This is a genomic window from Sphingosinicella sp. SM1-17 (assembly GCF_056821765.1).
Map to the genome: position 1 here is coordinate 1,221,604 of NZ_JBPDIO010000001.1, position 56,481 is coordinate 1,278,084.

Annotated in this window: 51 protein-coding genes (1 of these 51 only partly in view); 36 read left to right on the forward strand and 15 right to left on the reverse strand. The window is 65.1% G+C overall.

Features of this window, described 5'->3' with window-relative positions:
* Positions 1 to 135, forward strand: partial view of a hypothetical protein gene (locus tag ACRYLT_RS06200; RefSeq protein ID WP_482663231.1) — the 3' portion only. Its footprint begins 3 nt before the window's first position; 135 of the gene's 138 nt are visible here — the last part of the coding sequence; the start codon falls outside the window, past its left edge; the stop codon is at positions 133 to 135.
* A 6-nt stretch (positions 136 to 141) separates the two neighbouring features.
* On the opposite strand, the gene ACRYLT_RS06205 is transcribed toward ACRYLT_RS06200, so the two are convergent.
* The 3 genes from ACRYLT_RS06205 to ACRYLT_RS06215 form a co-directional block, all read right to left on the reverse strand.
* The gene (locus ACRYLT_RS06205; protein ID WP_482663232.1) at positions 142 to 516 is read right to left on the reverse strand and encodes a hypothetical protein; all 375 of its coding nucleotides are present in this window, start codon (positions 514 to 516) and stop codon (positions 142 to 144) included.
* Positions 517 to 597: 81 nt separating this feature from the next.
* Positions 598 to 2,454 carry a hybrid sensor histidine kinase/response regulator gene (locus ACRYLT_RS06210; protein WP_482665406.1) on the reverse strand — a complete coding sequence of 619 codons (1,857 nt, stop codon included), beginning with the start codon at positions 2,452 to 2,454 and terminating at the stop codon, positions 598 to 600.
* A gap of 253 nt (positions 2,455 to 2,707) precedes the next feature.
* Positions 2,708 to 2,986, reverse strand: coding sequence for a hypothetical protein (locus ACRYLT_RS06215; RefSeq protein ID WP_482663233.1), 279 nt, complete (start codon positions 2,984 to 2,986; stop codon positions 2,708 to 2,710).
* Between the two features lie 199 nt (positions 2,987 to 3,185).
* Between ACRYLT_RS06215 and ACRYLT_RS06220 the strand changes: the two genes are divergently transcribed.
* Genes ACRYLT_RS06220 through ACRYLT_RS06240 form a run of 5 tightly spaced genes read left to right on the forward strand, consistent with a single transcriptional unit; the run spans position 3,186 to position 7,337 of the window.
* On the forward strand, positions 3,186 to 3,731 hold the full coding sequence (locus ACRYLT_RS06220) for a thermonuclease family protein (protein ID WP_482663234.1): 546 nt from the start codon (positions 3,186 to 3,188) through the stop codon (positions 3,729 to 3,731).
* A 38-nt stretch (positions 3,732 to 3,769) separates the two neighbouring features.
* Positions 3,770 to 4,189 carry a secondary thiamine-phosphate synthase enzyme YjbQ gene (locus tag ACRYLT_RS06225; protein ID WP_482663235.1) on the forward strand — a complete coding sequence of 140 codons (420 nt, stop codon included), beginning with the start codon at positions 3,770 to 3,772 and terminating at the stop codon, positions 4,187 to 4,189.
* 7 nt (positions 4,190 to 4,196) lie between these two features.
* On the forward strand, positions 4,197 to 4,664 hold the full coding sequence (locus ACRYLT_RS06230; protein WP_482663236.1) for a YbaK/EbsC family protein: 468 nt from the start codon (positions 4,197 to 4,199) through the stop codon (positions 4,662 to 4,664).
* Positions 4,665 to 4,703: 39 nt separating this feature from the next.
* Positions 4,704 to 5,945 carry a putative DNA modification/repair radical SAM protein gene (locus ACRYLT_RS06235; protein WP_482663237.1) on the forward strand — a complete coding sequence of 414 codons (1,242 nt, stop codon included), beginning with the start codon at positions 4,704 to 4,706 and terminating at the stop codon, positions 5,943 to 5,945.
* 3 nt (positions 5,946 to 5,948) lie between these two features.
* Positions 5,949 to 7,337, forward strand: coding sequence for a UdgX family uracil-DNA binding protein (locus ACRYLT_RS06240; protein ID WP_482663238.1), 1,389 nt, complete (start codon positions 5,949 to 5,951; stop codon positions 7,335 to 7,337).
* A gap of 48 nt (positions 7,338 to 7,385) precedes the next feature.
* Here ACRYLT_RS06240 and ACRYLT_RS06245 read toward each other — a convergent pair whose 3' ends face one another.
* Positions 7,386 to 8,003, reverse strand: coding sequence for a DNA-3-methyladenine glycosylase family protein (locus tag ACRYLT_RS06245; protein ID WP_482663239.1), 618 nt, complete (start codon positions 8,001 to 8,003; stop codon positions 7,386 to 7,388).
* Between the two features lie 84 nt (positions 8,004 to 8,087).
* Here ACRYLT_RS06245 and ACRYLT_RS06250 point away from each other — a divergent pair, with 84 nt between their 5' ends.
* Positions 8,088 to 8,405, forward strand: a complete 318-nt coding sequence (locus ACRYLT_RS06250; protein WP_482663240.1) for a 2Fe-2S iron-sulfur cluster-binding protein — start codon at positions 8,088 to 8,090, stop codon at positions 8,403 to 8,405.
* 9 nt (positions 8,406 to 8,414) lie between these two features.
* On the opposite strand, the gene rlmB is transcribed toward ACRYLT_RS06250, so the two are convergent.
* Positions 8,415 to 9,152 carry a 23S rRNA (guanosine(2251)-2'-O)-methyltransferase RlmB gene (gene rlmB / locus ACRYLT_RS06255; protein WP_482663241.1) on the reverse strand — a complete coding sequence of 246 codons (738 nt, stop codon included), beginning with the start codon at positions 9,150 to 9,152 and terminating at the stop codon, positions 8,415 to 8,417.
* A gap of 235 nt (positions 9,153 to 9,387) precedes the next feature.
* Between rlmB and ACRYLT_RS06260 the strand changes: the two genes are divergently transcribed.
* From ACRYLT_RS06260 to ACRYLT_RS06350, 19 genes are read left to right on the forward strand one after another with little or no spacing between them, the layout of a single operon-like run.
* A complete protein-coding gene (locus ACRYLT_RS06260) occupies positions 9,388 to 10,605 on the forward strand; it encodes a sigma-54 interaction domain-containing protein (protein WP_482663242.1) in 1,218 nt (405 codons plus the stop codon).
* A 12-nt stretch (positions 10,606 to 10,617) separates the two neighbouring features.
* A complete protein-coding gene (gene fliE, locus ACRYLT_RS06265) occupies positions 10,618 to 10,965 on the forward strand; it encodes a flagellar hook-basal body complex protein FliE (RefSeq protein WP_482663243.1) in 348 nt (115 codons plus the stop codon).
* A 1-nt stretch (position 10,966) separates the two neighbouring features.
* Positions 10,967 to 12,676 (forward strand): flagellar basal-body MS-ring/collar protein FliF, encoded by a 1,710-nt coding sequence (gene fliF, locus ACRYLT_RS06270; protein ID WP_482663244.1) that lies wholly within the window; start codon positions 10,967 to 10,969, stop codon positions 12,674 to 12,676.
* A 1-nt stretch (position 12,677) separates the two neighbouring features.
* The gene (gene fliG / locus ACRYLT_RS06275) at positions 12,678 to 13,730 is read left to right on the forward strand and encodes a flagellar motor switch protein FliG (RefSeq protein WP_482663245.1); all 1,053 of its coding nucleotides are present in this window, start codon (positions 12,678 to 12,680) and stop codon (positions 13,728 to 13,730) included.
* Positions 13,723 to 14,346, forward strand: a complete 624-nt coding sequence (locus ACRYLT_RS06280) for a FliH/SctL family protein (protein ID WP_482663246.1) — start codon at positions 13,723 to 13,725, stop codon at positions 14,344 to 14,346. The genes fliG and ACRYLT_RS06280 overlap by 8 nt, the downstream gene beginning before the upstream one ends.
* A complete protein-coding gene (locus tag ACRYLT_RS06285) occupies positions 14,343 to 15,671 on the forward strand; it encodes a FliI/YscN family ATPase (RefSeq protein ID WP_482663247.1) in 1,329 nt (442 codons plus the stop codon). Before ACRYLT_RS06280 ends, ACRYLT_RS06285 begins: the two co-directional genes overlap by 4 nt.
* Positions 15,668 to 16,099, forward strand: coding sequence for a hypothetical protein (locus ACRYLT_RS06290; protein WP_482663248.1), 432 nt, complete (start codon positions 15,668 to 15,670; stop codon positions 16,097 to 16,099). The genes ACRYLT_RS06285 and ACRYLT_RS06290 overlap by 4 nt, the downstream gene beginning before the upstream one ends.
* Positions 16,099 to 17,322: a flagellar hook-length control protein FliK gene (locus ACRYLT_RS06295; protein WP_482663249.1), complete on the forward strand. Its 1,224-nt coding sequence runs from the start codon at positions 16,099 to 16,101 to the stop codon at positions 17,320 to 17,322. Before ACRYLT_RS06290 ends, ACRYLT_RS06295 begins: the two co-directional genes overlap by 1 nt.
* A gap of 10 nt (positions 17,323 to 17,332) precedes the next feature.
* Complete coding sequence (locus ACRYLT_RS06300) at positions 17,333 to 17,932, forward strand: flagellar basal body-associated FliL family protein (protein WP_482663250.1); 600 nt, start codon at positions 17,333 to 17,335, stop codon at positions 17,930 to 17,932.
* The gene (locus ACRYLT_RS06305) at positions 17,929 to 18,900 is read left to right on the forward strand and encodes a flagellar motor switch protein FliM (protein WP_482663251.1); all 972 of its coding nucleotides are present in this window, start codon (positions 17,929 to 17,931) and stop codon (positions 18,898 to 18,900) included. Before ACRYLT_RS06300 ends, ACRYLT_RS06305 begins: the two co-directional genes overlap by 4 nt.
* Before the next feature lie 14 nt (positions 18,901 to 18,914).
* A complete protein-coding gene (fliN, locus tag ACRYLT_RS06310) occupies positions 18,915 to 19,223 on the forward strand; it encodes a flagellar motor switch protein FliN (RefSeq protein ID WP_482665407.1) in 309 nt (102 codons plus the stop codon).
* Positions 19,220 to 19,495: a FliO/MopB family protein gene (locus ACRYLT_RS06315; RefSeq protein ID WP_482663252.1), complete on the forward strand. Its 276-nt coding sequence runs from the start codon at positions 19,220 to 19,222 to the stop codon at positions 19,493 to 19,495. The genes fliN and ACRYLT_RS06315 overlap by 4 nt, the downstream gene beginning before the upstream one ends.
* Positions 19,488 to 20,291, forward strand: coding sequence for a flagellar type III secretion system pore protein FliP (fliP, locus tag ACRYLT_RS06320; RefSeq protein WP_482663253.1), 804 nt, complete (start codon positions 19,488 to 19,490; stop codon positions 20,289 to 20,291). The genes ACRYLT_RS06315 and fliP overlap by 8 nt, the downstream gene beginning before the upstream one ends.
* 4 nt (positions 20,292 to 20,295) lie before the next feature.
* Complete coding sequence (gene fliQ, locus ACRYLT_RS06325; protein ID WP_482663254.1) at positions 20,296 to 20,574, forward strand: flagellar biosynthesis protein FliQ; 279 nt, start codon at positions 20,296 to 20,298, stop codon at positions 20,572 to 20,574.
* Complete coding sequence (gene fliR / locus ACRYLT_RS06330) at positions 20,571 to 21,353, forward strand: flagellar biosynthetic protein FliR (RefSeq protein ID WP_482663255.1); 783 nt, start codon at positions 20,571 to 20,573, stop codon at positions 21,351 to 21,353. Before fliQ ends, fliR begins: the two co-directional genes overlap by 4 nt.
* 3 nt (positions 21,354 to 21,356) lie before the next feature.
* The gene (gene flhB, locus ACRYLT_RS06335; protein WP_482663256.1) at positions 21,357 to 22,496 is read left to right on the forward strand and encodes a flagellar type III secretion system protein FlhB; all 1,140 of its coding nucleotides are present in this window, start codon (positions 21,357 to 21,359) and stop codon (positions 22,494 to 22,496) included.
* Between the two features lie 51 nt (positions 22,497 to 22,547).
* On the forward strand, positions 22,548 to 22,799 hold the full coding sequence (locus tag ACRYLT_RS06340) for a hypothetical protein (protein ID WP_482663257.1): 252 nt from the start codon (positions 22,548 to 22,550) through the stop codon (positions 22,797 to 22,799).
* A 58-nt stretch (positions 22,800 to 22,857) separates the two neighbouring features.
* Positions 22,858 to 24,468, forward strand: coding sequence for a flagellar filament capping protein FliD (fliD, locus tag ACRYLT_RS06345; protein ID WP_482663258.1), 1,611 nt, complete (start codon positions 22,858 to 22,860; stop codon positions 24,466 to 24,468).
* 32 nt (positions 24,469 to 24,500) lie between these two features.
* Positions 24,501 to 24,902, forward strand: a complete 402-nt coding sequence (locus ACRYLT_RS06350; RefSeq protein ID WP_482663259.1) for a flagellar export chaperone FliS — start codon at positions 24,501 to 24,503, stop codon at positions 24,900 to 24,902.
* A 9-nt stretch (positions 24,903 to 24,911) separates the two neighbouring features.
* Here ACRYLT_RS06350 and ACRYLT_RS06355 read toward each other — a convergent pair whose 3' ends face one another.
* The 4 genes from ACRYLT_RS06355 to ACRYLT_RS06370 form a co-directional block, all read right to left on the reverse strand.
* Positions 24,912 to 26,054 carry a sigma-54 interaction domain-containing protein gene (locus tag ACRYLT_RS06355; RefSeq protein ID WP_482663260.1) on the reverse strand — a complete coding sequence of 381 codons (1,143 nt, stop codon included), beginning with the start codon at positions 26,052 to 26,054 and terminating at the stop codon, positions 24,912 to 24,914.
* Positions 26,055 to 26,348: 294 nt separating this feature from the next.
* Positions 26,349 to 28,034 carry a DUF885 family protein gene (locus tag ACRYLT_RS06360; RefSeq protein WP_482663261.1) on the reverse strand — a complete coding sequence of 562 codons (1,686 nt, stop codon included), beginning with the start codon at positions 28,032 to 28,034 and terminating at the stop codon, positions 26,349 to 26,351.
* A gap of 38 nt (positions 28,035 to 28,072) precedes the next feature.
* Complete coding sequence (locus tag ACRYLT_RS06365; protein ID WP_482663262.1) at positions 28,073 to 29,242, reverse strand: pyridoxal phosphate-dependent aminotransferase; 1,170 nt, start codon at positions 29,240 to 29,242, stop codon at positions 28,073 to 28,075.
* Positions 29,243 to 29,270: 28 nt separating this feature from the next.
* Positions 29,271 to 30,965, reverse strand: a complete 1,695-nt coding sequence (locus tag ACRYLT_RS06370; RefSeq protein WP_482663263.1) for a DUF885 family protein — start codon at positions 30,963 to 30,965, stop codon at positions 29,271 to 29,273.
* Between the two features lie 439 nt (positions 30,966 to 31,404).
* Here ACRYLT_RS06370 and ACRYLT_RS06375 point away from each other — a divergent pair, with 439 nt between their 5' ends.
* The 7 genes from ACRYLT_RS06375 to ACRYLT_RS06405 all read left to right on the forward strand — a co-directional run bounded on the left by ACRYLT_RS06375 (position 31,405) and on the right by ACRYLT_RS06405 (position 42,797).
* Complete coding sequence (locus tag ACRYLT_RS06375) at positions 31,405 to 34,275, forward strand: TonB-dependent receptor plug domain-containing protein (protein ID WP_482663264.1); 2,871 nt, start codon at positions 31,405 to 31,407, stop codon at positions 34,273 to 34,275.
* A gap of 50 nt (positions 34,276 to 34,325) precedes the next feature.
* Entirely contained in the window at positions 34,326 to 36,575 is a 2,250-nt protein-coding gene (locus ACRYLT_RS06380) for a prolyl oligopeptidase family serine peptidase (protein ID WP_482663265.1), read from the forward strand.
* Positions 36,576 to 38,252: a DUF885 domain-containing protein gene (locus ACRYLT_RS06385; protein WP_482663266.1), complete on the forward strand. Its 1,677-nt coding sequence runs from the start codon at positions 36,576 to 36,578 to the stop codon at positions 38,250 to 38,252.
* A complete protein-coding gene (locus ACRYLT_RS06390) occupies positions 38,249 to 38,728 on the forward strand; it encodes a DUF3830 family protein (RefSeq protein ID WP_482663267.1) in 480 nt (159 codons plus the stop codon). Before ACRYLT_RS06385 ends, ACRYLT_RS06390 begins: the two co-directional genes overlap by 4 nt.
* Positions 38,729 to 38,735: 7 nt before the next feature.
* Positions 38,736 to 39,626: a bile acid:sodium symporter family protein gene (locus ACRYLT_RS06395; RefSeq protein WP_482663268.1), complete on the forward strand. Its 891-nt coding sequence runs from the start codon at positions 38,736 to 38,738 to the stop codon at positions 39,624 to 39,626.
* A 149-nt stretch (positions 39,627 to 39,775) separates the two neighbouring features.
* A complete protein-coding gene (locus ACRYLT_RS06400; RefSeq protein WP_482663269.1) occupies positions 39,776 to 41,077 on the forward strand; it encodes an NAD(P)/FAD-dependent oxidoreductase in 1,302 nt (433 codons plus the stop codon).
* Positions 41,078 to 41,084: 7 nt separating this feature from the next.
* Positions 41,085 to 42,797, forward strand: coding sequence for a DUF885 domain-containing protein (locus tag ACRYLT_RS06405; protein WP_482663270.1), 1,713 nt, complete (start codon positions 41,085 to 41,087; stop codon positions 42,795 to 42,797).
* On the opposite strand, the gene ACRYLT_RS06410 is transcribed toward ACRYLT_RS06405, so the two are convergent.
* From ACRYLT_RS06410 to ACRYLT_RS06430, 5 genes are all read right to left on the reverse strand, one after another.
* A complete protein-coding gene (locus ACRYLT_RS06410; protein ID WP_482663271.1) occupies positions 42,786 to 44,297 on the reverse strand; it encodes an indolepyruvate oxidoreductase subunit beta family protein in 1,512 nt (503 codons plus the stop codon). The genes ACRYLT_RS06405 and ACRYLT_RS06410 overlap by 12 nt on opposite strands.
* A complete protein-coding gene (locus ACRYLT_RS06415) occupies positions 44,237 to 46,360 on the reverse strand; it encodes a thiamine pyrophosphate-dependent enzyme (protein ID WP_482663272.1) in 2,124 nt (707 codons plus the stop codon). Before ACRYLT_RS06415 ends, ACRYLT_RS06410 begins: the two co-directional genes overlap by 61 nt.
* Before the next feature lie 4 nt (positions 46,361 to 46,364).
* Positions 46,365 to 47,144, reverse strand: coding sequence for a cyclase family protein (locus ACRYLT_RS06420; protein ID WP_482663273.1), 780 nt, complete (start codon positions 47,142 to 47,144; stop codon positions 46,365 to 46,367).
* A gap of 35 nt (positions 47,145 to 47,179) precedes the next feature.
* Entirely contained in the window at positions 47,180 to 49,000 is a 1,821-nt protein-coding gene (locus tag ACRYLT_RS06425) for a tetratricopeptide repeat protein (protein WP_482663274.1), read from the reverse strand.
* A 316-nt stretch (positions 49,001 to 49,316) separates the two neighbouring features.
* A complete protein-coding gene (locus ACRYLT_RS06430) occupies positions 49,317 to 49,790 on the reverse strand; it encodes a MarR family winged helix-turn-helix transcriptional regulator (protein WP_482663275.1) in 474 nt (157 codons plus the stop codon).
* 311 nt (positions 49,791 to 50,101) lie between these two features.
* Between ACRYLT_RS06430 and ACRYLT_RS06435 the strand changes: the two genes are divergently transcribed.
* From ACRYLT_RS06435 to ACRYLT_RS06445, 3 genes are read left to right on the forward strand one after another with little or no spacing between them, the layout of a single operon-like run.
* Complete coding sequence (locus ACRYLT_RS06435; protein ID WP_482663276.1) at positions 50,102 to 52,201, forward strand: TonB-dependent siderophore receptor; 2,100 nt, start codon at positions 50,102 to 50,104, stop codon at positions 52,199 to 52,201.
* A 7-nt stretch (positions 52,202 to 52,208) separates the two neighbouring features.
* Positions 52,209 to 52,781: a hypothetical protein gene (locus tag ACRYLT_RS06440; RefSeq protein ID WP_482663277.1), complete on the forward strand. Its 573-nt coding sequence runs from the start codon at positions 52,209 to 52,211 to the stop codon at positions 52,779 to 52,781.
* A 10-nt stretch (positions 52,782 to 52,791) separates the two neighbouring features.
* A complete protein-coding gene (locus ACRYLT_RS06445) occupies positions 52,792 to 54,267 on the forward strand; it encodes a PepSY-associated TM helix domain-containing protein (RefSeq protein ID WP_482663278.1) in 1,476 nt (491 codons plus the stop codon).
* Positions 54,268 to 54,439: 172 nt separating this feature from the next.
* On the opposite strand, the gene ACRYLT_RS06450 is transcribed toward ACRYLT_RS06445, so the two are convergent.
* Entirely contained in the window at positions 54,440 to 55,726 is a 1,287-nt protein-coding gene (locus ACRYLT_RS06450) for a hypothetical protein (protein ID WP_482663279.1), read from the reverse strand.
* Between the last annotated feature and the right edge of the window lie 755 nt (positions 55,727 to 56,481).

Genomic DNA, 56,481 nt, shown 5'->3' on the forward strand with positions numbered 1-56,481 from the left:
TCCCAGAAATCGGCAGGCGGCAACCCAGGCGGTCACAGCGCCAAGGGCGGTGATCCCGGAAAATCGGGCGGTCGCGGCGGCGGCGGCAAGGGAGGCAGCGGCAACAAGGGCGGAAGCCAGTCGGGCCCGAAATAGGCGCACTCAACGCGGCGTTCGACGGGCGCGGCGCTCATTATACCATTGTCGGACCATGTCGGCTGCGCAGCCCGTCATTCCGCCCGAACCGACGACAGAACAGCTGTTCGGCCGTTCGGCTCGGCTGGCCTCTTCCAGCTGTTCAGAGCGCGCCCCCCAGGATTCTTCCGAAAGCCGATCCCGGCGATCGCGGAACTCGGGCGGGATCCGGTAGCGCTCCTCTTCGGGCCGGCGGGCGCAGACGACCACTTCGTCGTCGGTGGAAGGCGGGCAGGGATCCTCGCCGAAGACCGTCACCTGAGCCTGGGGAGAGGGCTGAGCCCCCGCCGGCACGGATGCAAGAAGCAGCGGCAGCGCTAGCCAGCGTTCGTTCCACGCCATTCGATCCGCTCCGCCCCGCTTGGTTGAAGGTGCGCTATGCGGCGCCGGCCGATGAACCGATTCTGAATCCGCCGGCGGCGATCAGGTACGGCTGGAGCCGGTCTGGAGGAGCGGCGCCATGGCCAGGCTCAGGTCGTCCGGACCGTAAGGCTTGGAAACGATGCTGAAGTCCTCTGCCGCGCCCGCGACGATGTCTCGGCTGTAGCCGGTGGCGAGCAGGACAGGAACGTTCGGATGCCGTTCCCGAACCGCCTTCGCGAGATCGATCCCGTTCATTCCCGGCATGACCACATCGCTGAACAGCAGATCGACCGGCTCCTGCTCGAGCAGCTTCAGCGCGTCGTCGCCCGAGGCTGCCGAGACGACTCGGCAGCCGAGTTCCGCCAGCAAGTCTTCCGCAAACTGCCGAACGAGGTCGTTATCCTCGACCAGCAGGATCGACCGGCCGCGAAGCTCAGCCGGTCGGTCGCGGGGCTTGTCGACGGCGATGTTCCGCTTGTCGGTGCGCGGCAGGAAGATGTGGATCGTCGTTCCAACGCCGACCTCCGACTCGATCTCCACCCGGCCGCCGGTCTGGGCAGCAAAGCCGTGGATCTGGGACAGGCCGAGCCCTGTGCCCTTGCCGACCGCCTTGGTGGTGAAGAACGGCTCGAACGCCCGCTGCCGGACTTCGGGTGCCATTCCTTCGCCCGTATCGGCCAGGCTGATCCGGACGTGCTCCCCCGCCTCGTCGTTGCGGGTGGACAGGGTGATCCGGCCGCCTTCCGGCATGGCGTCGCGCGAGTTGATGGCAGCGTTGAGCAGTGCCGCTTCCAGCTGGTTCGGGTCGACCTCCACCAGCCAGAGCGAAGGCGCCAGGTCGAGCTTTACCTCGATATGGCTGCCGAGCATTCGCGAAACCATTTCGGCGAACGCATCGAGCCGAACGTTCAGATCGAGCACCTGCGGCTTCAGCGCCTGACGGCGGCCGAACGCGAGAAGATGGCTGGTCAGGGCCGAGGCGCGGTCGGATGTCTCGACGATCGCCCCAAGGTACCGCTCGCGCTTTTCGTCCGAAAGATTGCTCCGCTTCAGCATTTCGGCGGATCCGCGGATAACGGTGATCAGGTTGTTGAAGTCGTGAGCAATTCCGCCGGTCAGCTCGCCGAGCGCCTGGAGCTTCTGCGACTGGAACAGCGCGGCCCGGGCTTCGTCCAGCTCCTCCTGAGCCTTGCGCTTGTCGGTGATGTCGCGGGTCACCTTGGCGAACCCGCTCAGACGTCCCGACTGGTCGAAGATCGGATCGATCAGGACGCTGGCCCAGAAGCGAGTGCCGTCCTTCCGGATTCGCCAGGCTTCCCGTTCGTACTTCCCCTCCCGAAGCGCCGTGTCGAGCGCTCGGGCCGGTTCGCCGCTGGCGCGGTCCTCCTCGGTATAGAATCGGGAAAAATGCTGGCCGACGATCTCCTCCTCGGTATAGCCCTTGATCGCCTCGGCACCCGGGTTCCAGTTGGTCACGCAACCGTTCGGATCCAGCATGTAAATGGCGTAGTCGCGTACCCCCTGAACAAGCAGCCGGAAGCGCTGCTCGCTTTCGAACAGCCGGCGCTCGGCTTCCTTCTTCTCGGTCAGGTCGCGAGTGATCTTGGCGAAGCCGAGCAATGTGCCGTCGCGGCCGAGGATCGGATCGACGACGATGCTGGCCCAGAAGCGGCGGCCATCTTTGCGTACGCGCCATCCTTCGGCTTCAAACCGGCCTTCCGTGGCCGCCGTCGTCAGAATGTGCTCAGGCAGGCCGGCAGCCTTGTCCTCCGGAGTGAAAAAGGTCGAAAAATGCCGGCCGATTGCCTCGTCCGCCTCGTAACCCTTGAAGCGCCGGGCACCGGCATTCCAGGTTGCGATGAAGCCATCCGGGTCGAGCATGTAGATGGCATAGTCGGTGACCGCCTCGACCAGCATCTGGAACCGCTGATCGGGCGGTTGAAGAGCTGGGCTGGGCGAACGCACGACTTCCGACAAATCAGGATCCTGCAGCACAGCGGGACGTCGCATGCCGACGCCGGTCGCCTCGACTCAGCAACGCGAGCCATGGAATCTGGTGTGAAACGTAAAGCAATTGTCGGCTCCATCCAACCCTTTGGCGCGGGTCCCTAACGTCTCCCAAAGAAGAAGGGGCGCCGCGACTGGCGCCCCTTGGTCAGGATCGGCGTCCTTACATTCCGCTGACGTTGCTCTCGACCGTGGTCGGGCCGTCATTCCGATCGATCGACTCGGCTTTCTCTTCACCAGCCTCTTCGACCGCGTCCGCCCGTTGCTCAAGCGTCTCCGCCACCGTTTCGTTGGTCGCATTGTCCGCCTGCGCCTCGAGAAAGTCGGACTGGTTCTCCGCGGCCGCTTCGACATTTTCGGCGGCGCGGTCGTCGCCACCGCCGCCGCAGGCGGCCAGTGCAAGGGTGCTCGCCGCCAGCGCGCTTTTGAGCATCGAGTTCATTTCATTCCCCTTTTGTGCGGTCTGTTGATCGCGCCCCAGTCTGAGGGTTGGAGCGATCCGAAGAACTGCTCATGTTCAGCAGTCCGCCTCACAAAGCCTCAAGGTCGTTTCGGTTCCGTGCCATCTGGTCGGCTGCGACCATCGGCCCGGCCGACGCCCCGTTCGTGAAGCGTTAGGATTGGCCGCGCTAGCATGGGCCATGGCCAAGCTGACGCCGGTGCCGAGGCACCGAAGGAATGGCGGCGAGATCCGGATGATGGTCTGGGTGGGACTGATCATCGGTCTCCTGCTCCACCAGGCACTGCGCCTCGGGTCCGAACCTTCCGGCGACATCGTTCCGCGCATCGGTTTCGAGAGAAAGGAGGAGGCAGCGCAGTCCCGGCCGCAATCTGCTCTCCCAGCCGAACGCGGAGCCAGCCGCAACTCGAATGCAGGGCTTCGAGTCATTGACGGCGACACGTTCGACTATCGCGGGCTACGGATCCGGATCGCCGACGTGGACACGCCGGAGCTGCGCGGAGATTGTGCCCGGGAGGTGGAACTCGCCAGGCGTGCGGCCCGACGTCTCGAAGCGATGCTCGCAGCCGGTCCCTTCGAGCTTCACCGGCTCGCGAACGGACGGGACCAGGATCGCTATGGACGCAAGCTCCGGATCGTCGTCCGCGATGGCCGCTCGATCGGCGACGGCCTTGTTGCCGAGGGGCTGGCGCGAGCCTGGACCGGGCGCCGCGAGCCCTGGTGCTGAGGCTGGAAAGAGCGTTTCGGGACGGCTAGGTCGCCGCCATGCGGCAGGCGACCGGCCAGTTGGAGATACGCACCGAACGGCAGGGATTGCTCGACGTCACTCGGCAGGTTGCGGCCTGGGTGGAGAAACAGGGGATGGAACAAGGTCTCCTGACCCTGTTCTGCCGCCACACTTCTGCGTCGCTTCTCATCCAGGAGAATGCGGCGCCGGCAGCGCGCCGCGACTTGGAAGCCTATTTCGGGCGCATCGCTCCCGAAGATCCCGCGGCCTACGAACATGGCGAGGAGGGCCCCGACGACATGCCTGCGCATCTTCGTTCGGCCCTGACCCAGGTGCAGGTGACGATCCCGCTGATCGGAGGCGAGCTCACGCTCGGCGCGTGGCAGGGCATCTACCTCTTCGAACATCGGCGGCGCCCTCACCGGCGCGCGATCGCTCTTCATCTGCTCGGAGAATGAGTAAGCAATGAGCCTCGAATCCGTTCGCGCCTGGCTGGCGGATCATGCACCCGACCTGCCGATCATCGAGGTCGAGGAAAGCACCGCCACCGTGACCCAGGCGGCCTCGGCCCTGGGCGTCGAACCTGCCCGGATCGCCAAGACTCTGGCTGTCCGGGTCGCTGAATCGACTTTCCTCCTCGTGGCGAGAGGGGACGCCCGACTCGACAATGCCAAGACCAAGGCGGCGCTGGGCGCGAGGCCGCGAATGCTTGGGGCCGAGGAGACTTTGGCACTTACCAGCCATCCCGTCGGCGGTGTTTGCCCGTTCGGCCTGGCGACGGACCTGCCGGTCTATTGCGATGTTTCGCTCCGCGACTTCGATCTCGTCTACCCCGCCGCAGGATCGCTCAACAGTTCCGTTGCCGTGGCACCCGATCGACTGTTCGATCTGGTCGGCGAGCGATGGGTCGATCTTTGCCGTCTCCCGGACTGAGCTCTCGACAAGGGAACGCGGGGAACATATGTAGAACGCATGTCCCTGGATATTCAGCAGAAACTCGCAATTCTCGCCGACGCTGCCAAATATGACGCCTCCTGCGCCTCGTCGGGAACGCGCAAGCGGGACAGTGTCGGCGGAAAGGGGATCGGATCGACCGAAGGCATGGGAATCTGCCATGCCTATGCGCCCGACGGGCGTTGCATCTCGCTGTTGAAGATATTGCTGACCAACAGCTGCATCTTCGACTGCCGCTACTGCATCAACCGCAAGAGTTCCAACGTCCGCCGGGCGAGGTTCAGCGTCGACGAAGTGGTCGAGCTGACTCTGCAATTCTACCGGCGGAACTATATCGAAGGCCTGTTCCTTTCCTCGGGAATCATCCGCTCGCCGGATTACACGATGGAGCAGATTGTCGAGGTCGCTCGACGCCTTCGGGAAGAGCATGACTTTCGCGGCTATATCCATCTGAAGACCATCCCCGACGCCGACCCGGAGCTCGTCCGTTCGGCCGGTCTCCATGCCGACCGGGTATCAATCAACGTCGAGCTTCCGACCGAGCGCGGGCTCGAACGGCTTGCGCCGGAAAAGAGCGGCGAACGTATCGAGGGAGCGATGAAGAGCATGAAGTCGGCGATCGAGGACGGCACGGACGCGAAGCGCCGCTATCGATCGGCGCCGGCTTATGCACCAGCAGGGCAGTCCACCCAGATGATCGTCGGGGCGGACAGCGCGACCGACGGCGACATCGTCCTCAAGGCGAGCAGTCTTTACGATCGTTTCCGGCTGCGCCGGGTTTATTATTCGGCGTTCAGCCCGATCCCGGACGCAAGCGCCGTCCTACCACTGCAGCGCCCGCCGCTGCTGCGCGAGCATCGACTCTATCAGTCCGACTGGCTGATGCGCTTCTACGGCTTCAAGCCGGCGGAGGTGGTCCAGGCGGCGGATCCCTCGGGGATGCTCCCGCTCGACATGGATCCGAAACTCGCCTGGGCTCTCAAGTTTCGCGATCAGTTTCCGGTCGACGTGAACCGGGCCCCGCGCGAGCAATTGCTCCGAGTTCCCGGGCTCGGAATCAAAGCCATCGATTCGATCCTCCGGTCCCGGCGCTGGCGCAAGCTGCGCCTCGACGACGTCGCGCGCCTGACCGTGTCGCTGGCAAAGGTTCGGCCCTTCATCATTGCCGAGGGTTGGCGGCCGACCTTGCTGACCGATCGTTCCGATCTGCGGTCTCGGTTGAAGCCAAGATCCGAACAGCTCGAGCTGTTCGCCGCCTGAATCATGCCTGTCGCCACCCTCGCCCACGAAGAGGATTTTGAAGGCTGGCGCTCGGCGGCACGCTCGCTGGCGCTTCGTGGAGTGCCGGCGACGCAAGTCACCTGGCTGACCCGCGATGAGCCCGGGGAGTTGTTCACCGACGGCTCTGCGCTCGAGAATAAGGGAGATGCGGCGTTTGCAGTGCCGAGAGCCTTCGTCGAGCTCGCCCGACTCGTGATTTGCCACTCGTCGCCCGAGCGATTCTCCCGGCTCTACGCCTTGCTTCTTCGCCTGCGCAATGATCCGGAAGCCCTGGAGGATCGGGCCGATCCGCTCGTTCTCGGACTCGAGTCCATGGCCCGACAGGTGCGGCGGGACATGCACAAGATGCGGGCGTTCGTCCGGTTTCGAGAGGTCCGGACGGAGGACGGGGAATCGCGCTACGTCGCCTGGTTCGAACCGGAGCATCATATCGTCCGAGCCAATGCCGGCTTCTTCGTCCGTCGCTTCGCTGGGATGAACTGGTCGATCCTTACTCCGGAAGTGTCAATCCATTGGGACGGGCAGGCGCTAGGCGAAGGTCCGGGTGCAATCCGGGCAGAGGCTCCGGTCGGCGATCCGCTGGAGGAGGTTTGGAAGACCTATTACGCTTCAATCTTCAATCCCGCCCGGGTGAAGGTCAAAGCCATGACCAAGGAGATGCCGAAGAAATATTGGAAAAACATGCCGGAGACAGCGTTGGTCGGTGAACTGATCAAGAGCGCTCAGGCGCGCGAGGCCGGAATGTTGGAAAGCTCACGACTGCAAATCGGCGGCAATGCCCAGGCCGCTTGGGACGCGGTGAAGCAGGAAGCGATGGGCTGCACGCGCTGCGAATTGTTCAAGTGCGGGACTCAGACCGTCTTCGGCGAAGGGCCGCTCGACGCCCGGATATTGTTCGTCGGGGAGCAGCCCGGCGACCAGGAGGATCTTGCCGGAAAGCCCTTCGTCGGTCCGGCAGGGCAGTTGTTCGATAGAGCGCTAGCGGAGGCGGGGATCGAGCGTCCCCACACCTATGTCACCAATGCGGTCAAGCATTTCAAGTTCGTTCGTCGTGGCAAGCGACGAATCCACGACAAGCCCAATGCCGGAGAGATCGCCGCCTGTCGCTGGTGGTACGAGCAGGAGCGGCTGCTGATCCGGCCGCCCCTTACGGTGGCGCTGGGAGCGACGGCGGTGCGATCGGTTTTCGGGCGTGCCTTGTCCGTTTCGTCGCTGCGCGGGACCCCGCACAAGCTGGAGGATGGCGGCGAAGCCTGGGTGACGGTGCACCCAAGCTTCCTGCTTCGGGTTCGCGACAATCGCGAGGCCGAATATGCCCGCTTCGTCGAAGACCTTCATCGGATCGGGGAGCGGGCGAAAGCGATTGGATGACGGGCTGCGGAGCCGGCCTTTGCCCAGCCCGCGGAAATCGGCCCGCAACTAGACGGGAACGACCCGTCGATGGTGCCAGGCGAAGATCGCCGCCGCGCCGCGATGGGGCCGCCACGGCTCGGCCAGTTCACGGGTCTGCTTTTCTGTCGGTCGTCCGGGGAGGCCGAGGATCCGGCCGATTTCGATCTGGACGGCCAGATCTCCGGCGGGAAAAACGTCCGTTCGACCCTCCGCGAACAGGAGATAGACCTCCGCCGTCCAGCGGCCGATACCCTTGACGTGAGTGAGGGCGGCGATCGCCTCTTCATCGTCGTCGGGCAGATTGTCGAAATCGAGCCGCCCCGACAGCACATCCTCCGACAGGCTTCGAAGATAGGCGATCTTCTGCCGGGACAGGCCGGCCGAGCGCAGATCTTCGTCGCTGGTCCGGGCGATGTTCCCCGGATCCTCGACCCCGCCCGTCGCCGCCTCGACCTTGGCGAGGATTGCCGCGGCCGCCTTGATGCTGACCTGCTGGCTGATGATCGCTCGAAGCAGGGTTTCGTGGCCGCGAGGACGGATCCGCGGCTCGGGGTAGCCAATCCGCTCCAGGGAGTGGGCGAACGCGGGCTCGATCTTCGCCAGCTCGTCGAGCGAGGCCTTCAACTTGTCCGCCGTGAATCCCATCTCGTCCCCGCCTTGCGCTGCCGGGCTCCGCCTAGCATAGCGGCGCCCGCCCGCCTTCCAATTCTTGCGATCAGGACCTTTCGAATGCCGCAGCTCACCATCGTCACCCGCGACGGCACCGAGCAGACGATCGAGGCCCGGGTCGGCTGGAGCGTCATGGAGAATATCCGCGACAACGGCTTTGACGAGCTTCTCGCGCTCTGCGGCGGCTGCTGCTCCTGCGCGACCTGCCATGTCCATGTCGACCCGGACTGGATCGACAAGGTCGGCCGAGCCAAGCCGGACGAGGACGACCTGCTCGATACCTCGGATCACCGGATCGAGACCAGCCGCCTGTCCTGCCAGATCCTGTTCTCGCCCGAACTGGACGGACTTCGGGTCCGGATCGCTCCCGAGGATTGAGCAACGCCGCTAGCAGGAGCGCACCGCGTAGAGAGCGATCGCCGCCGCGTTGGATACATTGAGGCTCTCGATGCGGCCGCTGATCGGCAGCCGAGCGAGAGCGTCGCAATGGGCTTCGACATTCTGACGGATGCCTTCACCCTCCGCTCCGAGAACCAGAGCCACCCGTGACGGACCCAGAGCGTCGCGAAGAGTCATGTCGGCCTCGCCCGCCAGTCCGATTCGCCAGAAGCCTGCCGCCGCTATTTCGTCGAGAGCCCGGGCGAGATTGACGACCCGGACCCACGGCACCGTTTCCAGCGCGCCGCTCGCGGCCTTGGCGAGTGCTCCGGATTCGGGCGGCGCGTGCCGATCCTGGGTGACCAGCCCGAGCGCGTCGAACGCCGCCGCCGATCTCAGGATGGCGCCGACATTGTGGGGATCGGTGACATGGTCGAGCACAAGCAGCGGTCGTCCGTCCTCCGCCTCCTCGAGCAGATCCGCAAGCAGGATGTCCGGCAGCCGTTCGACTTCCGCGACGACCCCCTGGTGCGGCGCGTCGCGCGGGACCAGCCGAGCGAGGTCGGCGACATCGGCATAGGTGACGGGGATCGAGCGGTCGATCTCGAACTGGGCCGCCGCTTCCCGGGTGGCCCAGAGTCGAACGACTTCCCGCTCGGGATTGGCCAGTGCCGCGGAAACCGCGTGGCGTCCCCAGAAGCGTGGACGATTCTCAGCCTTGCTCGCCTGTCGCGCCTTTCGTCGCATCGCGCTCCCATGGGCGTTGCCGCCAAGCCTGGCAAGCGCTCCCGCCCGCGACCGCTCATTCCCGGCAAGAGGGCACAAACAGGCGTCGGCTTTCCGACACCGGCTCCAGTCGATCTTTTGACGGCGACTGGTCCATTCCCTCGCCGGTCGGAGGCAAGGAACTGTTGGCACGTCCCTTGCTTGATCTCGGCCAACGGCGGCTGCGCGCGTGCGGCAGGCTCAAAGGGGGACAGCAATGATCGGACTGAGCAGGAAGGCGGCAGAGTCGAACCCGGCCCTTTCCCGCTGGCTCACGGGTGCGGGGCTGGAATGCGTCCCGGTCACGCCGTGCGACCGGACGCAGCCTTTCCCGTCCATCCTGGATGTCAGCGAAGCGAGCCAGGCCTCAGGTCAGGACCTCCTGGTCGAATTCGCTCCCGGAGAGCCTGAGCTTGATCTGACCAGTGACGGCCCGACTCGGGTCCGCTTCGGCTTCGAAGACATGGCTTTTGCCCACGCGCTCATTGCCGAGCTCCTCCGACCGGCCGGCCATCCCGCCTGCGGCGAGCCAGAGAGTGCTCGTCGACTCAATCTCGTCCGCCGGATTGCGGCGAGCGACGCGTCGGTGCTCGTGCTCGGGGAGACCGGCACAGGTAAGGAAGGGGTTGCCCGGTTCATCCATGGCGTTTCCGAGCGCGCCGCCGGACCCTTCATCGCCGTCAACTGCGCCGCTCTGCCCGAATCGATGCTCGAGGCGATCCTGTTCGGCCACCGCAAGGGCAGCTTCACCGGAGCGGCCAGCGACGGCGAGGGTCTGTTCCGCGCGGCCAATGGCGGCACCTTGCTGCTCGACGAGATCGCCGAAGTTCCACTCGCTCTTCAGGCGAAGCTGCTGCGGGCGCTCCAGGAGCGCGAGGTGTTGCCGGTCGGTTCGGTTCGGGCGGAGCCGGTTGACGTCCGGATCATTGCCTGCGCGAACAAGGATCTCGGCACCGAAGTGGCCGAGGGCCGATTTCGCGCCGATCTCTACTGGCGGTTGAACGTCGTACCCGTCGAGCTGCCGCCGCTGCGCGAGCGCCGACTGGACATTCGTGCCATCGCCGCGGCTCTTCTTCTTCGCCATCACAAGCCAGACGGCCGGTTCAGCTTCCCGACGGCCGCCGCCCTCGACCGGCTGATGACGCACAGCTGGCCGGGCAATGGCCGTGAACTCGACAATGTCATCCAGCGCGCCTTGTTGCTGGGATCCGGCGGCCGGATCGAGGAGCACGACATCCTGATTGAGCGGCTTCCTTTCGCCGAACCGACTCGTCCCCGCTCGCTGGGTGCGGCTGCCCGTGCCGCCGAAGCGAGCGCGATCCGCGCCGCCCTGGCCGAAGTGGACGGCCATCGTCTCCGGGCCGCGGAGCGGCTCGGAATCAGCGAACGCACTCTCCGCTACCGGCTCGCCGAAATGCGCGCCGCGGCTGCCTAGGAGTAGAAGAGAATGTCGACCATCGACACGAGCCGGCTGATGGCCATGCGCGCGGCCATCCTGGAACAGAATAGCGCGCTTCAGCGGGCAGCCGGGCTTTCCGGTGGCGCCGCACCGGTCGAAACGGGCGACGCCGCCCGTCCAAATTTCAGCGAGGCGCTTCGGAGCGCTCTGAACCAGGTCAACGACATGCAGTCGCGGTCATCCGCGATCAGCGCATCCTATGAACGCGGCGAGACGACCGACATCGCCGCGGTCATGCTCGCTCGTCAGCAGGCTTCGGTCGGCTTCGAGGCCACGTTGCAGGTCAGGAACAAGCTTCTGACCGCCTATCGCGAAATCATGAGCATGCCGGTGTAAGATGAGCGAACTCACAGCCACGACCGATCTGACTGCAATGCCGGCTCGAGCCGGCGGTTCCGGCAATCCCCTGGGCGGGATTCGCGGGATGACCGAGAATATTCGCGCCTTCATGGCCCAACCCGCCGTGGTGAAGAGTCTTCCGGCGATCGGCTTCGCGGGGCTGATCGGCCTTGCCGCCCTGATCTGGATGCTCGTCAGTGCGCCTCCGAGCCGAGCTCTGTTTTCAGGGCTCAGCGACCAGGAAAAGGGTGCCGTCGTCGAGGCGCTGCGCAGCGGGAACATCCCCTACGAGATCGATCGATCGACCGGCGCCATCACCGTTTCCGAAGACGATTACCATCAGGCGCGGATGTTGCTCGCCGGCCAGGGTCTCCCGCGCAGCGGCCCAAGCGGCGACGAGATGATCGGCAGCCTTCCGCTCGGCGCCAGCCGCGCTGTCGAGACGGAGCGGATCCGGAGCGCTCGCGAGCTCGATCTCGCCCGAACCATCGAGGGCATCGACGTCGTTCAGTCGGCCAGGGTCCATCTTGCCGTTCAGTCGCCAAGCGTCTTCGTTCGCCAGCAGCCGCAGGCCGCCGCTTCGGTGATGCTCACGCTGGCGCCCGGCCGAACGCTGAGCGAGGCTCAGGTCCAGGCCATCGTCCATCTCGTCGCTTCCTCGGTGCCAACCCTGTCTCCGGACGGAGTCTCGGTGGTTGATCAGAATGGACGGCTGCTGTCGCGCCGCGGCGGCGGCAATGCCATTGCCGACCAGCAGCTCGAGGTTCAGACGGCGGTGGAGGACCGCTATCGCCAGGCGATCTCGACTCTTCTGACGCCGATCCTCGGGGCCGGAAACTTCACCGCCGAAGTGCATGCGGAGATGGACTTTTCCGAGGTCCAGTCGACCCGCGAGAACTTCCCGGAAGACCAGCGGGTCGTCAGCAGCGAGCAGGGCCAGGTTTCCACCGGTCCCGAATCCGTCGGCGCCGCAGTGGGCATCCCCGGCGCTCTGTCCAACCAAGCGCCGCCGCCCGCAGTCGCGGAAGCAACGCCTGAAGCGGAGCAGGCGCCAGGGGACGCGGCAGGAGCCGCCGATGCCGTTGCTGCGGCTCCGCGGACCGAAAACTACAACCGAACCTTTGCTCTCGGCCGCGAAGTGTCGGTGACTCGCCAGCAGCCGGGAACGCTCAAGCGCCTGTCGGTCGCGGTTGCTCTTCGCAATCCCGAAGGCGCCCGCCCGCGCAGTCGCCAGGAACTGCAGGCGCTGGAGCAGCTGGTGAAGGGCGCCGTCGGCTTCAACCAGGCCCGGGGCGATGTCGTGGCCCTCAGCGCTCGCGAATTCGCTCCGGCCGAAGTGGCGGAGCCGGCTTGGTACGAGGCCGAGTGGATCTGGCCGCTGGCGCGCAACCTGACGGCGCTTCTCGTGGCCGGACTCGTCGTCTTCGGCCTTGGTCGGCCGTTGCTCCGCAAGGGTTCGACACTGGTGGCCAAGCGCGCGGAGGCAAGCCGCGCCGCCCGATCCCGGGTGGGCGGCGAAATCGCCTCCGTCCTCGCCGACCGCGCCCGAAACGATCTCGACATGAAAGTGACCCTGGAGATGATCGAAGCCACGCGCGACTATGAAACCCGCGCCGCGCTCATCCGAACCTTCGTTCGCCAGGATCCAGCGCGTGCCGCACTCGTGGTGCGCGACCTGATCCGCGCCGACAGCCGGAACGGAGGCTGAAATGGACGAGACCGCCAACCAGCCTTCCGCCGAGCCTGCCCGAGCCGCCGCCCCCGAGGCCGACAAGCCGAGCGGCAGCGAGGCCGCAGCGATCCTGCTGATGATGCTCGGCGACGAGGAGGCCGCGGAAATCCTTTCCCACCTCGAGCCGCATGAGGTCCAGCATCTCGGCAGCGCGATGTTCGACGTCGCCGACGTCACCGAAAGTCAGGTCGAATCCGTCTTCGATACCTTCATGAACCGGGCCAAGGCGCGCACGACGATCGGCTTCGGCGCCGCGCCGCGAATCCGAACCGTCATGGAGCATGCCCTCGGCGCCGAGCGGGCAGAAACGGTTCTTGCCCGGATCACGCCTCCGACCCGAAGCCGGGCGCTGGATGCGCTTCGGTGGATGGACGCCAAGACGATTGCGGCTCTGATCACCCAGGAGCATCCGCAGATCGCGGCGCTGGTGCTTGCCCATCTCGAGCCGCCGATCGCCGCCGACGTTCTGCAGCTGTTGCCGGCGGAGATCCAGCCGGACGTCATCTATCGCGTCGCCAAGCTGGAAACCGTTACCGGCGACGCGCTCGACGAGCTCGAACGGATCCTGGTGCGCGAAGTGGCCCGGGTCTCGGCGCCTCCGGCGCCGGTTCGGGGCGGTGCCAGCGAGGCAGCCAAGATCATGACCAACCTGAAGCCTGGCTCCGATCAGCGGATCATCCGCACGCTTGGCAAGGTCGATCGCACGGTGGCTCAGCAGATCGAAGACGAAATGTTCATCTTCGATCACCTGATCGAACTGGACGAAAAGAATCTCGGCATCCTGCTCCGGAACATCGAGAACGAGATCCTCGTGGTCGCGCTCAAGGGCGCGGACGACAAGCTTCGCGAGAAGATGTTCGGCTGCATGTCCAGCCGAGCCGCCGACTCCATCCGCGACGAGATGGAAGAGCGCGGTCCGATGCGCCTCGTCGAAGTGCAGGAGGCGCAGAAGGAAGTGCTGTCGATTGCGCGCCGACTCGCCGACGCAGGAACGATCATGCTCGGCGGGCGCGGGGAAGATTATGTCTAGGCTGTTGCGCAGCGGCAGCGCGCTGGAAGCCTCCAGCGTCGGCAGCTTCGTGCTGAAGCGGGGGACGGCCGGCTTTCGCGCCAAGGGCGCGGCCGCGCCTCAGCCCGGCAACGACTTCGACGCTCCCTTCTCGGCGGAACAGGAGTCGCTTCAGGCCGAAGCTCTGGCTTATGCCCAAGGCTATGAGGAAGGCCGCCGCACGGCCGAGGAGGAACTGGCCGGCGAACGCGAAGCTGTGGCCCGACTGGCCCAGTCGCTCGAGCTGCTTCGACCGCAGCCGACCAACGCTCTTGCCCTTCTGCTTGCCGAAACGGTTGACCGGCTCGTCCGCGAAATCGTCGGCGAGGTGGACGTCGACGCTGGTCGCCTGCTCGAACGCGCCAGGGCCGCCGCGGCGCTGATCGGCGAGCAGACGGAACCGGTCAAACTCCGCGTCAATCCCGCCGATGCGGCGCTTCTGGCGCAGGCCGATCTCGACGTGCAGATAACACCGGACGGGACGCTTCAGCGCGGCATGGTCGTGGTGGAAACGCGTCAGGGCTCGATCGAGGACGGTCCCGCCGTCCGTCTCGAGCGCCTTCGGATCGAGCTCGACAAGATGGCGGCCGCGCGATGAGCCGGCTCGTCGATCAGGCCCGCGAGCTTCTCGCCTCCGTCCATGCCGGCGACGACTCGCCCCGTCGGGTGGGGCGGCTCGCCGCCTATGACGGGCTGATGCTCGAAGCGACCGGCTTCGGCCGTCCGATTGGTGCCGGAGCCCGGGTCATCACCGCAGACGGCCACTTCGCCCGAGCGGAGGTCGTGGGGTTTCGCGGCGACCGGACGCTGTTGATGGCGCTGGACGGTGAGGCCGCTTATGCCAACGGGGCCCGGGTCGAACCGGATTCGAGCGGCAGCATGGCTGAAGTCGGCCCGGCCCTGCTGGGACGAGTTGTCGACGGCCTCGGCCAGCCGCTGGACGGTCTTGGACCCGTCGCCGCGACCGACAAGTGGCCCCTCGCCGGGCGTCCGGGCAACCCGCTCGATCGAGCTCGTGTCACCGAGCCGTTCGATATCGGCGTTCGGGCCGTCAACGCCCTCCTCACCGCCGGCATAGGCCAGCGGATCGCCATCGTCGCCGGCTCGGGCGTCGGCAAATCGGTCCTGATGGGCCAGATGATCGCTGGCGCCGAGGCGGACGTGATCGTCGTCGGGCTGATCGGCGAGCGAAGCCGCGAAGTCAGCGACTTCCTCGCGACCAAACTGCCGCCGCCGGTGCGGGCGAAGTCCGTCGTGGTCGCCGTTCCGGCAGACCACGCCCCGCTGCTTCGTTTGCGGGCAGCCATGCGCGCGACGGCCATTGCGGAAGATTTCCGAGCTCGCGGGCTGAAGGTTCTGTTGCTGATCGACAGCCTAACGCGGGTCGCCCATGCCCAGCGCGAGATCGGCCTCTCGCTCGGCGAGCCACCGACCGTGAAGGGCTATCCTCCTTCGGCCCTGGGACTGATCCCGAAACTGGTCGAGCGCGCCGGAGCGGATTCCGTGACCGGCGGATCGATCACCGCGCTCTACACGGTGCTCGCCGACGGCGACGACACCGATGACCCGATCGTCGATTCGGCGCGGGCCATCGTCGATGGTCATATCATCCTGTCGCGCTCGCTGGCCGAACAGAGCGTCTATCCGGCGATTGACGTCGGCAAGTCGCTCAGCCGAGTGATGCCCGACATCATCTCGTCCGAACATGCCGCCGCGGCGGCGGCGCTTCGCCGCATCTGGTCGTCCTTCGAGGAGAATCGCGACCTCATCCTGATGGGCGCCTACGCGACGGGCAGCGATCCGATGATCGACGAGGCGATCGTGCGCCGCCCCGATCTCCTCGAATTTCTCAAGCAGGCGCCGGGCGAGCGCGTCGGTCTCGACGAATCCGTCGCCGCCCTGGTCCGGACGGTGGCGTCGTGAAAAGCCTCGTTCGCCAGCGCGCGCGGATCGTTCGGGTCAGGAAGATTCAGCATGATCTCGCAGCTTCGGCAGCGGCGGAAGCGGCGGGGCAGGTCCAGCTCATTGAGACGAACCGCCAGCGGCTCGCTCAGATGCGAAGCGAATTGCGTGCCGTGGAGGGAGTGACCTCGGGCGCCGCACTTGCACGGATCGGCGAACTGGCCATGCGCCTCGATTCGGCTCGTCAGGGGCTTGGGCGAACGCTCGACAACGCCCGGACAATGGCAGCGGCCCGCGAGGAGGCCCGCCGTTCCGCGCGGCGCGATCAGGAGAGCGCGGAAAAATTGCAGCAGGCGGCGGTCAGCGCCGCCGAACGGCTGGCGGAGCGCCGGCCCCTTCGAAGCGGGCGCTCCCGCTCGCGACTTCAGCATGATGGAGAGGGAATGTGATGGCATCGGTTCCGAACATGCGGGTTGGCCCGACGCTCGTCGCGGCCGGCTCGGGTCTTCCGGTCGAGGGAGAGGGCGGCGATCTGTTTGCAAGGCTGCTTTCGTCCACGCCGATTCTGAACGGGTCGACCGACCTAACCATTGTGCCCGAGGCGATCACCGGGAGCGACACACCGGCCACGCCGGAAGAGCCGGAGAGCGAAGGAGAGGAGATTCTCCTCGCCCTCACCACCGGAATGGCCTTTCAGCCGGTTCCCGTCGCCGTTTCGCCTGCACAGACGGTTGCCCAGGCCAATGTAGAGGAGCCCGAATTCGCGCCCGCGGGGCCACCGACCGGTCTGGTGATGTCCGGAGGCGACCCGGCTTCCGGTTCCAAAGTCGAGACGAACCCTGCGAAGCCCGGATCGAAGCTTCCCGAGCTCGTTGGGCTGTCCAATGCAGAACCGGACCAGAAGTCCGCTCGCCAAGGCTCCACCCTTCCGATCGAGTCCAGCAAGCCCGCCGTCGGCAAGCCGACCCCGGGCCCGACCGGCCCGCTCCCGGCGATGTCCGCCATTGTTCGTGAGGCACAGGCGCGGGTTGGGGAGGAGCCCCACTCGATCCGGACAGGTGATTCAGCCAGCGCCGCAACGCCTTCCGCTTCGCTCGACAAGGGAGCGCCATCGATCCCGACGCCCGCTCCGCTCGCCTCGACGAGCCACTCGCCGAGCCTCATGACGGCTTCACCCGATTTGGCGCTTCCGCCGACCTCGCGTTCGGCCGAGGTCCCGCAGCCGCAGGACGTGGCTCAGCAACTGATGGAATATGAGCTCGACCTTGCCGGGGACGGCGAGTGGCTCGATCAGCTCGCTCGGGACATTGCCCGAAGCGGCGGCTCGGAAGGGCCGATGCGCTTCCGATTGCATCCGCAGACGCTTGGACATCTCGAAGTGGAAGTCGATCAGCGTGACGGCGGTGCCGCCATCCGCCTCACCGTCGAAAGCGAAGCGGCGCGTGCCATCATTTCCGAGGCCCAGCCGCGGCTGATGGCCGAGGCGCGCGCCCAGGGCGTACGCATCTCCGAAACTCATGTCGATCTTGCCGGCGCCCGCGACCAGTCGGCCGGTGAACAGCGCCGTCACGAGGACGGCCGCCAGAATGCCACGATCAGGACCGCACGCGCAGCCGCCGGCGAAGCCGACTCTTCCGCCGAGCCGCGCGTCGGCTCCGAGAGATATGCCTAAGGAGGCGAACATGAGCAACGAGCAGCAACAGATCAATCAGTCGCAGCCGAGAAGGAAGAAAGGAAAGCTCAAGAAGCTGCTCCTCGTCTTTCTGGCCCTCATTGTGGTTGGCGGCGGCGGAACCACGGCCGGGCTCTATGCCATGGGCGTCGGCCCGTTCGCAAACGGCGACTCGGCCGAGGAGGATCCCCATCTGCCGCCGCTGGTCGTCCGTGACGGCGTCAGCGCGAGTGCGGCGGGCGAAGCCCGGCGACGAGCCCGCGCTCCGGGGGGGCGTCCCGACCCGCGGGTCTTCCAGGCCACCTATCACCCGCTCGAAGGTAGCTTCACTTCCAATCTTCGCGGCGGGGATGCCTTCGTCCAGATCGGCCTCGGCGTGTCGACCTTCCATGGCGAGCCGGTCATCCAGCATCTGCAGACCCACGAAATGGCGATCCGCTCCGCTGTCATTCTGACCTTGTCCGAGCAGGATCCGATCGAGATCTCGACGATCCAGGGGAAGGAAGCGCTTAAGGAGCAGCTAAAGAACGCGATAAACAGCGCGTTAACCATTCGGGAAGGGTTCGGCGGTATCGACGACGTGCACTTCACGAGTTTCGTCACGCAATGAGCAAGACAACGGACCTTTCAGGAGAGGAAATTTCCGCCCTGATGAGCGGGCTCGAGAAGGAGCCCGGCGGCGACCGCTCAAGCGGCACGCCGCGTCCGTTTTCCTTCGGCGGCGAAGCTTCCCGTCCGATGTCGGCGCTTCCGGTGCTCGACCGGATGAATGAGCGGATGGTCCGCCGGCTTCGCGACATCATCGAGCCCTTCGCTCGCGCCAAGCCGCGCGTGACGGTCGAGCCGACCTGCGTCCGCCCCTACGGCGACTGGCAGGCGGAGCAGGCCGAGTTCATCAGCCTCAGCCTGTATGGCTTCAAGCCGCTCAAGGGCTGCATCATGCTGGCGATCCAGCCGGAATTCGTCAGCCGTCTGGTCGACGCCTATTATGGCGGCGGCGGCTTGCCGCCGATCAGTCAGTCCAGGGAGTTCACGCCAACCGAGGAAAGCCTGCTCGGTCGCCTTGCCGAAGCGCTGATCGGCGCTCTGGCGGAGGTGTGGTCCGAGGTGGTTCCGGTCAGGCCCGCGCTTCGTTCGCGCGAAACCCATGTCGGCTTTGCCACGCTCGCCCGGGCGGACGAGCCGGTTGCAATATCGACATTCCAGCTCGCTCCCTGGACCGGCAAGCCGGCAATTATCGAGATAGTCTACCCGGTCGCGGGGCTTCGCTCGGTCGAGAACGAGCTCGCCGCAAAGGCGCATGACGATGCCACTTCGCGCGGCGTGGAATGGCGCAGCCGGATGGCTGCCGCGGTTGGCGAGGTTCGGGTCAAGGCGCGAACCGTTCTCGCCCGGCCGGAGCTTTCGCTCTCCGAGCTGATGCAGCTCCAGCCCGGCGACGTGATCCCGGTCTCGCTTCCGGCGCAGGTACCGTTGCTGGTGGAAGGCCGAAGGATCGCCCTCGGCACGATCGGCGAACATGACGGGCGCGCGGCGCTCAAGATCGAACGCATCGAACAAAGGAGGTTCGTCCAGTGAAAGAGGGTCAGGAGATCATCGAGGCGGGACCGGCCGACGGCTCGGCGTTCAATCGCCGCAATTACGGATTGCTCGCCGACATTCCGGTTCGGCTCTCGGTCGAAGTCGGAAGCACGGCGATGCGCCTGTCCGAGCTGATGGACCTCAATGAAGGCAGCGTCGTCGAACTGGATCGCCAAAGTCACGAGCTGCTCGACATCATGGCCAACGGCACTCTGATCGCCAAGGGCGAGGTCGTGACCGTCAACGGACGTTTCGGCATTCGGGTGGTCGAGGTCGTCGCGGCCGAAGCTGGTGCCGCCGGTGTCGAGCGCCGCCAATGATGACCGCCTATATCCTGAAGCTGCTTTTCCTCGTTCCGCTGGTCGCGGCGCTCGCGTTCGGCGCGCTCTGGCTGTGGCGCAAGGTGCAGCCCGGAATGGCTTTCGGGCAGCGGGAGCGAGCGGTGAAGCTGGTCGACGCTTTGCCGATCGGTGCTACCGGTCGGCTCGCGGTCGTCGACTTCGCCGACAAGCGCCTGCTGATCGCGGTTTCGCGCAACGGCGTGCAGCTGCTCGCCGAGGGCGCTCAAACCCAGGTGCCGGCCGATGCCTGAACTGCTCCGCGCCTCGTCGCTGCTGAAGTTCGCTTCGCTCGCGATCGTCCTCGTCCTGCTGGCGGTGCCGGATATGGCGAGCGCAGCCGTCGCAGCCCCCGCTGCGGGTGGGCAAACCGGTGCTCTCGACCGCGCCCTGAATACGATTTCGGGGGACGGCCGGCCGCTGTCGCTCTCGCTTCAGATCCTGATCCTGATGAGCCTGCTGACGGTTCTGCCGTCGATCGTGCTCATGATGACCAGCTTCACCCGAATCATCATCGTCCTGTCGATCCTCCGTCAGGCGATCGGGCTTCAGCAGACGCCGCCCAATCAGGTGCTCGTCGGGCTGGCGCTGTTTCTGTCGCTGTTCGTGATGCGTCCGGTCGTCGATCAGATCAACGAGGTGGCCTACACGCCCTATGGCGACGGCCAGATCTCGATCGAGGAAGCGGTCTCGCGCTCGGGAACGGTGCTTCACGGCTTCATGATGCGTCAGACCCGCGAGAGCGACCTTCGCCTGTTCGCCGAACTGGCGGGCGTGGAACGCTTCTCCTCGCCCCAGGCGGTTCCCTTTTCGATCCTCCTGCCCGCCTTCGTGACCAGCGAGCTCAAGACCGCTTTCCAGATCGGCTTCCTGATTTTCCTGCCCTTCCTGATCATCGACCTCGTCGTCTCATCCACCTTGATGGCGCTCGGCATGATGATGCTTTCACCGACGATCGTCTCGATGCCGTTCAAGCTGCTGCTGTTCGTGCTTGTGGACGGTTGGGCCCTGACGATGGGTTCGCTCGCGGCATCCTTCGCCGGAGGTTAGCGCCATGGTCGCCGACAATCCCGACTATTTCATCGGCGTTGCTCAGCAGGCGCTCTGGATCCTGGCACTCGCTTGCGCGCCGATCCTGATCCCTGCGCTTCTCGCCGGCCTCGTGCTCGGGATGGTGCAGGCGGCGACCTCGATCAACGAGGCGACTTTGAGCTTCGTTCCGAAACTGATCGTGGTTGCCGTCTGCCTTGCCCTGTTCGGGACCGCGATCCTGATGCTGCTCGCCGACTTCACCCAAGACATCTTCGCCCGGATCCCCGAGATTACGCGATGATTCCGGCCGGCTTCGCAGGAGTCGAGGCGCAGCTCTGGTTGTGGCTCGTCGCCATGATCCGGCCCGGCGCGGCTCTCCTCGCTGCACCGGTCTTCGGCGCCACCTTCGTTCCCGTGCAACTGCGGCTCATCGTCGCCCTTGCTCTTGGCATCCCCGCGCTCAGCATCACCGGCTTCACTCTGCCCGATGACGGACTTGTCTCGGTGGAAGGATTCCTTCTCGTCGCTGGCGAAGTCATGGCGGGTCTTGCGATCGGCTTCGCCGTCCAGATCGGCTTTTCCGCGGCCCTTGTTGCCGGCGAACTGATCGGAAATGCGATGGGCCTCGGCTTCGCGGCGATGATGGATCCGTCGAGCGGCCAGAATAATCCCGTGCTCGGTCAGTTCCTTTCGATCCTTGCCACTTTCCTCTTCCTGTCGATCGGCGGCCATCTGGCGCTCGCCGCCACCATCGTCGAAAGCTACCGGGCTCTTCCGCCGGGGGATGCCTGGATGACGGCAGAAAGCATTCGCGGCCTCGTCTTCTTCGGCGGAGTCCTGTTCGCTGCCGGCCTCTCGATCGCCCTGCCGGTCGGCTTCGCCATCGTTCTGGTGCAGGTGGTGATGGGCATGCTGTCGCGGTCGGCACCGCAGCTGAACCTGTTCGCGGTCGGTTTCCCCGCCGCATTGATGGCCGGACTTGTGCTGCTTGCCATCGCGGCGCCGGTCATGGGCGAGGGATTGCTCGGCGCGATCCGTCTCGGTCTCGAGGAATCGCGCCGGCTGGCGATGGGCGGCTGAGCCATGGCCGACACGCCCGATCAGGACCAGAAAACAGAGGCTCCGACTCCGAAGCGCAAGCGCGACGCGTCGGAAAAGGGCGATGTTCTCCAGTCCCGCGAACTCGGGACCGCACTGGTCGTGGTCAGCGGCGCGATCTGGCTTGCCCTTGCCGGACCGATGACTATCGATGCGCTCGGAACGATGGTCGTGGAAGGCTTGACCTTCGAGGCTTCGGATCTACGCAATTTCGATCCCGGGGCGGCGATCCTGCGGCTAGTGGGAATCGTCCTTCTTCCGGTCGCCTTATTGTTCGCGCTGACTCTGGTGGCGGCAGTCGCAACGCCCGCCATGCTCGGTTCGCTCGGCTTTCGCGCCAAGGCCTTCGCCTTCAAGGGCAACAAGCTCAATCCGCTCAGCGGGATCAAGCGCATCTTCGGACTGCAGGGGCTTATCGAACTGGCCAAGTCCATCGCCAAGGTGCTTCTTCTCGGCTCCCTCGGCATCTGGCTGGTGATGAGCGAGGCGCGTTCGCTGATCGGCCTCAGCTCGAGCGACCTTCGGCCCGCGCTCGCCAATGTCGGCAACACGCTCGTGCTCGCCGTGCTGATCATGGGTGCCGCTCTCGTCCTCATCGCCCTGATCGACGTTCCGGCCCAGATCGTCCAGCGCACCCGGCGCCTGCGGATGACCAAACAGGAGATCAAGGACGAGCACAAGCAGACCGAGGGCTCTCCGGAGCTCAAGGCCGCCATTCGCCGGCGTCAGCACGAGGTGCTTCGCAACTCGGCCCGTGGAGCGATCGCGGAAGCCACGGTGGTGCTTACCAACCCGACCCATTTTGCCGTCGCGCTGCGCTACAAGCCCGGCGAGGATGCCGCGCCGATCGTCATTGCCAAGGGACGCGGAGCCACGGCCGACGCGATCCGCGAGCTGGCGGCCGAGCATCAGGTGCCGATGCTCAGCTATCCGCAGCTTACCCGAGCCCTCTACTTCACCAGTCGGCCTGGACAGGTGATCCGCGAGGACCTCTATCTGGCGGTGGCGACGATCCTCGCCTTCGTCTTCAATCTCGAAGCTGCGCTCGCGTCCGGTGCGAAGCCGCCGGTGGTCGACGTTCCGCCGGATGTGCGCTTCGACGCTCAGGGCCGGCCGGAGGCTTAAGGATGGAGCAGAGGCGCCGTTACCCGTCTGAAGGCAGATTGGGGACCATGCGTGGCGAACGAGAGGGCGAGACTATGCGCTGCGCTGGACGAGATCGAAGAGCTGATCATCGCCGCGGAGCGCGGCGGCGCCCCGGTGGACCCCTGGGTCGAACAGGTGGCGCTGGAACTGCGTGCCTCGATCGCCCGGGATCAGGCCGAAAGCGCCTTGGAAGTTGCGGGACTGATACGCTCCGAGCCGGCCCGATCGCTTGGCGCTCAGTCGCAACTGGCGGCCACCGCACTGCGGATCCTCAAGAGCTGAGAGCCGCTAAATTTCAGGTGCGGTTGGCCGTTAAATTCATGAGACGGAGGCACGGCCAATGACAAGCTCGATCGGAAATGCGCTCGGCATCGGCTCCGGAATCGACATCAAGAAGCTCGTCGACGATCTCGCCGCGGCCGCCAAGGGTCCCAAGGAAGCGCTGATCAAGAGCCGTGAGGAGCTGAACTCGGCCAAGGTCTCCAAGCTTGCCGAAGTGAGCCAGGCAATCGACTCCTTCGCCAGTGCGCTGACTTCGCTCATCTCGAGTGGAAGCCTGTTCAGCCAGCCGAACATTTCCGACACCGGCATCTTCACCGGGTCCGCCATTCCGGGATCGCGCCTCGGAAGCCTTTCCGCCTCGGTGGAAGTGGTGCAGCTCGCCCAGGCCCAGACCGTCTCCTCCGCGCTTCTGCCCAGCCGGACAGACCCGGTCGGCCAGGGGGAGCTTACCCTTCAGACGGCAAGCGGCACCTTCACCGTCACGATCGGTCCCGACAATGACAATCTTGACGGGCTCGCCAAGGCGATAAACGACTCCGGCGCCGGTCTTACCGCAAGCGTTCTCACCGACGCTTCCGGCGCGCGACTGGTGGTCAAGGGTGCCACCGGCGCAGCGCAGGCCTTCACGATGAGCGTGCCCGACGGCACCGCCTCGGGCCTCGAACGGTTCACCTATGGCAGCGGTGTTCCGGGCGAGATGACCCGCAACGTTCAGGCCCAGGACGCGATCGTGCGGCTCGACGGAGTCGAGGTGACCCGCACGTCGAACAGCTTCAGCGACCTTATCGAGGGCGTGAAGATCGATCTCAAGCGCGCTGCCCCCGGAACCATCGTTTCCGTCGGAGTCACCCGTCCGACAGCGGAGATCGAGCAGGCGGTTCAGGATTTCGCCTTTGCCTATAACGAGCTTCAGAAGCTGATCGCCGAAGCCACCGCTCCCGGCACCAGTGGTAGCGGCGGACCCCTGAGGGGAGACCTGGCGGTCCGCGAACTGCAGCGCCAGCTTGCCAAGATCCCGTCGACCATCCTGACCAGTCAGGGCACGGGGCCGCAGACGCTCGCGGAACTTGGCGTTCGCACCAATCGGGACGGAACGCTCTCCGTCGACACGTTCCGGCTCAAGGAGATCCTCGCCAACGATCCGGACGGTGTCGAGGCAATGTTCAACCCGTCGCAATATACCGACAATCCGCTGATCCAGATCGGAAGCCTCGTCGGCAAGGTGAAGCCGGGCGTCTACACGATCACCGACGTGCTTCCTGACACCGGAAGCGGCGCCAGCGGCAAGATCGACGGCGTGGATTTCATTTCCTCGGGTGGCGATCTCGTGGCTCCGCCGGGCCACCCTGCGGTCGGTCTCATCCTCCGTGTCGGCGGAGCCGTCGGCAGCGCCACGGTGACGATCGACCCCGGCCTGGGAGGTGCGCTGCAGTCGCTGCGCGATTCGCTTCGCTCCCGCAGCGGTGTCTTCGCGACCGCCCAGGAAAGGCTCGCGGCCGAGGCGAAGAAACTGGCCGAGGAGCGTGAGGTGATGGAGCGACGGGCGGAGAAATATTATAATCAGCTGCTCACGACGTTCAGTTCGATGGAGCGGCAGGTCTCCTCCTTCCAGGCGACCCAATCCTACCTCGACCAGCAGATCAAGATGTGGACCAACGACCGCGGCTGACGCGGCCGACCGATTCGAATTGGGAGTAAGTGATGTTCGTTCCCCGGGGACAGTTCGGCGCCCGTGCCCAGTACAAGAACGTGGACCTGACGAGCCGGATCGAAGGCGCCAGCCCTCATCAGCTGGTCCAGGTCATGTTCGAGGAGTTGCTGAAGTCGATGGATGCGATGATCGTCGCCGCCCGGCGCATTGATTATGTGCAGCGCGGGCAGTCGCAGGCCCGTGCCCTTTCCATCCTCACGGCACTCGAAACCAGCCTGGATTTCGAAAAGGGCGGGGAAATCGCCACCGGACTTGCGGCCATCTATCGCGAAGCGCGCCGGCTGCTCGTCGTCGGCGGAGGAAGCAACGATGTGGAGGCAATCTCCAATGCACGCACGATGATCGGCGAGATCGCCGGCGCGTGGGAGGCGATCGGCAGGAGCGATCGCTAGCCGTCGGCTTCAGGCGGCCTTGAGCTCGTACTTGCGCAGTTTCTCGATGAGCGTCGTCCGCTGCAGCGACAGCAGGCGCGCCGCATCGGCGATCACTCCGCCCGATAGTTCGAGCGCCTGCTCGATATAGCGGCGCTCGATTTCCGCGAGCATGGACCGAAGCGCCACCGGCTGACCATGGTCCAGCGGCGGCAGTGAGTCGCCCTCCGCGGAAGTCCCCGCCTGCGGCCGGAGCGGAACGACTACCGGTTCAGCCGGAGCCATCCGGTCGGTCGCCTCCCAAAGGGCGGCGCGTTCGGCGGCGCTGACGCGACCGCGACGCATCATCAGCGCGGTGACCTGCTCGGCACCGACGATCCGGCCGCGGAACAGGATACCTGCGCGTTCGACCAGGTTGCGGAGTTCGCGGACGTTGCCCGGCCATTTGTGGGCCACGAGGCGGTCCATGGCCCCCTTCGAGAAGGTCACGCCACAACCCTTGTTTTTCGGTTGAGCGAGGAAATGGCGGACGAGCAGCGGGACGTCCTCGACCCGTTCCGCGAGCGGCGGGATGTCGATGGGAAAGACCGCTAGGCGGTAGAAGAGATCCTCGCGGAAGCGGCCTTCGTCGATGGCGCGGTCGATGTCGCGGTGAGTGGCGGCAATGATCCGGGTGTCGACCGCGATCTGGCCGCGACCGCCGATGCGCTGGACGGAGCGCTCCTCGAGGACCCGGAGCAGCTTCACCTGCATTTCCGCCGGCATGTCGCCAATCTCGTCGAGGAAGAGGGTGCCGCCATCGGCTTCTTCGAAGCGGCCACGATGCTGTGCGTGAGCGCCGGTGAACGATCCCTTTTCGTGACCGAACAGTTCGGATTCCAGCAGGTCGCGCGGAATGGCGCCGCAATTGACGGCCACATGAGCCTCGCCGGAGCGGCGGCTCTCCTGGTGGATCGCACGGGCGACGACTTCCTTGCCGCTGCCCGAAGGCCCGGTGATCAGCACCGAAGCGTCGCTCGGCGCGACCTGGCGAACGAGATAGCGGATTTCAGCGATGGCGGGACTGTCCCCGACGATCAAGGCGTCGGCAGGGTTGCTCGGCCGAAGCTCGCCAGGGGCCGCGACAGTCGGACAGGCATTCCCCGCAATGTGGGATGAAGCTTGCGCAGGCACTTGGTTCCCCCCGAAGGCAATGAACTTGTCGGGCTTGTTGATGAAGCCAAATGGTTAACGGCGAGCTAATGGTATTTACGGTTGGCGAGCCGATTGCCGCTCGCACGCGTCAGCGCGCTCGTTCGCCGCGGGGGGATTCCTTGCGCTCAGCGGTTAACCAATGCCGCGGCCGGACCGGCAAGACGTGGGGAGCGGGGCCCGGAAGGCGCCGGGGCCCATGCGAAGGCGCGGATCCACTCGTGATGGTTCATGCGTCGGAGATCGGCTGCCGACCCCTTCGCTTCTCGCCTGATTTCAGAAGTCGCCGCGAAGCGTTCTGACCTCATCGTCCCGGCCCGTCATCTCCCAGCGGATCAGGGAAATCGGAATCGCTCCGGCGGCTCGGAACTGATCATGGAAGGCGCGAAGGTCGAATTCGTCGCCGAGCTGCATCGAGCGCTCCGCGAGAAGCCGTTCCAGCTCTACCTTGCCGATATAGTAGCCGATGCCATAGCCGGGCTGGCGCAGATAGAGTTCGATGTCGAATTGCGCGATCGAGTCCCCCGGGCGCATCCATCGCGGCGTGCGGCTGATCAGCGAGGCATTGGCTTCGGCCCACGTCCATTCATTGGCCTGCATCCGAAGCTCCGGGACGACCCGGGCGGCGCGCTTGGCGCCGAGGATATAATCGATCTCGCGGGTTCGGGGGCGATCGTCGAGTAGCCCGGCCTGCAGGATCATCTCTTCCAGGTAGAAGGCCCAGCCTTCGTTGCGGACTCCGTCGACGAAGAACAGCCGGCGCTGCCCCCTGATGGGCCGGGCATCCCGCGCCGCCTGAAGCTGGTCGAAGGCGTGTCCCGGCAGATTGTGGGCGCGAAGCGGCAGTCCGTCCCGAAACTCCGTCTGGAAGAAGAAGTGGACGCCTTCCGGATCGTCGAAAAGGCCGGGGCGGCTCGGATCGCGGTCGGCCGGCAGGATATAGGGACCTTCCTCGGGATCGTGCCGGACATAGTCGGGGATAGTCACCCACTCACCGTCCCTGAGGAAGGCGAGCAGTTGATTGTCCTCGCGCTCGCGCTTGGCGTCGAATTCGGCGCGGGTCCGAACCATCGGCAGTTCGGGGAGGCCACGATTGCGATGTTCCTCGATCCGCAGGAAGGCGATCATTCGCTGATACTCGCGCTCGCCGATCGTTTCGATTTCCCGAGAGGTGTAGGGAAGCAGCAGCACGTGGCGCAGGTACCAGTCGTAATTGTCGCGCCCGACCCCGCCATGGGCGGGCAGCGATCCCTCAATGCCTTCAAGCCAGGCGAGGAAATCCGCCGCCGCATCCCGCGCCCGGAGGGCGGGCTCGACGAGTTCAGGATGGTGGTTTCGTGCCGCCTCGGCGAGACGAGCAAAGACATTCACCTCGATCCGCTTCTGCTGGATGCCCAGTCGCGCCAGATCACCGCGCGGGTCGGTAAGATTGGCTCTGGCCTGACGCAGCGCTTCCGGAACGGCAGCGAGCCGCGCGCCCAACGCGGCAGCCTGATCCGCCGCAAGGGGAAGCTCCGGTATGCTGAAGGCGCCATGCATCTTCGGCCCGAAGCCGAGATTGGTGGTGCTGTAGAAGGCGGGATCGCGCCTCCAGGGCTGCACCACCCGATGCTGGAACTCCAGCCCCCGCATCTCCGCAAGCACCAGCATGTAATCGACTCGATACGGAATGGGCCATGCGCTGTCGTCGATCGCGCGCAGACGCGCCATGAACTGCTGCAGCCCTGAATATTGGCTTGCCATGGCTGCGGGCGAGTAATCCGGAACGCCGTCCCGCATCATCGGGGGAACGAAGGCCCGGAAGTCTCGATACAGCGCAACTAGCGCCTCATAGCCGGCCGGCACCGGCTGAACGGCGCCTGGTGCTGCGGGCGCAGCCGGAGCCCCCGTTTGGGCGGCCGATGGACTGGTCGCCAGCAGCAGAGCGATCATCGCCGATCGAAGGGCCCGTGAATTGACCATGTCTTTCCTCCCCCCTGTCCGCGGCAGCGCTGCCGGGTTCACAGTTGATTGAAGAATCGGCTCAACCTGTTCATCGCCTCCGCCACCCGTGCTTCGGATTCCGAGCCGAAGCAGATTCGCAAATGGCCTTCGCCGCCCGGTCCGTAGAAGGAGCCGGCTTCAACGACGACATGAGCTTCGTTGAGGATCGCCGTGGCCAAGTCCGCCGAGCTTCGGCCGGTCGCTGCGATGTCGGGAAAGGCGTAGATTGCCCCTTCCGGTGCCCGACAGGTGACTCCCGGCATCTGGTTGAGCGCTCGAACGACGATGTCCCGCTTGCGCCGATCCGCTTCGACCATGGCCTTCATCGGCTCTTGCGGACCAGTGACGGCGGCCAACGCGCCCTCCTGAACGAAGACGTTCACATGCGTGACGTCCGTCATGATGATTCGCAGGATGGCGGGAATGAGCTTCGCGTCGGCAGCAAGATAGCCGATCCGCCAGCCGTCCATCGAATAGGCCTTGGTGAAGGCGAAGCAGGTAATCGTCCGCTCGCGCATTCCCGGCAGGCTGGCGATGCTGACATGCTCCGCCTGGTCGTAGGTGATATATTCGTAGACCTCGTCCGACAGGACGAGAAGGTCGTGAAGGATGGCGAGCTCGGCCACCGCCTCCAACTCGGCGCGGGAATAGACCCGGCCGGTCGGGTTGGCCGGATTCACCAGCACGATCATCCGCGTCCTTGGCGTGATCTTCGCGGCGATCGCCGCCTTGGAGATGGCGAAATTGTCGGCGACATCGAGCTTGGCCGTGACGACGCGCCCGCCGGCCAGTTCGATCTTGCCGACATGCTGCGGATAATAGGGATCGAGAAGGATCACCTCGTCGCCCGGGTCGACCGCAGCCATGAACGCGGCGAACGAAGCGTGGGTGAGGCCGTTGGTGACCAGCACCTCGTCCGCCCCATAATCGAGCTTGTTGAAGTCCCGGAGCTTGCCAGCGAGCGCTTCGCGGAAGGCTCGGGTCCCACGGAAGTCGCCATAATGGACGATCCCGGAGTCGAGCGCAGCCTTGGCTGCAGCCTTGATGTGTGCAGGCGTGTCGGCATGCGGCCGGCCGAATTCCAGGTGGATGAGATCGAGCCCCGCTGCTTCGAGCTCGGCTGCCTGTTCGTACATGCCGAAGCTCTTCTTCGAACTCGCCGCGAGGCGTTGCGCAGGCCATTTCATCGAATCGATCTCCGCTTGAGGTCGGCCATCAGTTCCGCCGGATCTGCGACAGCGGCACGTGGGACCAAAGTCGCCTGATTTCGTCGTCATGGCCGGTAAGGTCATAGCGCAGCAGCGACACGGGCAGCCGGCCGGCGCTCATCAGATAATCGTGGAAGTCCTTGAGCACGAAGTTGTCGCCGAGCTGCCGACGGCGATCGACGAGCAGGCGTTGGAGTTGCATCATCCCGATCGTGTAGGTCATGCCATAGCCTGGCGGGCGGCGCAGGTAGATGGCGGCATCGACTCGCGCGACATTGTCGTCGAGATAGGGAGTCCATTCCTTCCAGAAGTTCATCACCTCCTCGACGTTCATTTCGTTGCGTTGCATCCTCACATCGCCGATCGTTCGGGCGGCGCGGAACAGGCCGAAGATGTAGATCAGCTCGCGCGTGCGCGGCCGGTCGTCGAAAAGGCCAAGCTGAAGCGCCGTCTCTTCCAGGTAGAAACCCCAGCCTTCCGTTCGGCCGCTGTCGGAGATGTGAGCTCGGATCGGGTGCCGGATCCGAGCGGCGGCATGGCCGTCGAAGCGATGCCCGGGGAAGGTCGCATGAAGATGATCCGGGGAGGCGTCGCGGAACTGGATCTGCTCCCAGAACATCGGCCCGTTGGGACGGACGATCCAGGGGGCGTTGTACCCCATCTCCTGATAGGTCCGAGGCATGTAGTCGGGAATGGTGAGGATCTCTGCTTCGGTCAGCCAGCGGCGGATCATCGCGTCGGTGCCGGCGAGCTGCGCTTCATATTCCTCGCCGGACCGGGCGATCTCGAGTTCGGGCAGGTTGCGGTTGCGGTGCCGTTCGGTCGTGTAGAAAGCCCAATGACGATCGAGCTCGCGCTGGGCGAGAACGAGGATCTGGTCGGATGTATAGGGCATCAACCGGACGTTCGTCAGGAACCAGTCATAGGCGGCCTGTCCGACACCCGCCTGCGCGGTCATCCGCGGGCGGTTTTCGACCAGCCATAGGCGGAACTCTTCGATCGCCTGTTCGGCGGCGCGGATCTCCGCGACCAGTTCCGGCTGCTGACGCTCGGCACGGCCGCGCAGATCAGCGAACCAGCCGACAAGTCCGGCCGGCTCGACCGCGCGATAGGGCATGCCGTGCCCGACCCCGTCGCCATTGGAGAGGTTGTGGATAGCCAGATCAGCATAGTCTCCGGCAACCGAATCGAGATTGATCCGGGCCTGGGCGAGATAGGCCGGAACGCGCCTGAGACGGGTTCGGAACGTCGCCAGCGGATCGCCTTCGAGCGGCAGCTCGGTATAAGCGAGGCGCTGGATTTCATCGACATACATGCCGGGGTCGCGCGCCCATGGCCGGGTCACGTTGAGCGTGAAGTCCTCCAGGTCCATCTGTGCGCGGACGGCGAGATAGTCGACCTGCTGGTGACGGTCCCAATTCGCCACGCCGAAGTTCGGCAGGCGCGACTGAAAGGCGCTCAGCTGCTGGCGTCGGCGCTCGACGGCAGCGGGGCTATAGTCGACGACGCCGTCCGCGGGGCGCGCCGTTCGCCAGGAATGGAATTCCGCGAAGAGCGCGGTGAACTCCTCATAGGTGCCGGAGCCGTTCGGTGGACCTGCCTGCCGGACGGCCGGCGGAGCCGAACCGGCGAGGGCATGGGACGGAGTCAGTGCCGTACATCCAAGCGCGATCGCCACGAACATTGCCGACATTCTTGCCATCCGCTGATCCTCTCCTGCTTTCAGGGCGGCTGCACGTTCGTTGCGCGTCCAGTCCAACCTGATTCATATGATTATGCACATTGTGGGAGTCTTGCGCGCAGGTCAATCGGGTCTTTTGGAAAAGTCGCCGTTCACTCGCCGTGGGCAAGCCCTGAACGGCCATCCGAACGGGTGGAGTCGGGAAGGATATCGTCACGAATGCTGCGATTGAGCCTCGCGCCGTCGCCGTACGCCGCCTACGGGCCTAACAGACCCCGGTCCTCGCCTCCAGCGCAAGACCAGATCGAAGCGAGTTTCAGCTCCGACACCCGCCAATTCGCTGAGATGAGCCGATTTTTCACTTTTGTGTCAATTCCGCTTGATCCGTCTGATCAGTTATGCTCAAAATCACGCGTATCTTCACTCAAAAAGTATATCAATCGTTGTGACGGGAGGGAGCATGATGACGGGATCGAATCGGGTTTCGACGAGGCGCAGGACTCTTCAGGCGAGCTCGGCGATTCTCCTCGTCGCAATGGCGGCCAGTCCGGCCTTGGCTCAATCGCAAGAGGCCGTCGAGCCGGAGATCGAGACGGCCGCCGCCGGCGAGCAGGAATCGATCGTCATAACCGGTTCGCGCATTCCGCGACCGGATGTGGTTTCCAACAGCCCGGTCAATGTGATCGGCGAGGAGGAGATCCGGCTCACCGCGGCGAACGAGACCGAGCAGATCCTCAACTCGATGCCGCAGTTCGTCGCCGGCTTCGGGTCGCAATCGAACAATCCCGGAAACGGCACCGCGACCGTCAATCTTCGCAATCTCGGCACGGTGCGAACCCTGGTGCTGATGAACGGCCGGCGGATCGTCGGCTCGGGTGAGGACGGCGTCGTCGACATCAACATGATACCGCCGGCGCTGATCAGCCGTGTGGACGTCGTCACCGGCGGTGCTTCTGCCGTTTACGGATCGGACGCGATGGCGGGCGTGGTCAACTTCGTGATGAAGGACGACTTTGAAGGGGTCGAGGTCGGTGCCCAGGCCGGCATTTCAAGCCGGGGCGACGCCGCCCGCTACAATGTCGATCTGACGATCGGCGGGAATTTCGCCGACGGGCGGGGCAACGTCGTCTTCTACGCCAATTATTTCAATCGCGCCCAGGTCTTCGGCAGCGCTCGGGACCATGCAACCCTCTTCCTGGTTGACGCCGTTCAGAACGGCGTCGGAGTGCTCGTTCCGGGCGGCAATGCGGTAACACCGCAGGGGACGCTCTTCTCGCCATCGCTGGTCGGCCTGACGGATCAGTTCGGCAACAGGATCGGCCCGCAAGGGATCTTCTTCGCCCCTGAAGGTTGGCGCGCCTATCGCGCGAGCGACGGCTTCAACGATCGGCCCTTCAACAATCTCCAGCTCCCACTGGAGCGCGTTCAAGGCGCCGTGCTGGGGCATTTCGATGTCGCGGATGATATCACCCTGTTCTGGGAGGGAACCTACGCGCGCAACCGCGTGAACTCGACCCTCGGCGCATTGCCGATGAGCAGCTCCGGCTTCATCCCCGGCTTCCAACTTGATCTGCGCAATCCCTATCTGCCGGCGTCGCTTCGCGACTTCCTCAGCACCAATCTTGACACCGATGGCGACGGCCTCGTGCCGGTCAACATCAACCGTCGAGTGCTGGAGTCGGGACCTCGGACCAGCGACCAGACACGCGACTTCTGGCGCGGAGTCGTCGGCCTGCGCGGCGGCCTCACCGATCGGCTCGACTGGGAAATGTTCTTCAATCACGGGGAAAACGACCTTACCGACGAGCAGGGCGGCGGAATCCTCATCGACCGCTTTGCGGCGATGTTCCTCACCGATCCCAACGATCCCACCCGCTGCGCGAATGGCGACCCGCAATGCGTGGTCATCAATCCCTTCGGGCTGAATACGCTGACGCCGGAGATGGTCGCCTACTATAATGTCGACCTCACCAATATCACGCGGGTTCGCCAGACCCAGATCGGCGGTTCCGTAACCGGCTCCCTCTTCAGCCTGCCGGCCGGAGACGTCGGAATATCGATCGGTGCGGAATACCGACGCGAATCGGCGCGGTTCCAGCCTGACCAGCTCTACGTGCTGGGCGAGGCGATCTCCCGTTCCGCCGGACTCCAGCCCACGGGCGGAAGCTACGACGTCAAGGAGGCCTTCGCCGAAATCTATGTTCCGATCCTTGCCGACCGGCCCGGAGTCGAGCTTCTCGCTTTCGAAGGTGGCGTGCGCTACTCCGATTATTCCACCGCCGGCTCCGTCGTTTCCTACAAGTTGGGCGGTGAATATTCGCCCGTTCGCGGGCTCAAATTCCGCGGCCTCTATCAGCGGGCCGTACGCGCTCCGAACATCACCGAGCTCTACTCGGGCGCAACCAACACGGCTCCGCTCGCCACCGACTTCTGCAATGCGACTCCGACCCGAACCGCCGCGGAACGCGCCTTCTGTCTCGAGCTCGGCGTGCCTGCGAGCATCATCGACGTGTTCCAGCAGGAGAATGTCCAGATCCGCGCAATCACCGGCGGCAATCCGGACCTCCAGGAGGAGACCTCAGACACCTGGTCGGTTGGCGCGGTTCTCCGCCCGGCCTTCGTTCCGAACCTGCAAATCACCGTCGATTACTACAACATCCGAATCAGCGACGCGATTGCCGTCTTCGGCGGCGGCCTCCAGCCGACGATCAATGCCTGCCGTTCCAACCTCTCGCTCGCCAACCCGTTCTGCGCGCCCTTGCGGACCCGAACACCGGACGGTCAGCTCCAGGACGTGCCGCTGCTGAACCAGAACATTGCCGAGATCACCGCCTCGGGAATCGACTTCCGTCTCGACTATCGCCGCGACATCGGCCGCATCGGCAGCTTGGCCTACTTCCTGGCGGGCGCCTATCTCTTCGAGAACGAGACGACCAGCAGCCCGGTCCTCAATCCGATCGACTGCGCCGGATATATTGGCGGCGGCAGCTGCGGCAGTGCCAATCCGCACTGGCGCTTCACCCAGCGCCTGACCTGGAGCCTGGACGAATATGAGCTCTCGCTTCGCCACCGCTTCATCGGTTCGGCCAGGGATGGTCGATTTGCCGCCGCCATTTCGACCGGCTCGGCCCCTCCCTTGCTGGCCGTGCCGGAAACGCCGGATGTCCACTATTTCGACCTGAGCGCCAGTGTCCGGGTGAGCGAGCGGTTCCGCTTCTACGGGACGATCGACAATCTGTTCGACCGGGATCCGCCATTCCAGCTCTACGAGCGGCAGACCTATGATGCCATCGGCCGGCGGTTCACGGCCGGGTTCACCGCCAACTTCTGAATATGGGTGACGGTCGACAGCCGAACGCCGCTGTCCCAGGATAGTGACTGATGATGATGAACCATTTCCTCGTCCGCGCTTTCGCCGCGATCCTGCTGTGTCTCGGCCTGAATGTCCCTGGCCAGGCCGAGGCACAGAGCGCCGGGGCGTCTACCCACGCCCCGGCGCGCGGGACAGCGGCCGTTCCTGGAACCAGTCTGTCGATCGATGAGCTCTACCAGTATCGCAGCCTCGTCGGGACCACGCCGGAAGGCTATAGTTGGTCAAGGGATGGGCGGCGCCTTCTCTTCCTCTGGAACGAGGAGGGCTACAGCTTTCGCGACCTCTGGGTCTATTCGCTTGCCGACGGTCGAAGGACACGGCTGACCTTCAACGGTCGGAACTCGCGGCCGGAGAGCGAGGAGCGGGGAATCGCGGAAGCGGTGTTCCTCGACCGCGGGCGGATCGCTTTCGTTCTCGACGGAAAGCTCCACATCCGGGAAGCCGACGGAACGGTTGCTCAGGTCGAACGCGACAAGCGCGCCATTCGCCGGCTGGCAGTTTCGCCGGACGGCCGCACCCTGGCCTTCATTTCCGGCAATCCGGTCGATCCGCGCAACCGGGTCACTCTCGGCGGCAATCTCTGGGCACGGGAGATCGGCCAGCCCGGAGACTCGACCGCTCGTCGGATCGTCGGATCGGACGATCCCAAAGTCTACGTTTCGGACTATCACTGGTCCGCCGACAGCCAGGCAATCGTCTTCGAGCAATCCGACGACCGGGCGATGCCGGAACGCGACATCTATTATCATGCGCGTGGAGAGCTTCAGAACAATCGCGTGATCCGAGCCTTCCCGGGTGACGAGACGACCCGCGCACGGGTCGGCGTGGCCGATCTTCGAACGCTTCAGATTCGCTATTTCGAGCGGCCGGACGACAAGCACCACATCTGGGGCTTCGGGCTTTCGAGCGACGGCCGGAGGCTGTTCGTCAACAGTTCCGATCTCGAGGTGAAGCATCACACGATCTACGTCTTCGACCTGGCTACCGGAGCGCGGGAAACATTCTACCAGGAACATGACCCTCGCCACATCCGGCCGGACTGGAAGGTTGCCTGGGCACCTGGAGACCGGGGCCTCGTCATTCTCACCGACCGCGATGGCTTCCTTCACCTCTACCATCAGGAAACGGCGCAGAGCGCCCCCCGCCAGATCACTCGCGGCGAATGGGAGATCGAATCCTTCCAAGTCGATGCCCGCAATGGTCGGCTCTACTTCGTCGCCAACGAGTCCCATCTTCCCGAGCGACAACTTTATCGCGTGCCGTTCTCGGGCGGCCCAATCGAGCGGATAAGCCCGAGCACGGCCGGAACCCATGTTCCGACCTATTCACCGGATTTCCGCCACGTCGCGAGTTTCTTCACGAACGACGCAACTCCGCCCGAACTCTACCTGATCGACCTTGGTCGCCCTGGCCGGGCCGTCCAGGTCACCCGCTCGCCCCAACCTGAATTCTACCGGCAGACCTGGGCGAATATCGGCTATGTCGAGTTTCCGAGCCATGTCGACGGCACCCGCCTGATCGGGCGCCTCAGCCTGCCGGCCAATTACGATCCCTCTCGCCGCTATCCGTTGATCGTCGGCTCGGTCTACTCCGACGCCGTCCGCAATCAGTGGGGCGGGCGGCGGGCCCACCCGACCTGGGGGATCGACCAGTATTTCGTCGCCCAGGGCTATATCGTCCTCAACGTCAACATTCGCGGAAGCTGGGGACAGGGCCGCGCCCATACCCATGGGCAGCTGAACAGCTATGGCGAGACGGACATCAACGATCTGGAGAGCGGCGTTCGCCACCTGGTCGCGCAAGGCTATGTCGACCCTGAGCGGGTCGGCATCTGGGGGTCGAGCTATGGCGGGTTGATGACGATCATGTCGCTTGCCAAGAAACCCGAAGTCTATGCGGCGGGCATTGCCGGAGCGCCCGCGACCAACGTCTGGCACGCTTATCCCTCGCAGATGTGGATCATGGGCCCTCCCGAAGGCCCGGACATGCCCGCCCGCTATGAAGCGCAATCGCCGCTCTATCAGGTGCAAGGGATGCGCGATCCGCTGATGATCATCCACGGCACCCGCGACCCGGTGGTGCTTTATTCCGACACGATCGCGCTTGCCGAACGGATGATCGCCAACAATCAGATGTTCGAGCTGGTGACTCTGCCCGGCGGAAACCATGCCTGGGCCAGTGACAATCTTCCGCAAACCCGGTTCGCTTTCAAGAAGATGGTCGAATTCTTCAACCGTCATCTCAGGCCGGAGCGATAGATGCTGAAGTTGCTGCGATTGATCCTTGCCGGCGGTCTCCTGGCCTCGTCCGCAACCCTGTCGGCGCAACCGGTTCAGGAACTCGGCGCCGACTTCTGGGAGTGGCGCGCGCGCACCCAGCCCAACAGCAGCGACGACATTCCGAGGATCGTCCGCCCCGATGACTGGCTGCCGGACTGGTCTGCGGAAGCGATACGATCGCGCGAGGCGGAGCTCGCCGCCTTCGAAGCCCGCTGGCGGGGATTGGCCGATGCTCCGGCCACGGTCAGCGAACGGGTCGATTATCGGCTTGTCGGCTCGGCGCTGGCACGGGTGCGCTGGGAACTCGACCATGTTGCCGCCTGGCGCCGCCAACCCTCCTTCTATGTCGACCAATCCCTGATCCCGATCTTCGAGCTGCTCTTGCCGCCGCCGCCGGTGGAGCGCGCGCGGATCGAGACGGTGATCCGGCTGCTGGAACGGATCCCGGCGACGCTTGCCGCGGGACGGCAGAATCTCGACGACATGCGCGGTCCCTTCGTCGATGTCGCGATCAGCGGTCTTGATCGAATTCCGACCAGCCTCAACGGGATGGCCGCCGGGCTGCAGGCCTATGCAACGCCAAGTCAGCAACGGCGCATGCGATCCGCAATCGCCCGCGCTCTCGCCGCCTTCGAGGCGTATCGCGCCTTTCTGGTCGAGCGCCGGCCGGGGCTTCCCCTGGAGACGGCGATTGGGCGCGAAGGCTACCGCTTCTTCTTGGAGGAGGTCGCGCTCTATCCCTACACGCCCGAGCAACTTCTGATCATGGGCCGGCAGGAATGGGCGCGCACCGTTCAGTTCCAGGAGCTGGAGCAGAACCGGAATCGTGACCTGCCGGAGCTGCCGATCGGACCTTCCGTCGGTGCCGTCGCCGCTCGGCTCGACGCCGACGAACTCCGGGTCCGCCGCTTCCTCGACGAGCAGGACTTGCTCACCGTTCCGGATTGGGCCGGTCATTACAACGCCATGCCCTTCCCCCCCTATCTCGCGCCGATCGGCTGGCTCGGCCGGACGTTCGATCTCACCAGCCAGGCCCGGGTCGGTCAGAACGCGACCGTCTATCTTCCTGACCCATCACCTTCGCTCGGCTACTTCAATCTGTCGATCACTCGCGATCCGCGTCCGATCATCGTCCACGAGGGAGTTCCTGGCCATTTTCTCCAGCTGACCATGAGCTGGCGGCATCCCAATCCGCTTCGCCGTCATTATTACGACAGCGCCGCCAACGAGGGCACCGGCTTCTATGCCGAGGAGATGATGCTTCAGGCTGGCCTGTTCGACGACTCTCCCCGCACTCGCGAGATCATCTACAGCTTCGCGAGGCTTCGCGCCCTTCGGGTCGAGGTCGACGTCAAGCTGGCGCTGGGCGAATTCACCATCGACGAGGCAGCGGACTATCTCGAGTCAGCCGTGCCGATGGATCGAGCGACGGCGGAGGAAGAGGCCGTCTTCTTCGCCGCAGCCCCGGGCCAGGCGATCAGCTATCAGATCGGCAAGCTCCAGACCCTGGATTTCCTCGCCGAGGCTCGGACCCGGCTCGGCGAGCGCTTCAGCCTTCGTCATTTCCATGACTATCTCTGGCAGAACGGGAACGTTCCGATCGCACTGCAGAAGGAGGAGTATCTCACCTTGGCAGCGGGGGCGACCAACCCATGACTTACGTCCGTTTCGTCGAGCCTCGATCCGGCCTTTCCGCTCGCTGCCAGCTGCTCGAAGATCAGGCTCCGGCCTCCTCTGCCTTTCTCCGCGAACTCGCCGCCCGGCGGGCGTCGTTCGAGGCGATCCATGCCATCTGGACCGGCCCGGAAATCTCCGTTCCGATGCCCTCCTCGACGCTTCCCGCCGACATGCCGCGCCCGCCGATCCCGCAAGAGAATGCGACGTCCTATCCCGGCGTCGGGGACATCGTGCTCGCCTATCTTCCTGCAGGGAGTGTCACTGGCCTGCCACCCGGAGACTTCTACGACATCGGCCTGTTCTACGGCCCTGGCGGGCGCCTGCTGATGCCGTTCGGCTGGATCAAGGCCAATGTCTGCGCCCGGATCGTCGAGGAGGATCTTTCCAAGGCGCAGGCCGACATGAAGGCTATCCGCCGCAACGGCGCCTGCACCCTCACCATCGAAGAAGCTTGAGGCGCCGATGCAATATTCCGACCTGATGGCGCTGATCGGAGACTGGCTCCTGCCGGGCTCGCTCGTCTGCGTGATGCTCTCGATGGGGCTGTCTCTCGTCGCCGACGACTTCCGTCAGGTGTTCCGCAACAAGCGGGCGCTGATCATCGGGATCTGCTCGATGCTGATCGTGCCGCCATTGCTCGGACTCGTCATCGCTCTCACCCTCGCGCCGACTCCGGCCCTGGCGGTCGGCTTCATCTTGCTGGCCACCACGCCGAGCGGGATGCTCTCGAACCTGTTCACCGACATGGCCAAGGGCGACCTCGCTCTGTCGATGTCGATGACTTTGCTGCTCAGCATGATCTACGTGCTCGTCGTCCCCTTCTATGCCCATCTGGCGATCTCGCATTTCATGGGCCTGGAGGCGGACATCGAAGTGCCGCTTGCCTCATTCTTCTGGGACATCTTCTCCATCACGGTGCTCCCGGCGGGTACCGGCTTCCTGATCCGCGCCCTGCGGCCGGAACTGGCCTTGAGGAGCAAGGGGCACATCAAGCGCGCCGCGACGATCGTGCTGTTCACCGCGTTCGGCTTCATCCTGTTCGACCAGGCGCCGGTTCTTCGCGAGAATCTCGGCGCACTCTTCTGGATCACGGTCGGCCTCAACGTGGCGATGCTCGCGATCGTCATGACCCTCATCCGCTTCGCCGGACTCAACCGGCGCGAAAATATCGCCATCGGCATCGAGCATCTCATGCGCCAGGAGGGGACGGCCATCTTCATTGCCGTCTCGATCGTCGGCAACAACGAGATGTCGCTGCCGATGATCATGAACACGCCGGTCGCGCTTCTCGTCGTCCTGGCCTTTGTCGCGGCCGCGCGACGAAGACCGGAGGCGGTCGCCGCGCCGGCCTAGGATGCAATACGTCCGGCCGCGAGGGCGGACGCCAAGGGACAGTCTAGTTCGATGACATTGCAGATACACCCGGCTCTCGGAGGGTTGCAGTCACCCTTCGGCACGGCTTCCTCACGCTGCAAACCTTTCCTCGGGCAAGGGCGGCAGTGATGCTCTGGAGCAGCGGCCCCCTGGAAGAGCTCGCCCGTTCGGCCACGACCCTCTGGTCGGCGACAGCGCCGGCCGGTCCGGCGCTGACGGCCCTGGATGACAATGCCGAAACCGACGTGCTGGTCATCGGTGGCGGCATCGCCGGACTTTCGACCGCGCTGCACCTCGCTGAACGAGGCGTCGACGTGCTGCTGGTCGAGGCAAAGCAGGTGGGAAGCGGCGCAACCGGACAGAGCGGAGGTCTGATCGCGCCCGATTATATCCGCCACAGCCCGTCCAGCATCGGCCAGGCGCTGGGCGACCGAGCGGCCGGCGAGCGAATGACTCGACTGGTCGGGGAGGCCGCGCAGATCTGCTTCGATCTCGTCGCTGGCCACGAAATCGACTGCGACGCCCGCCAGGAAGGCTTCTACACGCCGGTCCATACGCATCGCCTCGCCTCCGCTCAGCGCGAGGTGGCCGAACAGTGGCGCGCCCGAGGCTTCGACGTCGCCGTGATCGACGGCCTCGAAGCTCAGTGTCGCCTCGGTTCTCGCGCTTATTGCGGCGCCCTTCACTTCGCTCGAGGCGGCTGGCTCAATCCCCTTGCTTATGCGCGCGGCCTCGCCCGAGCCGCCCTTGCCGCCGGGGCGCGGCTCCATGTCCAGACTCCAGTCGGAGGTCTCGTCCAGGTCGGGAGTCGCTGGCATGCGCGAACGCCGGCCGGAACGATCAGGGCGCGCCGGATCGTCCTGGCCGCCAATGGTGGAAATTCCGGGCTTCACCCGGCCATGCGCCGAGCGGCCTTGCCGCTCCATGTCTTCGAATTCGCGACCGCCCCCTTGGACCCGGAGCTCCGCCGCAAGGTGCTGCCGCGCGGCGGTGCCTTCACCGACAAGTCGCCCTACATCTTTTCCGCACGCTATGACGGCGCCGGCCGGCTGATCTCGGCCTTTCCGAAGACCTTTCTGGTTCGTGGCGATCAAGCCCGGCGGAACGAGGCGCGGCGTCGCCTGGCCCGCTACTTCCAGGGCTTCGAGGCCGTTGAGATCGAGAGCGTCTGGGAAGGGGTGGCGTGGATCAATGCGTCCTTTCTTCCCGAGATCTACGATCTTGGCGACGGCGTTCTGGCAATCCAGGCGTGCAACGGCCGCGGCCTTGCGCTCAACAGCGCGATCGGCATCGAGCTTGCCGAGGCGCTTGCCACCGGGGAATTCGAGGCACTTTCGGTCCGTCCGCGTAGGCCCAAGCCCTTTCCCTTCTACCGGGCGGCCGCGCGGCTGCCCAAGGCCATGATGACGCTGGCCTATCTTTCCGATTGAGACCGCAATGATCCGGAGCGCCTTTCTCTCCATTGTACTGATCGCTGCGCCCGCCCCGGCGCAGCAACTGACCGACGTCATTTCCGGCTACGAGCAATTTACCGACCGTTTCCCGATGGAGGCTGGCCGTTCCGACCCCTCGCCCTCGCGCGGAGCCTGGCCGAGCGAAGGTCCGCGAGCCATGGCTGAGCGCCGCGCCGGCCTGGCCGCGCTCCAGGATCAACTCGAACGGGTGGGACCCGGTCCCGGCGGCGAGGATTCGATCAACCGCGACTATCTCGCCCAGCTGATCGGCTGGCGCATCGAGGGAATCGATTTCGACGAGCGCCGGTTCGCCTTTGTCGCTCACGAAGGCTTCTACAACACGCCTTATTATGCCGCACGGTCGACCAGCGTCAGAAACGAGGCGGACGCTCGAGCGTGGATCGCGCAGCTCGCCGGGCTCCCGGCCTATTTTGCGGAGCAGCGCGCCAATCTGGATCGAGGCATCGACACCGGCTGGACTCAACCGGAAGTGGTGGTGAATGCCGCCGTGGCGGTACTCAGGAACCAGATTGCCCGTCCCGTCGCCGAGGACCCCCTCCTCGATCCGCTGAAGGCGCTGCCGGACAATGCCGGACTGCTGGCCGAAGCGACGGCCGTGATCGCCGACGTCGTGCGTCCGGCGCAACGCGCCGCTCTGGCCTATATCGATGGCCCCTATCGCGCCCGCGCTCGGCAGGAGATCGGCATTTCCTCGATCCCGGAGGGCCGCGCCTATTACGACTTCCTTCTGCGCTACTATACGACTACCGATCTCACCGCCGAGCAGATTCACGAAATGGGACTGGCGGAGGTCCGGCGAATCCGGGGCGAAATGGATCGGGTGATCGCCGCGGCCGGCTTTCGCGGCAGCTTCTCCGAATGGCTCCACTTCCTGCGTACCGATTCGCGATTCTACGCCACCAGCCGCGAGCAGCTGATCGAACGGGCCAGCGCCATCGCCAAGCGGATCGATGGCGCACTGCCGCGTTATTTCGGCCTGCTGCCGCGCCAGCCCTTCACGATCGAGCCGGTCCCCCGCGACGTGGAGGAAGGCTATACGACGGCCCGTTACGCCGGGGGCGACTTCTCGCGGGGCTTCCCCGGCCGGTTTCTGGTAAACACATCCCACCTCGACCAGCGCCCGCTCTACGAGCTACCGGCACTCGCGCTTCATGAAGCGGCGCCCGGGCATCACACCCATTTCGCCCTGACCGGAGAGAATTCGCACCTCCCCGCTTTCCGGCGGCAGCGCGACATGCTCGCCTATCGGGAGGGCTGGGCGCTCTACGCAGAGCGACTCGGTCACGAGATGGGCATCTATCGCGATCCCTATGAGGCGTTCGGCAGCCTCTCGACCGAGATGTGGCGGGCATGCCGAATGGTCGTCGACACTGGCATTCACGTGATGGGCTGGAGCTATGAGCAGGCTCGGGCCTGCTTCACCGAGAATACGGCGCTCGCCGACATCAACATCGACACGGAACTCGCTCGTTACATCGGTGCGCCGGGCGGAGCGGTCGCCTACAAGGTGGGCGAACTCAAGATCGTCGAGCTGCGCCGTCGGGCCGAGGAACGACTTGGGGAAGGCTTCGACCTTCGTTCCTTCCACGATCTCATCCTGGCTCAGGGACAGGTGCCGATCCGTACCCTGGAAAGCGTCGTCGATCGCTGGATCGCCGAGAATTCAGCCCGCTAGAGCGAGGTCGAGCGCCACTCCCTCTTCATCGGCCAGCGCAGCCGAGCGCAGTCGGCGGATTCCGGCCGGGTCGAGAGCTCCGGAACGATAGCGCGCGACGATCCGGTCATAATTGCGGATGCCGCGGGCAAAGGTCTCGCCATAGCCCTTGATGAGCTGCTGGCACTTGACCAGTTCGAGAGCCAGGTCGGGATCGCGCATCGATGCCTGCCGGACCAGCTCCAGCCATTCCTCGATCCGGCCCTGCTCCAGGACATAACGCAGGCTCTTCCGCCGCCAGCGCCGGAGGCCGGCGACGAAGCTGAGGGCGACGAACCAGCCGATCCCGGTCGTCTCGACGTGGCGGCCCTTGATGAAGAAGGGTCGAAGCCACCGTGACAACCTCTCGCTCGTCAGGATTCGCCTGCCGATCCGTTCGGGCAGGGTCTCGCATAGCTCCTCCAGGCGAGGGTGCATATACTCGGTCACTCGGACGATCTGCCCGGGCGAGGCGCGCACTTCCTCCCGGACCCTGGCGAAGCGGGTAGTCCGGACCTTGAGGTCGGCGACCCGGATCGTGTCTTCATAGGCCATCCACAGCGCCAGATGCCGGGCGGCTTCTGCGATGAGCGCTCCATGGGTCGACGGAATGGCGGCCAGCCGGTCGAGATAGAGCTCGGCATAGTCCGCATCCTGATAGTCGATCAACCGTTGCACGCCCTGGACCGCGAATGGGTGGGCGGGCACCGGCAGCTCCGAGCGGATCCGGGCGACGAGGGCCCGACCGATCGCGCTCTTGGGCAGCGGCATGACGGGATCGGGCGCCTTCGGGTCGGCGCGGGTGCCCAGCGCCGCCTCGAAACCCGTCGCGAAGCCGGCCAGATTGGACTCGACCGACTTTCCGCCGGCGCGGATGGCAGCCTCGAAGGCGGGGCGCGGGAAGGGCAGCGCCCCGCTTCCCGCCAGCGCGCCGAACAATATCGCGCTGATCGCGCATCCGGCTCGCTCCGCAGCCGAATCCATGTCGAAGCCGATGAAACGTTTCGCTCTTTCCCGAGCCGCCGCCAGGATCCGCTCGGAACTGGCGCGGCCATCTCCCAGCGCCGACTTCTCGGAGATGGCGTAGATGCGGTGAGTCGATCCGATCAGGGTCGTTCGGTCGCTGGAAACGAAGCCCCGCAGGATCGCCCGCCCGGTCTCCATCAGTTCCGAAGCGATCGCTATGTCCACGTCGCCCGGCATCGGCATCAACGCCAGCACCGGTTCGGCCCCGCTGCTCTCCGGCACCATCTCGACATAATAGACCGTCGATCCGGTCCTCTGCGCGACACCGGGCACCGAGGTCCCCTGCGCGATGTAGCCATTCTGTTCGCCGAGCTGGACGATCCAGTCCGCAAGCACGCCGCCGCCCTGGCCGCCGAGGCCGAGGATGGCGATGGAGATTCGCTGACGCTCCACGATCAGAAGGCCCGGGCCGAGCGGCGGCGATCGGCGCGACGCTGCAGCGCGCCGATCGCCCATTCGCGAAGCCGGGCGGCAACCCGGTCGCGCCAGTTCGGATTGAACACGAGCTGCGCCTTGTAGAAGGAGGGGCAAAGGACGGCGGCATGGCTCACCTCGCCACAGACGCCGCAGCCGACGCAACTATTGTCGACATGGGCAACCGGATGCTCGCGCAACGGATCGGGATTGGACCGGATCGTCAGCGAGGGGCAGCCGGAGAGGCGGATGCAGCTATGATCGCCGGTGCAGGTGTCCGGATCGACCCCGAACCGCTCTCGTACGACCCGCTGGCCGGCTTCCATCGCCCTGGCGACCAGCGGTTTCAGTCTCCTCTGGCGGTTGAGCTGACATTCGGACTGGGCGACGAGAACCTTGGGTCCTTTTTCCGGAGACGTCACTGCTTCGCGGATCGCGTCGCGCATGGCGGCGACATCATAGGTGCGGGTCAGTGTCTTCGCCCAGCCGACGCCGACCCCTCGAGTCGCCTTCTCGATCGGATTGTTGGTTCGCCGGTTGGCGTTCCGCGCCCTGGAGGAGGGGATGTCCTGCCCGCCCGTGGCGGCCGCATAGCCGTTGTCGATGACGATGGTGAGATTGTCGTCCTGGTTGAAGACGGCATTCCCGATCCCGGAGGTAAGGCCGTTATGCCAGAACCCGCCGTCCCCCATGATGGCGATGGCCCGCCGGTTTCGAGGCTTGAACGCAGAGGCTCCCGCGGTTCCGAGCCCGTAGCCCATGGTCGTGTTGCCGATATGAAAGGGCGGCAGGATCGAGAATAAGTGGCAGCCGATGTCGGCGGAAACGTGAAACGGCCCGAGTTCCTTCTGGACGAGCTTCATGGCTGAAAAGATCGGCCGCTCCGGACAACCTGTGCAGAATCCGGCGGGCCGCGGCGGAACGGCCGCAGGGGGAAGGCCTGGCGGCGGCGCGGGGGTTTCCGGCGGCGCGCGCTCCGGCGACCAGCTGCGAAGAAAGGCAGCGAGTCCGTCACGGATCACTGCGCCGCCATATTCGCCGGCGCGGGGCAGGATCTCCTTGCCGGCGATCCGGGTTTCCAGCCCGGCCCGACGAACCAGCGTGTTCAGCTCATGCTCGATGAATTCCGGCTGTCCTTCCTCGAGCACCAGGACCGCGCGCTTGCCTTCACAGAAATCGCGCACTTCTTCGGGCACGAGGGGATAGGTGACGTTGAGCGCTAGAACCGGGATTCGGGTGGCGCCATAGGAATCCGAAAGGCCGATCAGCTCCATCGCCCGGTTGAGCGTGTTGAAAAGGCCGCCCTGGACGATGATCCCGATCTCGTCCGCCGGCGGGCCGAAATGCTCGTTCAACCTGTTGGCGCGGATGAAATCGAGCGCGGCCGGCCACCGCTTCTCGATCTTCTCGACCTCGTGAAGGAAATTGGCTGGCGGCAGCACGATTCGGTCGAGGTCGCGCACCGGCGATTCGGCCGCGTCGGCCACGGTCATTGCCGGGCGGCGATTGTCGCGTGCGGTGAAGCTCCCCGTCATGTGGCAGGTGCGAACCCGGAGCTCCAGCATCACCGGTGTGTTCGAAGCCTCCGAAAGCTGGAAGCCCTTCTCCACCATGTCGACGATCAGGCCGAGATTGGGGCGGGGATCGATCAGCCACATTTGCGACTTCATCGCAAAGGCGTGGCTGCGTTCCTGCATGATCGAGGAACCTTCGCCATAATCTTCGCCGAGGATGATCAGCGCGCCGCCGGTCACCCCGCCCGACGCGACGTTGGAAAGGGCGTCGGACGCGACGTTGGTGCCGACGATCGATTTCCAGGCGACGGCTCCGCGCAGCGGATAATTGACGGAGGCCGCGAGCATGGCGGCCGCCGCCGCTTCGCTGGCGCTGGATTCGAAATGCACGCCCAGTTCGGTCATGAGGCCGCTCGCGTCGGCGAAGACGTCGATCAGGTGACTGATCGGAGAGCCCTGATAGCCGCCGACATAGGCCACTCCAGCCTGCAGGAGAGCCTTGGTGACCGCGAGGATTCCCTCCCCGTGAAAGACTTCGCCGTTGCCGATGCGGAGCTGTTCGACTTCGGCCTTGAACGAGCGTTCCGCCATCGTGTCAGGCCGCCACGACGGCGAGCACTCGCAACGGACTGCCCGAGCCGCCGGCGATCTTCAGCGGAGCGGCGATAACGACGCTTCCGATCGGCGGCAGCTGGTCGAGATTTTGCAGGCACTGCAGGCCGTAGCGACCAGCGGCGTGGAACAGGGCGTGAGCCGGATAAGGCGGATCAAGCCGATGCGCCTGACCGGCGTCGGTGCCGATCGTCTCCACTCCGAAGCCATGGGCATCGCGCGCGTCGATCAGGAAGCGGACGGCCTCCGACGAAGGCCCGGGCGTGTGCGCGCCATCTTCGCGACGATTGGTGTAGGAGTCGCCGGACCGCTTCGACCAGTCGGTTCGAAGAAGGATCCAGTGGCGCGGCGGGATCCGGCCATGCTGGGCCTCCCAGGCTTCGATATCTTCGACGGACAGCAGATAATCGGGATCGGCCTCGCATTTGGCCGATATGTCGATCACCACTGCCGGCGCGATGAAATCGGTGGGGCGGATCGTGTCGAGCGCATTGTTGGGCAGGTCCTTGCCGGTCACCCAGTGGATCGGAGCGTCGAAATGTGTCCCGGTATGCTCGCCGACAGTGAAATTGTTCCAGTACCAGGCGACCCCGCGCTCGTCGTAGCGCGAAATCTCCTGCTGGCTGAAGCCGGCGCACTGGCCGAACTCCTCCGGAAGAACGAGAGTGGGCGTGTCGGGCGAGAGCGTCTGGGTCAGGTCGACGGTTCGGATGGCTCCCGAGGTCACCGCCTCCGCAAACTGCTGCAGCAGTTGGCTGATCATGTCTTCCGCTCCTTTCTTCTGGTTATCGGCATCGGTCACGTCGCCGGCACCACGTCGAACGCGATCGTGGTTCGAGCTCCATCGGCTTCGAACGGTATCGTTCCGTGGTAGAAATAAGATGGGAAGAGCACGAGCTTCCCGACTTGGGGCTGAACCAGTCCGGCAATTTGCTCGCGCTCGCCGAGTTGGAGCGCGGTTTCGCCGAACTTCAACCAGCCCTGGCGGTCGCTGTCCTCGCTCACCGACCGGGGCAGCTCGACATAATAGCAGGAGCTGATCCAGCCCTCGGGATGGACGTGGTTCACATGATGGCCGCCGCGCCTCAGTCGCACCGACCAGGAACCGGAAAAGGCAAAGCGGCCGCACTTGCGGGCCAGGAAGGGGTGGGTCGGATCGTCGGGGAGCGAGGCGATGTAGCGGTGGACCTGATCTTCTATCATGGAGCGAACTTGGCCGACTTCGGGGATCGGCCGATCGAAGAGATCGCCGATCGTCTGGGTGCCGCCGCGAAGCGTCTGCTCCAGTGGATGTTCGCTCATGACGTGGAGGTCGGCCAGTGCCGCGGCCAGCCGAGCGTTGAAGCTGCCGACGTCTCCGATCGGGGGGGTCAGGATCGCGCTCCCGACGAATCGATCATAGTCGTTCAGGATCGCGGCTCGCGGGTCGCCCAGAAAGCGCCAGCAAAGCGCCCGATAAGCGAGCGCCTGCTGGTCGAGAATATCTTCGTCGAGCAGATCGAGGGCATGCTGATAGCGTTCGAGGATGATCAGCGATCGAGCCGTCTCCCGCCGCAATCGAGCATGGGTCGGCTCAAGCTCGAGCCCGGCGAAAAACTGCTCCAGGGCTTGCGCGGCTTTCGCTTGGGACCAGAGCGCCTGACCGAAACGATGATGGAGATCGGCGGTCGCGCGGCCCCGGTCCAGCACCGGCGCCAGCAGCGATTCCGCCTCGGCCGGACGACCCGACAGGATGAGCTGGTGAGCCAGGTCGGCAAGCAGTCCTGGATCGTCAGGGTGGTGCGCAAGCGCCTCCCGATAGCTGGCCAGATAGGCGGCCCGATCGCCAGCCTGCCAGTAGAGGCGGTTCAACGAGGCATGGGCCTCGCGATCGTGGGGACGGCGGGCGATGACCTCCCGATAGGCATTGGCGGCCCCTTCGAGGTCCCCCAGATCCTGGAGGCAGTGTCCGAGATTGTAGCGGATCTCGGGCGAGCCGCTGTCGGCGGCGGCACATTCTCGAAACAGCGGCAGAGCCTCACGCGATCGTCCCGCCAATCGGAGCGCCACGGCGAGATTCTGTTTTGTCGGCACATGGCCGGGCCGCAGGACCAATGCCCTTTGCAGGGCCGAAATCGCTTCCTGGAATCGTCCCTTGGCGCGCAGGGCCCGGCCCAGGAGCGCCCAGACCCGGGCGTCCCGCGGTGAACGCTCGGCGGCCCCCTCCAGAATGTCCAAGGCTTCGGTCGGCGCTTCGTGCGCGAGCAGGGCACCGGCGAGATTGAGCTGTGCATCCAGATAGGCCGGCTGCATCCGCAGGGCCTGGCGGTAGGCGGAGATCGCTTGGTCCTGACGCCCCAGGTCCGCGAGCGCATTGCCCAGATTGTTGAGGACATGCGGCTGATGGGGGTTCGACCTTAGCGAGCGTCGAAACAGGTCTGCAGCGGCTTGCTGGTCGCCTCGCTGCCGGGCCAGCATCCCCAGGAGCTGCAAGGCATCATGCTGCTCGGGATCGGCAGCCAGGACGGTCTCGAGCAATTTCGTGGCCGCCGTTGTGTCCCCGGCGCGCCCCAGGCGCATCGCGGCCGCCAGGATTGACTGCACCGGTATCGGAGCGTCGAGTATTGCCGCGGCGCTCACGGGCGGGCCGGCTTCCCGGGCACGTCATCCTCCTCCTGTGGCCGCTTCGCCGGCAAGGATGGTCCTACCGTCGCGGGGCGTCAGGGAGGGAAGCAAAAACTCTTCCTGCCGTCAAGCGAATCACATTTTAAATCACGTGCAAAATCACATAAAGCAGCGATTGTCCTCTCGGTCGCCAGACGGGCGGGTCGCCGCGGCTCGGCCGGCGCTGTCGGCATTCCACGCGTGCGGCGGCCATGGTTGATCGCGCTGGGAGGGCCAGCAACAAGCCGCCGCACAAGGGCTCGGGCCGCCCCGCCGGGCGCCGAGGTGCTGATTATTCGATCGGCAGCTTGCTGAGGTTGGAGCTGATCTTGTGAAGAGTCCGCAGCAGGTGGGCGATGTCCCGGTCGCTGACCCCTTCCATGGCGCGAGCGAACTGCCGCCCGACGATCGGAGTGAGCTTTCGAAGCGTTTGCTGCCCGGCTGGGGTCAAGGTTACCTCGGTGATCCGGTTATCCTCCGGATTGGGTTCGGTCGTCACCAGGCCCTGTTCGATCATCCGGTCGATGATCCGGCTCACGGTCGAACGCTTGGTCAGTGCAGCTTCGGCCAGGGCGCCGATGCTGGCGGGCTGCCGCTCGCGAAGCACCGTCATGATCCGATAGATCGGCTTGGACACGCCGTGCTTGTGCAGCACCTTGTCCATGTCTTCGTGATATTTGAAGTCGGCGTGCGCCATCAGGTAAAAGGGCGAGTTCTCGAGCCTGAATTCCGGGTTGCTCGGGTCATAGACAGTTCGATCGGCCATAGAGTTGGACGCCTTTCATCACCCCTATTGGTCTCGTCTGCTGCGAGGATTTCGGCGTCATCCGTATCACCTGCCGAACTTCCGCGCATGACTTTCTTTCACCAGCCGCCGGGCGGCTGCGAGCCCATAATGCGTTCAAACACACATGTCATCTCACCTATTTCAGGGCTTCGAGTCAGGAGCGGGCGGAAACCTCGGCGCAGGAGGGCAGCGAGGCCATGGCGGGTCGAACGAAGCCGTGATGCATCTACGCTATTGCGAAGCATTCGCATTTGCGGTTAGACGTCCCCCCAGGCAATTTGGGGGATCCGATGACTGTTCGTTACGTGTTGCTTGCGGCGAGTGCGCTTGTGGTTCCGTCCCTCGCGCTCGCAGAGGAAGGGGCTCAGCCTCAGGATGAGCGGAGCGCAGCCGAGATCGTCGTCACGGGCGCTCGGCGGCCTTTCAACGCCACCAAGTCGGACACGCCGATCGTCGAAACGGCGCGGTCCATTTCCGTCGAGACGGCCGCCGATTTCCGGGACAAGGGCTTCGAAACGCTCGACGATGCTCTGACCTACACGGCCGGAGTTACGGCAGAGCCCTATGGCTTCGACATGCGCGGCGACTTTGCGGCGGTCCGCGGCCTCTCGGTGCCGGAATATCGAGACAATCTGCAATTCCTGTTCGGCTTCTACAACAATCCGCGACCGGAGCTCTACACGCTCGAGCAGGTGGAAGTGCTGAAAGGTCCAGCCTCGGTGCTGTACGGAGCCGGATCCCCGGGCGGCATCATCAACGCCATCACCAAGCGGCCCTTCGCCGGCACTGCCGGCGAGCTCCGGGCGCGGATCGGCTCGTTTGACCGCTACGAATTGATGACCGATCTGAACGGCTTCATTCCGGGAACGGGAGAGACGGGCTTCGCCCGGCTGGTGGCCGTTTATCGCAATACCGGGACTCAGATCGACGAGGTGGACGAGGAGAAGATCGTCGTCGCGCCGTCCGTCACCGCCCAGCCGGCCAATGGCACCACCATCACCCTGCTCGGCAATTATACGCGCCAGGACACGGACAGCGGACACCAATTCTATCCGGTGACCGGGACCTTGCTGCCCTCCGCCGACGGCCGCAGAATCGACCCGACGGAATATTTCGGAGAGCCCGGCTTCAATCGCTACGATTCGGAATCGATCGCGATCACCGTCCTTCTGGAGCAGGCTATCACGAGCGGACTTCAGTTCGAGGCGGTGACGCGCTTCGTCGACTCGACGGCGGACTATCTTCAATCCTGGCCGGCCTTCCTCGGAGTCGGTGTGCCACGCATCGATGAGAATGGAGACGCAATCCGGAGCTTCTACCTGGCCGACAATCGCTCCGAGCAGTTCGCGCTCGACGCCCGCTTGCGCGCCAGCTTCACCACCGGCCCGCTCCGACACGAGCTTCTGGCGGGGGTCCAGTATCAGGACATCATGACCGACAGCGATACGGCTTTCCTCAACCGGGGCACGATCAACGTCTTCGATCCCGTCTACGGCAACGGTCCGAACGAGTCGGAGATGCGTGCCCTTCAGCGGAATGCTCCCTCCAATTTCATCAACCAGACCGGCTACTATGTCAGCAATCAGGTGACCCTCGGCGATCTGATCGTGAACGCTGGAATCCGCTTCGACGAGGTCGAAAACCGCGCCGGACGTGGAACGCCCCAGCGCGACAGCGCCACCAGCATCAGCGCGGGCGCGCTTTATCGCCTGCCGTTCGGGATCGCGCCGTACCTGAGCTATGCGGAATCGTTCCAGCCCGTCGTCGGCCTGGACCGGATCACCAACGCCCCGCTAAAGCCGCAGGTGGGGCGGCAGTATGAGGCCGGGATCAAATGGCAGGTCCCCAGCGTGCCGGCTCTGATCACCGTCGCCTGGTTCGACATCGAACAGTCGAACCTTCCCAATCCGCAGGCGATCGCCGGCGCCGACTCCCAGCAGGAGGGTATCGCCAAGATCCGCGGAATCGAGGTGGAGGCGGTGGCCTCGATCGGCGGGTTGCGGATCGATGCCAATTATGCGCTGCTCGACACCGAGGATCCGAACGGATTCCAGCTCTCTGCGATCCCGCGTCACCAGGCGTCGCTGTTCGGGATCTATCGGTTCGCTTCGGGGCCGCTCAGCGGCTTTCGGATCGGCGCCGGTGTGCGCCATGTCGGCGAAAGCGAAAGCAGCGGTTTCAGCGCCGGAACGGGCACGCCGCTGACCTATGTGACGGACGATTATACCGTGGCCGACCTCACCGCCGGATACCGGTTCGGCAGGTGGGACCTTTCGGTGAACGCCCGCAACATCACCGGCGAGGATTATTTCACGACCTGCCTGGCCCGGGGCGACTGCTATCCGGGCGAGCGCCGCTCGGTCGTTGCGACCCTGGCCTATCAGCTGTGATGGCGAGATGAGCGGAACAGGGATCATCCTTGCTGGTGCAGCCCTGGTGGCGCTCGGGATCGGTGCACTCCGGATGGGGTGGCGACGATCCGAAGGCCGGATCACGGCGCCGCTAGGCTGGGCTTCGATCGCGCTCGGCCTGATTCTGCTTGCGGCGGGCGAGGGTGCCTGGGGGCTTGCCGTGGGCGGGCTGCTCGGATCGGCGGTGGCTTTCGTCCTGCTCGGCCAGGCTCTGATCGACTCTCCGGCGCGGACGGTCGCGCGGGATCGGCCGACCCGAACGACGCTTCGGCTCCGGGAGGAAGGGCGGCTGCACATCGGGCGGCGCTTGACCACGTTCATGCTCGTCATCCCCCTCGCGATGGCTGGATCGATCGCCGTCGGGATTGCCGCCCAGGCGCTCGGCCGGGCCGCGGGCTGGGCCGAGGCCGACAGCAACACGCTCGGCCTCTTCGTCTTCCCCATCGCCTGGGCGCTGCTGGCGACCGTGATGATCATGCGCCCGAACCCATGGGCGATGGCGAGGCCGCTGGTCGGCACCATGGCGGCGAGCGGTTTGCTGTTCTGGATTGCGATTTGAGGGCAGGATCATGGCCAAGCTGATTTCCGCCGATTTCGTGCGACGGTCCCTCGAAGGGCATGCCGCGATCGGGCTTCTCGCGGGCGCCTTGCTCTACATTCTGTGCCTCAGCGGCACCCTGATCGTCGTTCACGAGGAGTGGCAGCGCTGGGAGCAGCCGGCCATGCCAGAAATGGCGCAAATGGCTCCGGAAGCGGTTCAGGCCGGGATCGCGCGGGTGATTGAGAGCGAAAGCGACAAGACGCCGACGACCCATCTCTGGGTGCATCTGCCGAACGAAGCCCTGCCGCGCACCGTGATCACGACCGATCACCAGGCCGTCTATCTCGATCAGGCGGGCAACATTGCCGGCCCCGAGGCGCATGCCTGGACCGAGTTCTTGATCCACATGCACTATTATTTCCATCTGCCGGCGATCTTCGGTCTGACGGTGGTCGGCGCGCTCGGCGTGATGATGGCCGCGCTGGCCCTGGGCGGAGTCCTGGCTCACCCGCGAATCTTCCGCGATGCGTTCCGACTGCGCGCCAGGGGCGCTCGGCAGCTTGCCTATGCGGACTGGCACAACCGGCTGGGCGTGTGGACCCTGCCGTTCAACCTGGCTGTCTCGTTGACGGGGGCTTTGCTCGGCCTGGCGTCGATCATGGCACTGGCCATGGCCGCCATCTTCTACGACGGAGACCCGGAAAGCGTGTTCGCTCCGATCTTCGGTCACGAGCCCGCCGCCGACTCGCGTCCGGCGCCGCTTCCCGACATCGTCCCGGCGCTGCGTCACATGGATCGGGAAGAGCCGGGCGTCACCCCGACCTACCTGATCCTGCACGATCCCGCGACGGTCGGCCAGCACGTCCAGGTGCTCGCCGACCATCCCCGCCGGCTGATCTTCGGCGATTATTATCTGTTCGATCCGGCTGGCCGCTTCCAGGGCAAGGTCGGAATGTCGGACGGCGCGCTCGGGCAGCAGGCCGCCGCCTCGACCTACAAGCTGCATTTCGGAAGCTTCGGCGGCCTTCCCGTCAAGCTCGCTTATATCCTGTTCGGTTTCGCCCTGACGGTGATCAGCGCAACCGGAACCTCGCTCTGGCTGATGAAGCGACGCCAGCAGGGTCGACCGGCGCCACGCCTCGAGGCGATGTGGACCGCGGTGATCTGGGGAACGCCCCTCCTGATCGCCTTCGCCTTTGCGCTTCGCCTGGCGGCCGGCCCAGCCGCGCCCCTGGCGGTCTTCTTCTGGATCGGCCTTCTGTTGATCGTCGTGGGCGCCGCCCTGTTCAAGGATCCGGCGCGGCTGTCCACCTGGCTTCGCCGGCTGCTCGGGGCCTCGCTGGCTGGCGTCGCCGCCGTTCACCTGATCGCCCTTCAGCCGACCCAGCCAGGCCTATTGGTGATCGACGCCCTGCTGATCCTTGCCGCCGTTGCACTGACGCCGTGGCGGCGGTTGTCGCGGCGATCGGCCGATCCTGTGCCGGTCCCTCAACCCGCCGAGTGATTCCCGCTGGAGCCAAGGAGACGACCTGTCTCCAGGGATCGGGACGAGCGAGCAGGAAGCGAATTTGCTCCTGGCCGTGCGGCAGGATCTGGCCGATTGCGGCCGGTCCGCTCTCTATGAGTTTCCGTCCATTTTCAGACGCGCATCCTCAAGTGCAGAAATGCCGGGCTCGTCAGCAGCGTGGCCGAGCCGTCCTCAGGTCGAGGCTGAAGTTGGCGCCCCTGTAGGGCCGTGTTTCCAACACGCAGGCGCGGCGATCGCCTTGCACCAGGACAAGCACTTTGTCTGCGAAGCGCTGCTCGTCGGGCACACTCCCGCCGGCCATGATCTCGTTGACGACGATCAACCATGCTCCGTCCAAGTCAGGACGAAAAATCGTCTCGCTGACGGAATCCGAGAGGTAGGTCGTCGCCCAGGGATTGCGCCTGCTCCATGCCATGAAGTCGCCATCGCGCCCGGAATCATAGCCGGCCTCGCGCATCTGCGGCTGTCGGTAAAACCGCACACGCGACCGATAGGGCGGGTCGGCGGCAGCCTGCGCTAACGCGACTGCCTCTTGGCGGGAAATCGATCCTTCGCTCACCGTGACGCGGCCGGTCACGCGGATCTCTTCTGAGGGCACGTCGAGTAGCCCTGCCTCACCGATTATTCGTTCCCGTGGAATGCAGGCTTGGAGCGTGCTGACGTTGGGCGGATTCGCCGGAATCCGGCCGCAAAGCTGGCCATCCCTTTCCCGAACTCGAACGGCGCTACCATTCGTGTCACCGGCAAGCGCACTGCTGGAGTCGATCTCGTTGAGGCGCATCCGCTCGTTGATGGCCGCCCATAACATTGCGCGAGCGAGGGGGGAGAGGTCTGGCTGGCCAGTGACGACGAAAGGCGACGACAGGGCATAGGCGAGTAGGACCGGCCGCTCGCGGGAAGGCCAGCCGACGATGGCAATCTGCCGCCGATCGTATACCGCTACACGGAGCCGGTAGCGGCCGATCTCGGCCCGTTCTTGACACAGCATCGGTAAGTCCGTCGGCGCACAGGGAAATTCGCGGCCGTTCCATCGGAAGGTTGTGGAACCGCTGCCGGCGATCGGGATGGGTGTCAGGACGAGCGCACCCCTGGCCCCGAGATAGCGCTCTGTCGGCCCCGCATCATGTTCTAGGTAGACAATCATAGAGGCGTCGGAGGGCACTCCGCTCCAGCTGATTTGGGCGGCCAGTGGCTCCCCTCGGCCGACGAAGTCCTCGGTCGTGCGCCGGATGCAAATTGCCGGACGGCCGTCTGCAGGCGGCGTCCCGCAATCGGTCCGGAGGACGGTCGGCCAAGTCTGCTCGTCCTGCGGTGGCAGGTCCGAACCACTGCGGATGAATCGTTCACTGAACCGCGGCTCGGCTTCGCGTGGCTCCTCGGCCGCCAGGATCCCGCAGGCGGCGGCGAGCAGGGTCACGACGATGGCGGTGGCCAAGCCCCGAACTGTTCGCACTGAACTCGAATCCTTATTGCCTCGTGGTCTCCTCCCACGGGCAGGTTAACAATCTCTGCGGAACTTCCGCGATGGCGCTGGGCGTGGAGCGCGGCCGGGCTCAGGCCAAGGCGGACCGCCGGGTCATGCGTTCGGAAGCACACTCTCCCGACGCAATTTGGCCGGCAGCGGAATGTCCGCCTCGACGTCGGGTGATGGTGATAGCCGACGTTCACGCTATGGCGGCTGCCGATCCATCTCCTGCTCGACCTCATCTTCTGGCTGTGTTCAACGGGTCCTGATCCTAGCTCGAAAGTCTCGACCCCAAACGCTCCGTCGCGATCATCCGTACGTCAAAGATAGCAAGATCATTCTTCGCTGCGATGCCGGCGTCGTCCATCCACTGCACGCCCGAGTCACGAGCCTGAGGGTCAAATCCTATAGGCAGACCCACCAGCATGGCCGGCTCCTCAAGGCGACGAGCGCGATCCTGCTCACGTTTGACAAGGTCGAAATCCTCATTCGTCCGTATCGGGCGCACCCCGAACCGCGTGATGAGCGAAATGAGGTAAGCACTTTCATGGCCGGCTTTTTCTCGCGGGCGCGGCTCCAACGCTTCTCGATCGGAGTAGAGGTTGGCCTCCGCCAGATTATCCTGCTGCCCTCGGGAGATGGGCGGCCTAACCTCCGATGCCACGATTTGACGCGTGCTCGGGGAAAGGCGCTAAGATCGCCAAGACCGTCAATCTCGTCTACGT

Excerpts from the sequence above, each read along its gene's own strand:
- ACRYLT_RS06205 (WP_482663232.1), bottom strand. The coding sequence starts at position 516 with ATGGCGTGGAACGAACGCTGGCTAGCGCTGCCGCTGCTTCTTGCATCC.
- ACRYLT_RS06210 (WP_482665406.1), bottom strand. The coding sequence starts at position 2,454 with ATGCTGGTCGAGGCGGTCACCGACTATGCCATCTACATGCTCGACCCG.
- ACRYLT_RS06215 (WP_482663233.1), bottom strand. The coding sequence starts at position 2,986 with ATGAACTCGATGCTCAAAAGCGCGCTGGCGGCGAGCACCCTTGCACTG.
- ACRYLT_RS06220 (WP_482663234.1), top strand. The coding sequence starts at position 3,186 with ATGGCCAAGCTGACGCCGGTGCCGAGGCACCGAAGGAATGGCGGCGAG.
- ACRYLT_RS06225 (WP_482663235.1), top strand. The coding sequence starts at position 3,770 with ATGCGGCAGGCGACCGGCCAGTTGGAGATACGCACCGAACGGCAGGGA.
- ACRYLT_RS06230 (WP_482663236.1), top strand. The coding sequence starts at position 4,197 with ATGAGCCTCGAATCCGTTCGCGCCTGGCTGGCGGATCATGCACCCGAC.
- ACRYLT_RS06235 (WP_482663237.1), top strand. The coding sequence starts at position 4,704 with ATGTCCCTGGATATTCAGCAGAAACTCGCAATTCTCGCCGACGCTGCC.
- ACRYLT_RS06240 (WP_482663238.1), top strand. The coding sequence starts at position 5,949 with ATGCCTGTCGCCACCCTCGCCCACGAAGAGGATTTTGAAGGCTGGCGC.
- ACRYLT_RS06245 (WP_482663239.1), bottom strand. The coding sequence starts at position 8,003 with ATGGGATTCACGGCGGACAAGTTGAAGGCCTCGCTCGACGAGCTGGCG.
- ACRYLT_RS06250 (WP_482663240.1), top strand. The coding sequence starts at position 8,088 with ATGCCGCAGCTCACCATCGTCACCCGCGACGGCACCGAGCAGACGATC.
- rlmB (WP_482663241.1), bottom strand. The coding sequence starts at position 9,152 with ATGCGACGAAAGGCGCGACAGGCGAGCAAGGCTGAGAATCGTCCACGC.
- ACRYLT_RS06260 (WP_482663242.1), top strand. The coding sequence starts at position 9,388 with ATGATCGGACTGAGCAGGAAGGCGGCAGAGTCGAACCCGGCCCTTTCC.
- fliE (WP_482663243.1), top strand. The coding sequence starts at position 10,618 with ATGTCGACCATCGACACGAGCCGGCTGATGGCCATGCGCGCGGCCATC.
- fliF (WP_482663244.1), top strand. The coding sequence starts at position 10,967 with ATGAGCGAACTCACAGCCACGACCGATCTGACTGCAATGCCGGCTCGA.
- fliG (WP_482663245.1), top strand. The coding sequence starts at position 12,678 with ATGGACGAGACCGCCAACCAGCCTTCCGCCGAGCCTGCCCGAGCCGCC.
- ACRYLT_RS06280 (WP_482663246.1), top strand. The coding sequence starts at position 13,723 with ATGTCTAGGCTGTTGCGCAGCGGCAGCGCGCTGGAAGCCTCCAGCGTC.
- ACRYLT_RS06285 (WP_482663247.1), top strand. The coding sequence starts at position 14,343 with ATGAGCCGGCTCGTCGATCAGGCCCGCGAGCTTCTCGCCTCCGTCCAT.
- ACRYLT_RS06295 (WP_482663249.1), top strand. The coding sequence starts at position 16,099 with ATGGCATCGGTTCCGAACATGCGGGTTGGCCCGACGCTCGTCGCGGCC.
- ACRYLT_RS06300 (WP_482663250.1), top strand. The coding sequence starts at position 17,333 with ATGAGCAACGAGCAGCAACAGATCAATCAGTCGCAGCCGAGAAGGAAG.
- ACRYLT_RS06305 (WP_482663251.1), top strand. The coding sequence starts at position 17,929 with ATGAGCAAGACAACGGACCTTTCAGGAGAGGAAATTTCCGCCCTGATG.
- ACRYLT_RS06315 (WP_482663252.1), top strand. The coding sequence starts at position 19,220 with ATGATGACCGCCTATATCCTGAAGCTGCTTTTCCTCGTTCCGCTGGTC.
- fliP (WP_482663253.1), top strand. The coding sequence starts at position 19,488 with ATGCCTGAACTGCTCCGCGCCTCGTCGCTGCTGAAGTTCGCTTCGCTC.
- fliQ (WP_482663254.1), top strand. The coding sequence starts at position 20,296 with ATGGTCGCCGACAATCCCGACTATTTCATCGGCGTTGCTCAGCAGGCG.
- fliR (WP_482663255.1), top strand. The coding sequence starts at position 20,571 with ATGATTCCGGCCGGCTTCGCAGGAGTCGAGGCGCAGCTCTGGTTGTGG.
- flhB (WP_482663256.1), top strand. The coding sequence starts at position 21,357 with ATGGCCGACACGCCCGATCAGGACCAGAAAACAGAGGCTCCGACTCCG.
- fliD (WP_482663258.1), top strand. The coding sequence starts at position 22,858 with ATGACAAGCTCGATCGGAAATGCGCTCGGCATCGGCTCCGGAATCGAC.
- ACRYLT_RS06350 (WP_482663259.1), top strand. The coding sequence starts at position 24,501 with ATGTTCGTTCCCCGGGGACAGTTCGGCGCCCGTGCCCAGTACAAGAAC.
- ACRYLT_RS06360 (WP_482663261.1), bottom strand. The coding sequence starts at position 28,034 with ATGGTCAATTCACGGGCCCTTCGATCGGCGATGATCGCTCTGCTGCTG.
- ACRYLT_RS06365 (WP_482663262.1), bottom strand. The coding sequence starts at position 29,242 with ATGAAATGGCCTGCGCAACGCCTCGCGGCGAGTTCGAAGAAGAGCTTC.
- ACRYLT_RS06370 (WP_482663263.1), bottom strand. The coding sequence starts at position 30,965 with ATGGCAAGAATGTCGGCAATGTTCGTGGCGATCGCGCTTGGATGTACG.
- ACRYLT_RS06375 (WP_482663264.1), top strand. The coding sequence starts at position 31,405 with ATGATGACGGGATCGAATCGGGTTTCGACGAGGCGCAGGACTCTTCAG.
- ACRYLT_RS06380 (WP_482663265.1), top strand. The coding sequence starts at position 34,326 with ATGATGATGAACCATTTCCTCGTCCGCGCTTTCGCCGCGATCCTGCTG.
- ACRYLT_RS06385 (WP_482663266.1), top strand. The coding sequence starts at position 36,576 with ATGCTGAAGTTGCTGCGATTGATCCTTGCCGGCGGTCTCCTGGCCTCG.
- ACRYLT_RS06390 (WP_482663267.1), top strand. The coding sequence starts at position 38,249 with ATGACTTACGTCCGTTTCGTCGAGCCTCGATCCGGCCTTTCCGCTCGC.
- ACRYLT_RS06395 (WP_482663268.1), top strand. The coding sequence starts at position 38,736 with ATGCAATATTCCGACCTGATGGCGCTGATCGGAGACTGGCTCCTGCCG.
- ACRYLT_RS06400 (WP_482663269.1), top strand. The coding sequence starts at position 39,776 with ATGCTCTGGAGCAGCGGCCCCCTGGAAGAGCTCGCCCGTTCGGCCACG.
- ACRYLT_RS06405 (WP_482663270.1), top strand. The coding sequence starts at position 41,085 with ATGATCCGGAGCGCCTTTCTCTCCATTGTACTGATCGCTGCGCCCGCC.
- ACRYLT_RS06410 (WP_482663271.1), bottom strand. The coding sequence starts at position 44,297 with ATGGGCGATCGGCGCGCTGCAGCGTCGCGCCGATCGCCGCCGCTCGGC.
- ACRYLT_RS06415 (WP_482663272.1), bottom strand. The coding sequence starts at position 46,360 with ATGGCGGAACGCTCGTTCAAGGCCGAAGTCGAACAGCTCCGCATCGGC.
- ACRYLT_RS06420 (WP_482663273.1), bottom strand. The coding sequence starts at position 47,144 with ATGATCAGCCAACTGCTGCAGCAGTTTGCGGAGGCGGTGACCTCGGGA.
- ACRYLT_RS06430 (WP_482663275.1), bottom strand. The coding sequence starts at position 49,790 with ATGGCCGATCGAACTGTCTATGACCCGAGCAACCCGGAATTCAGGCTC.
- ACRYLT_RS06435 (WP_482663276.1), top strand. The coding sequence starts at position 50,102 with ATGACTGTTCGTTACGTGTTGCTTGCGGCGAGTGCGCTTGTGGTTCCG.
- ACRYLT_RS06440 (WP_482663277.1), top strand. The coding sequence starts at position 52,209 with ATGAGCGGAACAGGGATCATCCTTGCTGGTGCAGCCCTGGTGGCGCTC.
- ACRYLT_RS06445 (WP_482663278.1), top strand. The coding sequence starts at position 52,792 with ATGGCCAAGCTGATTTCCGCCGATTTCGTGCGACGGTCCCTCGAAGGG.